Here is a 54,795-nt window from a genome sequence, read left to right as displayed (position 1 = left end):
GCGCTGCTACATGATCCATGATGCGGCTGAGCATCGTCGGAGACGATGGCTGAACGCCTTCCATCGCCGCGCCTGGCGCTACCTGTTCGCGTCGTTTGAGGCGCGTTCGGCCCTAGTGGTCGAGGGTGTGCCACGTGGCACACCTGCCCGGGAATTGAACACGCAAACCGCCGAACCTGCATGAACAGTGGCCTTCGTGGCTTCGGGGTGCTGGGGGGGCAACTCCTGCAGGCTGGCTAATTCTCGGTGTCCTCTTTTTGGCTCTGGCGCTTCGCTTCGCGAGCGTCCTTTTTGTGGAGGGATTGCCTATGATTACACGTTCAAAATCTCGCGCTCGCAAGACGCACAAGGTCAAGAACACCAACCTGAACCCAGTAACTAACGTGATGAAGCTCTGCTCTGTTTGTTTTGAGACCGTCTGGGCACTGATCGTTGGCTGGTCTGCTGGTGCGGCCGGCCTCGCACCATCGGCGCAGTTGCGCCGACGTCACCAGTAGGGGGCGGAAGAGCGATCTTCCGCCCTTTGCACATCTAAGCATGGTCGGCGCTAGAAGGTGAGCTGCCGCTCCGACAGGATAGCGGCCGTATCATCGACCAATCCCCCCTCATCGTTTTTCCTGACACAAACGTCTTCATCCAGGGACGCGCGCTCAAGGATCAGCCCTGGGGAGAATTGGGCCGCGACGACATTGACGTCGTGCTTTGCGGGCCAGTGATCCGCGAGCTTGATCGACTGGAAAAACCGGCCCGGGAGAGTTGGGAAGGTTGCGCGCTCGGTCAGCACGAAGGTGCGCGAGCTGATGGCGACCAAAGCCCTGGGGGAGCTGCTACGCGAAACCGGGCCCAGGGTCATGCTGCGTCTCGCGCCCGGCGCGCCGAACCAAGCCAAGATGCGCGAGGAAATCGACCTTACCCATGACGATCAGGCTATCATGAATCAGGCGCTCGCAAGCCTAGATAAGGGGTATGATGTCGTCCTCCTGACCGACGATAATTTCGCGGCAGTGACGGCAGAGCATTTCGGGCTGCCGGTGCGGGTGTTGCCCACTCACTGGCTGAAAGAGCCCGAGGCTGATGACAGCGTAAAGGAGCTTGCCCGCAAGGACGCCGAGATTGCTCGGCTGAAGGCAGCAGAGCCGATGCTTCAGCTTCGCTTTACTGATCAAGCTGGCACTAAGATTGAGCGTCTCGACGTGACAATGAAGCGCTATCTTTCGGTTCCATCTGATAAAGTCGATCGGCTTGTGGAGCGGGTTACCGCGCTTGCCCCGATGGCCGAGCTGACGCCCACGCAACTGAAGGAAGCTTCCAAGCCACAAAGCCCGGGCAAGGGGTTCGACATCTCAAGCATCGCCTACCCTGATGATAGCATGATGCCTCTGACCCAGATCGCTATCGATAAGTATGAGGATGACTATCGGAAATGGGTGTCGGGCGTTCGTTCAAAATATCGCCGGGTTCCATGCGGAATGGAACCGCCGACGCGACTGGCCGCAGGCAGTTTTCTGCCTGCAGAACACGGGCTCACGGCCGGCTGCGGACGTGCTTGTTGAGATGAACGCTTCAGGTAGTTGTAAGCTGAGCGGGTTAGCGAAGGGCATCAGCGAGCGCCGCGACAAAGGCGCGCGATGGCTGGAGCTAGCGTTCCCTCCCGAACCGCCGCGCCGTAGATCCCGGGCCGAAATCCTCATGGCAACAGGATTATTCGATCGTGATCCGCTCGCAAGCCTGCCGCGCGCGCCCGTCTTCTCCTCGATAGCAAATTTGCGGCGGGACGATGATGCTTTTTATTGGCGTGACGGCAAATCCGATGCTGCTCCGACGATGGCGCTTGAATGCAAGACTTAGCGTCATGGACGAGAGGAAGAGGATGGAGCGCTTCCGATCAGCCAAGCAGCGGCGACAGATCATCATCGTCACGCATAACGCCAACCTGATCGTCAACACCGACGCCGATCAGGTTATCGTGGCGACCTGTGGACCGCACCGCCCGGGGCAACTGCCCGAAATACGCTACTTGGCGGGCGGTTTGGAAGATTTAACCATCCGAGAAAGCGTGTGCAACATCCTTGAAGGCGGTGAGGAAGCCTTCAAGGAGCGCGCCAAACGGCTGCGAGTGGACTTGTAGCAGCAGATCGCAATCGCAGCCACTTACCAGAGCTTGCGACTCACCATCGAGCCGGCAGGAACCTGGGTATAGCCATATTCTCGCTTGAAGGTCGGCGAAGCGCCGCCCGAAAGGCTGTCATTGGCTTACATGAATGTACGGCAGATTTCGGGAGGCCCGCCGAGCGGTCTGAACGACTGCAACTGGGTCATTTACGCATGGGGTGCCGGCAGCGATCTTCCAGGATTGCTGCCGACCCTCGGGCTCCTAATCGAGCGTGCCTGTCAGCATCAGACGGCGAACATCCTCCGCTGTCTGATTGACCGCCCCCAGTCGCTCGATGAGCTGCGCCGACCGACTTCCCCTCAGGCCCGCAAGCGTCAACCCCTTGTCGCGGACGTAGGTGTACATCCCGCTGACCGCGAAGGCGGTGACATGGCCAATACGCTGCTTCTGCTCGTCGATCGTGCGGGCGAACTCGTTGGAGGCGAAGAAGCGCCGCCGGGTGAGCGGCGTGGCGAAGGTCAGGTCCAGGACCGCCAAGCGTTCGCGTTCTGGCGGGACGGTGTGGGCCACGTCCGGCGCGGGCGGTGCGGGAGCGGCATTGTCATAGGCTTCCGGCAGGTGCAGCCGAACGCGCAGTAGCGCCGGGTCGGTCGCGAGCGTCTCGGCGAAGGACGCCATGAAGGCCGCGAACGCTTCCGGATTTTTCGCTCCCGGACCGAAATGCACGTGCATCCTGTCGAGCGCGTCGTTGCCGTTGGGGCTCGGGTCTGCAATCCGATCCACCAGCGTCCGCGAGCCTTGTGGAAGCGCATAGGCGACCGTTGCGGCGAACATATTCTGTTCGTCGGAGAACAGGATGGTGGACGCCTCGTTGAAGACGGCTTGATCGGCAGCGTCGGCGAAGCCGATCTCCACCCCGCCATCAAGTACATAGTTGGGGAACGGCACGATTCCCTCCTGCGCAGGCCAGAGGTGCGCATCCTGTTCGCGGTCGAGATGATACTGGACGTACCAGGCCAGCCCCGGCACCCGCGAGCAAAGCGGGCCATGGACGTCGCGCCAGTAGGTCGCGAATACCTCGTGTGGAACCTGGGGGCGCTTCAGGACGGTCGTGTAAGTGTTAATCGCGATGGCGGCGTCGCGATCTGCGTAGTTGGCGTCGGGGCGATGGTCATGGGTCATGGCAGGTCTCGTGTCTGTCGGGTCAGGGGATCAGGCGATCGGCGCGTAATTGCTCGAACAGCGCAAAGAACGCGTCGTCGGTGGGTTGGTAGCCCGTGAAGCCGAGCCGGCGGCTCTTCGACATGTCGGTCACCACTTCGATCGGCCGGCCGAGATCGGCATCGGTGTGCCACGGCGATGCGAGCCGGGCGAGGTCGGGTTCGACGAGCGCGTCCCGCTCGGCGATGCGGCGCCACAACTCTGCGTCGTCCTCCATTTGCTGCTCGAGCGGCTGCGGCGTGCCTTCGAATGGCGCTGCCTCCAACCCAAACCATTCGGCGATGCGGTCCCACATCCATTGCCAGCGGAAGACGTCGCCGTTGACGATGTTAAACGCCTGATCGTGCGCCGCTTCGGTTTCCGCGGCCCACAGAAGCTGCCGGGCGAGCTGTCCGGCATCGGTCATGTCGGTGAGCCCCGACCATTGCGCAGCCGAGCCGGGAAAGGCGAACGGGCGGCCGGTCTCGCGGCAGAGGGTGGCATAGACAGCGAGAGTTGTCCCCATGTTCATCGCGTTGCCGACCGCCTTGCCGATCACGGTATGCGGGCGGTGAACGCTCCAAGTGAAGCCGTCGCGCTCGGCGGCCGCGAACACCTCGTCCTCCTGCGCATAATAGAAGTTCTCGATGTCGAGTCGGCCCTGTTCCTCCCGGAACGGCGTCTGCGGCAGCGTGCCCTTACCATAGGCTTCGAACGGTCCGAGATAATGCTTGAGCCCGGTGACGAGCGCAACGTGTCTCGGACCCGTCGGCTTGGGCAATCCGTCGAGGAGGTTGCGCACCATCGCCGCATTAACACGGATGTTCTCGGCCTCACTGTCCTGACGCAGCCAGGTTGTGATGAACACCGCGTCGGGTTCGATGCCGGAAAGCGCCGTCTTCGTCGCCTCGGCATCTTGCAGATCGGCCGCGACCTGGTGCACGTTCGCCTGTCCGGTCGGCCGGCGGGCAAGCCCGTGCACCCTCCATCCCTGCTCGACGAGAAGCGCTGCGGTTGCGCTGCCGACGATACCGCTCGCGCCCACTACCAATGCCGTCTTTGTCATACTGATCTTTCTCTTGATCTTGAGCATGCAGAGCTAGGCAGCGTCGCAGCCGGGTTCTAGACGGCACCAAACAGGGTACCAGGCACCAAGAGGTAACCACCTATGCAGCCGGGATCGATCGAGGATGAGTGGCGCGAGGACTGCGCACCGCGGCGCTTGCTGGCGCTGTTCGCGACCAAGTGGACAAGCATGGTCCTGCATACGCTCCACGTGCGTCACCAAAGCGCATGCCGGACGGGCGCGCTACGGCGTAGCCTGCCCGGCGGATCCAATAAGATGCTGATTTAAACGCTGCGCGAGATGGAGGAGGCGGGGCTCGTAACTCGCCATGTGCAGAGCGCGTCCCACCGACGGTCGAGTACCGGCTGACGCCGCTCGGCCAGCGCTTCGTGGAGCCGTAGAGTTGCTCTACGCCTGGGGACGCGACGATGCAGACGCGCTGGACCAGCTTGGCAGCAGATCAACGGCTAGGCGTTCTTGATAACCGGGCTGCGATCGCGTTGTGATAAAGATGAACGAGCGTCCGGTTTAGGGAGGATCCTAAGGCATCGCGAATGTCTGGATATGGGGCGTCGGGGCCGCGAGGCTGCCGGGCAGGTCACGCCGCAGACTTCGTCGTTCAGCTCGCGTTTTCAGCGGTCTGAATGCGGACGTTTCAGCGAGAGACCGATTGGGCGCGAGCCGCCACCAAGAAGGCGAGGTCCCAAACGATCGTACCACCCGCGGCGCGATGCTCGTCCTCAATCCGCTGCGCGAGCGTGTCGGGATCGATCTGCTCAACACTGGCGATGCCTCGCTCGACTATTCGCGGGAGCATCGCGTGCGTGAGTGTCGGCACGAACGAGGGCTGGTGGGGATGGAGCAAGATGGCCTCGCCGCGCGCTTGCTCGACCGAAAGCCCCACTTGCTGCATCAGTTCGGCGAGCCGGAGCGCCAATCCCACATCGCCTCCTTCCGCTGCAACCGTGCTCCAGTTCCAGTCGTAAAGCTGGCGGTGCAACGCGAGATCCCCAAGTCCCGCAGGAAGGCCGGCGCGTGCATGTTCCTGAAACGCTAAGATCGCGTCCGGGTTGGCCATCGCCGCTAGTCGCTCCAGTGTCTTGGCGGCATCGGGTAGGTACATCAGCACGCGACGGCCGACGATCGCATCGAAACGGCCCAGATCGGGCAAGTCGCCCGAAAGATCGGCCGCGCGGTACTGGATGTGCGCGGCACCCGAGTCTGCGTCGATCGTTCGGGCCATCGCGAGCGCCTGTTCGCTCCGGTCGATCGCCACGACTTCGCCGCTTGGTCCGGCAAGCCCAGCCACATATCGACTGAGGTCACCATTGCCGCAACCGACATCAAGCACCCGCGCACCGGGAGTGATGCCGATGTCGCCGAAGAAGCGGGCGCTCGGAGTATTGGCTGGGTTGGGCGGGGAGCGCAGAGGTGAGTGAGGCATTGTCTCATGATACCGATGGTCGCGTGCATGCCAAGTGCATCCGTCCGGCAGAGCGACGGGCAAAAGGCGTATATGGCATTGCGAACGCCCGCTCTTCGGCTTTGCTCGCTCGAAAGCGGCTTGATCGCTAGTCACCAAACCACGGCATGCAGCCTGCGCGTTGGAATACCCTAAATTGGCCGCTGATCCCGAGATGAACAGGCGTCCGGTGTTGGGGAGCGGCAAACCGGCCCTGAATGGCGGATTGTGGGTCGTTGCGCCGGAGGGCAGGGGAAGGGCAGCTACTCTACGTCAGCCGACCAATACCGGACCTTCCGCAGGCGCCCACTAGCGGTCATTGGCGAGCGAGTTTAGACCATCACGAAGGAGGAGCCGCATGACCGACGACGTGATCGCTCGACGAGTTTTCAAAATCGACGGGCAGCAGGCGGAATGTCGCTTTTACAAACCACAGGAAGATGCTGGCAGTTTCTTCTGCCCGGTTCAAATCGACTGGCCAGAGGGGACGAAGAACAAGCGGGCTGGTGGCGTGGATGAAGTCCAAGCACTACTGCTCGGAATGATGTTAGCCCACACAGACCTACTTGCAGCTAGGAACATGGATGGTCGAGTAATCGAGTGGCTTGATGGCCAAAGCCTTGGACTTCCGGTGACACCTAGCATCCGGGATTGGGACCCAGACAATCACATGTAACAAAGACGAAGGTCCGCTTGCCACCACACCGCGACATTCCGCGGCTGTTCTCGAACGCCTGAAACCGGACGTTCTAGCGACATGAACGGGTGACCGGAGTTGGGAAACCAAAAACGCGTCGCGAACGGCCGGAAGTGGGTCCAATTGCTGCGACCTAAATCCCATCGGCTTGAGCAATTTGCTCGTGCTAAATCCGGCACCAGCGGTATGGTCCAGTCCCGAATGGTGGGCGGGCGCAACGGCCCGCCTCACATTCGTTAAGACAGCGCCGGTTGCCCGTTTGACGCGGTAAGACCGCCGTCAACCGGCAGGTTCACGCCCGTCACAAAATGCGCATCCTCGCTCGCCAGGAATGCGATCACGCCCGAGATGTCGGCGGGCTCGGCACCGCGACCCAACGGAATGCGCTCTTCGAATTTGGCGATGAGCTCAGGCTGTTCCTTCATCCCCGCAGTCAGCGCAGTGTAGGTGAGCGACGGATTGACCGCGTTGACCCGGACGCCGTGCTTCGCCTCGTCCATTGCCAACGCACGGGTGAAGTTGCTCACCGCCCCCTTCGCCGCGCAATAGAAGCTGTGGTTCCAGTCGCCGCCCAGCCCGGAAACCGACGAGACGTTGACAATGCAGCCTTTCGACTGGCGCAGATGGGGGATTGCCGCGCGGCTCATATGAACCACGCCGTACAGGTCGGTCTCAATCACTTTGGTGAATTCGGAAAAGTCGCCCTCATCGACTTTGCCGAGATGATCGACGCCGGCGTCGTTGACGAGCACATCGATCCGACCGAAGCGATCGATCGCAGCCTGGACGAGCGCATCGCATGCAGCGCGGTCGGAGACGTCGGTTTCGCGGGTTTCGACTGTGCCGTGCGGTTCGCCCGCCAGCTTGTCGAGCGCGGCCTTGTCGATGTCGCCTAACACCAGCGTTGCGCATTCCTCGGCGAAGCGGCGCGCGGCCCCTTCACCGGTCCCCGAGGCGGCACCCGTGATGATGATGACCTTGTTGGAAAAGCGCGCCATCACGCGTTCTCCGCCTGAACATCGTGCTTGTCTTCGAATTTCATGATTGACCTCTCACTATCTTTAGCACTGGCGTACAGCTCAGGTTGGAATGTCCTGGATGTCGGCGGTGTTCGCGGCGGCAATGCCGTTCTCTCGGTGACGTAGGTCGCTGAGCGCCTGGTAGACCTGCATGCGCGCGCGCATCACTCCGCCCAGCGGGCGATGGACCTCGAGACTATGGGCCGGGCGGAACGTCATCACCTCGTCGAAATAGCGGACGCGGTCTGGACCATAAGCTGACTGTTGCGGCAGTCGGATGGTGGCGATGGTACGATACGGGCTTTCGCTCATCGGCCAGTCGACGGAGGTGTCCTCGATGGGCTGCGTCTCGGCATCGGTCCACAGCTGCGCCCGAAGTTCGAACACTGCGTCGTTACCTTCGAAGTAATCGACCGCGGCATGGCGAAAACCATCCTCATCCTGATGCGCGTCGAGCTGCCAATCGGCGAGCGCCTTCTGCTCTGCCGCAACCGGAAAGGCCCCGATCTTGGCGACATGGTCGCCGAAGCGCACTGGACACTGGCTGAAATATTCCTCGACCAGCGGGTGACTGAAGGGATGGCCATAGAAGTCCAGCGTCGGGCTTAGACCCGCACCAACCGCGTTCAACACCTTGTTGATATTGCGAGCGACAGAGGCGGCCGCACTCTTCACCCCCTCGGGCATGGGAACCGTCAGGCCTATTTTTTTGGCCTGCGAGAGGAAACCCGCAGCGGTGCCTGCTGGGAAGGTCGTACCGCTGGCGAGGACTAAGTCCTGCGTCGGTGCGTCATGGCCGGGCAGCTTCGCGCCATCGACGCCGAACACCTTGATCGACATGCCACGATGGGTCGAGACACGGTCGCCCAGTTTCTCACCCGGCCCTTGCGCGAAGCGGACGGCAACATCGAACGTGCCCGGCTCCGCGAATAGGCCTTGTGCAAGTTCGGGCGGCAACCGAGGCGCGACGATGAGCTTGCCGATCACACAAGCCGTGCTCTTGGCGTGGCTCGCGCGTACCGCGTGTCCGTCGCGCTTCTCGACGGTCCGGCTTTCCTGGGTCATGCCTTGAATGATGCCGTCGATGCTCTCCTGTTCGTCGGACTCGCGTGTTTCGATGTCGGGCGAATAGCGCAGATAGGTCATGGAATGTCCGATCACTTGGCGGGCGCGAAGGAGAACAGCTGCGTCTTGATAGACGGCGGTGCGCCGGGCGTGAACCAGTTGGTGTCCTGGATATGGCTCGCGGTAACGTACATCGTCCCGTCGCGCCCTTCGGAGAAGGTGTCGGGCCAGCGCAGGCGGCGGTCGGTCAGCACCGTCTCGACCGTCGCGCCGTTCAGCCGCTTGATGGCATAGTCAGTGGGCGAGGTGAGGTAGAGTACGCCTGCCTTGCTCATCCATAGGCCATCAGCGACATGCGTCTGCGCGACCGTCTTTACGGCTGCCGCCCTGTCGGCTTCGCTCACGTTTGACCGCAGCTTGGCGGTGTCAATCGCGTACAGCGTCTTGCCGGTCAGCGCCTGATAGTAGAGCGTCTTGCCGTCTTTTGAGATCGCGATGCCATCGGCGGCGAAGGCGGGCTGGCGGCCATCGGGGCGCACCAGTGGCTTGCCGTCAAGCGTGACCTTGACTGTCTTGTCGATCTGCGTTGACGCGTGCCCGTCAAGCGCGCGGTGGCTCTGGCCGCTTTCCAGATCGACAACGATGATGGCGCCGCGCGTGCCGCTGTCGGTGATGTAGCCGGTCTTGCCGTCGGGCGAGAAGCGGATGTCGTTGAGGTAGGTGCCCTGCAACGCCACGTTGCCGGGAACTAGGATCGTCTTCGTCACCGTATTCGATGCCAGATCGATGCGGACGAGCTTGGGCGCGCCTTCAAGGATCTTCTCGTTTCCGGGGGCGCCGGGATCCAGCACCCAGAGGTTGCCGTGGCCATCGGGCACGATTGACTGCACGCAGACGAAATAGTCGCCGACCGGCAACTCGTTGGCACGAGCATTGCGCCAGCTGTTCCACTTGGCGTCGGGATAGGGACGTAGGGATCCGTCCTTCATCACCTCGGCAACAGAGATGGGCGCGTCGTCCGTCCAGCGCGGAAAGTTGACGAAGCGACGGCCATCCTCAGTCACGGCGACGCCGGTCGCCTGATGGTCGAACTGCGCCACCTGCGTCAGCTGTGCGCTGCGTCCCTGCGCGTGAGCGACGCCGACTGCGGCAGCGGCGACCAGGCCGATGGCGGCGATCCCGGCGGCATAGGGGGCGGCTTTCTTCATAGACAGGTTCCTATCGGTGACATCGGTAAGCGCGGCGGGATTGCCGGCGAAGAGAGTAAGGAGGTGGCGCACCACCGCTTGCGGGTTCTCGCGCTGTGGAAAGTGGCCGACCCCGGTCATGGTGATGCGGGCGAACGGCCCGGCGAATTTTGCTCGCACATCCTCCGCCGTCGAGGGCGGATTGACGCCATCGGCATCGCCGTGGATGTAGAGCGTCGGCAGAGACAAGGTCTTGGTTGCCTCGACCTTGTCCTCCAGGCAGGCACTTCGTGGATCCGGCTCCGCTTCGCCCCAGCGCGCCCGATAGCTGTGGAGCGTCACGTCGACCCAGTCGGGATTGTCGAACGACCGCGCGACACGGTCGAACGTCACCTCGTTGAACCATCGCGGTGGCGACCAGTTGACCCAATGCAGATGCGTGAACTTGCGTGGGTCTGCACGTACCGCCTCCGCCCCGCGCGCGGTGGCGATAAACCAGTGATACCATTGCCGCTGAGTCTGCTCGAATGGCGGCGTCGGCATGCCGCCGAGCCGAGGTGGGGTCGACAGCATCGCCATCCGCTCCACCCGATCGGGCCAGCCTACCGCAAGAGCTTCGGCGGTGTTCGACCCCCAGTCGTGTCCGGCGACCATGAAGCGGTCGATGCCGAGCGCGTCGAGCAGCGCGATCACGTCAATCGCCAGCATTGCGCTGTTGCCGGTCCGCAAGACATCGTCGTTGACGAAGCGGGTGGCGCCGAACCCACGCAACGTAGGAACGATGACGCGAAATCCTTCGGCAGCTAGAGCGGGTGCCACCTGATCCCACGTCGACGCGTCATCCGGCCACCCATGGATGAGGAGCAACGGTTGTCCCTGCTCCGTGCCGTGAAGCGACACCTCCATGTTCAGGTCGCCAGCGGTAATCATCGGCATTTGTCAGCCTCCTGGCGGTTCAAGGTTTTTCGAACGTGTCGTCGGCTCCGCCGTTTCACCTCTGCTTCGAAAGCATCGACGTGATGGCTTTCAGAACGACCAAGCACTCAATTCGTCGCCACGCCGATCTGCTCAGGGTCTGCGTCAAGGGACGAGCGCCACCCTCCTGATCACGCGCGACCGCCAACTGGCTCATGGTAGGGGCAACCGTTCACGCGAGCGCGAAAGTCGGCGGAGTGGCGGTAGGTCCCGTTACGCGCACGGTTGATGTTTCCAAGCGGCTGATGTGCGGCGAGGCCGGTCCAGATCGAGAAGCGCATTTCCTCGTTGATCTGCTGAAACTTGTCCTCAGTCAGGCTGTCCTGCCTGGCTGCACGGATCGTCGCCACGGTCTGAAAGGGCGCATCGTCCTGCTTCCACTCGACGGTCGAGTCCTCGATCGGCTGCTTGTCGAGGTCGCGGCACAGCTGCACGCGCAGTTCCCACTCCATCTCAAGCACCTGGGTCTCTGAGCGGATCACGTCACGTAGGGCGTCCGGCCGGCCAGTCGCGTCGATGGTGGTGTCGGTCTGATCGGTCAGGTCCTTGGACACGGGGAAGATCGCGAATTTGGCGATGTAGTCGCCATAGCGGAATGGCGTGACACTGAAGTAGGTCTCGCCAAGGGGATCGGAGTTGGGCGCCCCGCCGAGCGTCTGCACTTTCGGGCTTTCAATCCCTACCGCGCTTAGCACGGTGTTCACGCCGCGGAGCACCTTGGACATCGCCTCCTTGGTGCCCTCGAGCTTGTCAGTAGTGCCGGCCAGGAGCTTCAGGTTGCCCAGAAACTGGTCTGCGGTCTTGTTCTGGAACACCGGGCCGTTGACCATCACGAAGTCCTGCGTGTTCCCGTCAGCGCCTGGAAGCCGTGCACCGTCCACACCCATGACCTTGATTGCCAGACCGCGCGGCAGGCTGATGGTGTCCGGCAGAATGTCGCCGGCGTTGGTCGAGAAGCGCATGACGATCTTGTGCTCGCCCGGCGTTGCAAACATCCCCTGGGCCAGCTCCTCGGGCAGTCCATCACGGATAGTCAGCGTGCCTTCGAGAAAGCCGTGTGCCTTGGCATGAACGGAGCGAACGGCATGACCATAATCCTCCGCCGTCTTCTCAAGGATCTTGTCGAACGTCTGGTTGAGCTGAGCGATGGTCTCGGCTTCTTCCGGCTTCACGTCCTCGACGTCGGGGGAGTAGCGGACTGGTGCTTGGGTCATGGTCGCAGATCCTATCGAACAAAGAAGAGGCAGCGGCCAACCGGCCGCCACCCCATACGCTTAGCGCCGGCTGGCAGGCGCTGCGAACGCTGCGCGCAGCCGAGCAACTGCCAGGTCGTTCGCCTGCTTGGCGCCGTTCACGACCTTGGCCATGCCGAAGAACTCATGCGTCACGCCTGGGAAGGTTTTTTGTTCAACCTTGTCACCAGCCGCCCGCATCGCAGCCGCCAACGTCTCACCATCCGAGCGCAGCGGATCGATCTGCGCGTTGATGATCGTCGTGGGCGGAAGCCCACGGAGGTTCGCGGCAACCAGGTTCAGCCGGGGATCCTGCGCATCCGCCTTGCTCGTCTGATAGTAATAGCCGAACCAAGGCAGCATCGCGCCATTCAGCGGCTTGGCACTGGCCGAGTCCCGTCGCGAGGGCAGCGTCATGCTGCTGTTGGCGATCGGATAGACCGAGATGATGTGACGCGGCAGCGTTAGGCCATTGTCCCGGGCATAGATCGCGGTTGCAACCGCGAGGTTGCCTCCGGCGCTCTCTCCAACCGTGGCGATCTGCGCAGGGTCGCCGCCCCAGCTCGCTGCATTCTGCAGCGTCCAGCGATAGGCCGCGGCCGCATCGTCATGCTGTGCAGGGAATTTGAACTCGGGTGCGTGGCGGTACTCGACCGAGACCACGATCGCATTCAGCGCCTTCGACATGGCCCGCGGTGCGGCATCGTAGGTGTCCACGTCGGCAATGACCCAGCCGCCGCCGTGATAGTAGACGATAACCGGCATGGGCTTGCCGCCAGCGGGGGCATTGGCCGGCTTGTAGATGCGGGCGAATTGCTTGGGGTCGCTGCCGTACGGCACGTCCTGGGTCGTGACGGCAGCGTCGGGCTCGGTCGACATGCCCTTCTTCGCCATCGCTGCCTTTGCGCCATCAGCGGCCGACGGCTGCATACGCGCCACGGCCGGAGTTAGCGTCTCGATCGGCTTGCCACCGAGCGTTGCGAGCGCGTCTAGGACCGACTGCATGTCGGGCGCGGCTTTCGGTGGCTGCACGGATGTCGCGAGGGGCGGCGGCAGCGGCGGGGCTGTGACCGAGCGTGCCGACTGGGCCAGAGCTGGAACGCCGGCAACGGCGGTCGAGGCGGCAATCAGCATTGCAATGGTTCTGCGCAAAAATCACTCCTGTAACTATCTTATTCCCAACTATCAGCGACACTCTGCGTTTCGGTACGAAAGTAGACGCACGGCTTGAGGGGCGGGGTTCGGGCGTATGGACTGCGGAATGAATGGTCAGGCTTTGAAGGCGGATATGACAAGGGGTTCCCACGCGACGCCGTGTGAGGCGAATGCTCTGCTGCGTCTCTTGAATGACGCTGACCGCGCCGCGCTTGCGCCGCATCTCGAACTTGTGCCGTTCCGCAACGGCGACATGATCGCGCGGGCCGGCGATGCGGCAGACAGCATCTGCTTCCCGTTGACCGGCATCGCTGCAATACTCGACTCGCTTGAGGGCGATCGCCGCTATGCTGTCGCGCTGGTCGGGAGTGAGGGGTTCATCGGTTGGCAGCTGCTGCTTGGCAACGGGCGCTGGGCGCATGACGTGGTGATGAGGGCCGAACACGGCACAGCGATGAGGCTGTCGGCCGCGGCGTTAAACGGGATAGTGGCCGAACGTCCGGCAATCCGAACCGTCCTGCTTCGCTTCGTCGACGTAGTCATGACCCAGATGTCCAGGACGATCGTCTCGTCGCTCGCACACTCGATCGAACGGCGGATGGCGCGATGGATCCTGCTCTACCACGACCGCGTGCAGGAGGACGACATCTGCATGACGCACGAGGAGTTCAGGCTAATGCTTGGCGTTCGTCGCAGCAGCGTGACCGACGCTCTCCACAAGCTCGAAGAGGATGAGGCTGTCCGATCCGTGCGTGGGCGCGTGATCGTGCGTGACCGGGAGCGGCTGCTGCGGCTCGCTGGCGACACCTACGGATTCGCCGAGGCAGAGTATCGACGTCTACTCGGCCTCTAATAAAATTTAATCGCAGACTGACGCCTCCCATGGCGTCCCCATTTGTAGCCCAAAACAACTCATATCGCACCGACTTGCCTCCAAGCTAAGTTTGGACGCTAAATCAACATGAACGGATGGCTGTAGTTGGGGTGAGGTAGATACGTCGCGAACGACTGGTTGTGGGTCTCCAGATCACGTGGTCCGACGGCTGTCTCCGATCCGCACAATCTGGTGGGTCGCCCGTATTAAGCAACCTGGCTAGGCAGCCGGCTTCATCGTGATCAAACCCTCCCGTAATGCCATGCCGTATAGCAGCCCTGTCTCCTTCATCACCCGAGATCTCAATCTTGCCAGCATTCCTAATGTAGAGGACCTAAACTTCTCCCAATTATTGCTAGGTTCACCTGCCTGCCATGCAGCGAGGTACATTTGCCAATCACGTTTAATTTCTTCAAATTCATCAATGAGACTTGCAGAATCTGCTGGATCGGATGACGCAGCAAGCTGCGGATATATGAAGCTATCCTCTTTGCACAAGTGATCCGTGACAATAGCTGCAAGTCGACCAATAAGGGCGTTGACGTCGCTCGAGGTGCCGTCTTGGTGTCTAACCATCATCTCGAGCTGTTCCGAAAAGGCATCGATTTGATCATGATCGTCAATGAGATCTTGATAATTCATTTGCAAAGCCTTGTTCGAACCTTGCCCAACCAAACCGCTATAGAGTCGATTTGATCCAATACGGCTGGTGCTAAAATTAACCCCGCAAAGCGATGGCAGCGTCTGTAGACTGAACATGAATGGGCGGCTGAAGTTGGGGAGCCGCAAACCAGCTGCGAAAGACTGCAAATGGGTCGTCGTTGTCTAAACCTGACGAGCAAGACCGATCCGTCGTTTGCCCTGTTAGCAGATCGGCGCGGCATCCCGGAGCAAGCCGTTTCAACTTCTTGCGGCGGTCCCGTTTCTCCAACTCCGACGGGCCGTTTTGGGAAAATACAATCGGAAACAGGTTTTGGGAAAACGGCTGGATCGGGAGGCATCTGGAGCCCGAGCTCGCCGATGCTGTCCCTCTAAACCTTCGTTTGCGGGAAAGTAGCGACATGGGCATCATAGCCGCAACATGCGCCATCCATCGATCCATAGGCTTTGGGACCAGTATCGGATCCAGGAGGGGTGTGCGCCCAGCGAACCGCCGGTTGCCGAACATTTCTGCGACAATGAAATAGACGCCAACACCTGCGCTGACCTAATTTGTTCGGAGCTTAAACGAGCGACTGCATCAGCGCTGGTGTCATATCAGGATGCAGGTGAGCCTCTTCCAAAGCCGGGCAAGCTGCTCATTGTGACAAATTGGATCGGCGAGGCAAGGGCGCTAATCAGGACACATCGCGTTATGGTGTATCGGTTCGCTGACGTTCCAGCCACCTTCGCAGAACTTGAAGGTGAGGGCGATGGCACGCTGGCTTGGTGGCGTGCCACACATCGCGCGTTTTGGGAACGCACCCTTATAGATCACGTCGTTGATGATGATCTACGCGTGGTTTGTGAGGAGTTTGCGCTTCTCACACTGACGTAGACGCGCTTCCGCTCGATCAATTCAGAGAGCTGCCCTACCATCCACTTAGCATTCGTAGGGGATGACAAATGGGGGCATGGGGCGCGCTTATAATGAGCTTCTTCGGGGCGGTGTTCGCCTCATTGACGCTATACTGGCAATGGCAGCTGAACGGAGCAGCCTTGGCGTTGCCCTTCTTAGGGTTCGTCCTGATCGGGCTTGCTGCAAGCTATGTCATCAGATCGCCCGGTGAGGGGATCAAGCCATCACCGAAGGAACAACGCGCGATCATGTGGAGCAGCATCGGGGAGGGCGTAGGCCTTTTCCTCGCATCCAATATCGTCATCAATCTGCATCGGCCCGACCTACTCCTGCCGGCGATGGCGCTAGTTGTTGGTCTGCATTTTTTGCCGATAGCTTTCGCGGCGAGCTTTCGGCCGTTCTATGTCCTCGGCACCGCCCTCATACTGGTAGCAATGGCCGGGTTCGTTGTAAGGGCTCCTACGGGCGGCGAGTTGGCTGGATTTATGGCCGCTGGTGCGCTCTGGCTTGCGTCAGCCATCGCGGTTCGCCGTGATTGGTCGGCAAAGGGGCAAACGGCAGCGGCGTGATAGCTTCCCGCTGAACGATCGTTCTGGAATGCCTGCGCCGTCTCGCCGTCCGGTCGTTTGCAGGAACGTGAAGCGTCGTGTTGCGGCCAGGTGATGGGCACGGCATTTTGGATACGGGTGAGCATCGCTTAGGGGAACAGCAATGGAAACGCGCGCAGCGTCGGCGCAGGATGCCGAAGGTATGGGGCAGGTAATTCGAGAGATCATTGAACATACGGGCCGCCAGCGTCCGAACGACGTAGACATTGTTATGGGCCGCTACATTGCTGATCCTACAAGCATACGTTGCACCGTCGCCGTCGACGGATCAGGAAACATCGTTGGCTTTCAATCTTTGAAGAAGGCGGTCGCTGGCAACCCCTACGACACACCGGAAGGTTGGGGCATTATCGGAACTCACATCAGCCCGACGGCTCACCGACAAGGGGTCGGCAAGCTCTTGTTTTCTACAACCCGAGAAGCCGCGTGTCAGGCGGGTTTGAAAAAGATCGACGCCTACATCGGCGCTGACAATCCATCCGGCCTCAAATATTATGACGCTATGGGCTTTCGTACCTACCGAACGTCGGATGGCATCGTTCAAAAGGTCTGCGACCTTTAGCTCGGCCGGGCTGGCTGCTTTAGGCGAGATTTCTTAAAAACCCGATCTCAAACGGGAAAGCGGTCGTTCCGCAGTCGTCCAAAATTTGACGCTGACGGGCCTATCCGAGCAGGCTTGAAGCCGACATACCACTCGCATGAGCGGAGTTGGTGATGGCACTGATTATCGTAGCGGGTGAAAGCGGTCAGCACGCCGCTGTCGTGTACGAAGCGGCCGTCCTTTCGGGGATGAGCGTCTTAGGTTTCGCCACAGTCCGGAACACTGAACCGCCCTCGATGTTCGATTGTCCCTGGTTGGGCAACATTGGCGACGTTGCGACCTCGCAGATCGCGAAAGGAAACGAGTTCATTGTGGCCTGTGGCTCGAATAAGCAACGGCGCCAGCAGAGCGCAACCTTGTCATCGCTAGGAGCGACGCTCAGAAGCATCTACCATCCAGCAGCAATAGTTTCTCCGAGCGCCCAGATTGGTGCAGGATCGGCTATACTCGCTGGAGCGATCGTAGGCCCGCGCACCATCGTAGGCGTTTCTACGATAATCAACCATGCAGCGAGCATCGACCACGACTGCAAGATTGGAGACTTCACAAATATCAGTCCTGGCGCACGGTTTGCGGGCTGTGTTCAAGCAGGTGTGGGCGTGTTCGTCGGGTTGAACGCCTCTATACTTCAAGGAATTAAGCTAGGCGAAAACTCAGTCGTTGGCGCTGGTGCTGTCGTTATCCGGGACGTGTTATCAGGGAAAACTGTCGTTGGAGTTCCCGCGCGGCCCTTACGATAGCGGCCATGCCGAAAACGCCCATTTCCGGACACTCAGGTGTGCAGTTCGCATCCCTGAAAGCGGTCGCTCTGCCAGCGCAAATACCTGTCACCCAGCATCCGAGCACGGAAACACATATAAAGATTTCTTTATATGTATTGCAACGGTCTGCAATGGAGCTATGACGCGCACAGCGGTCGAAAGGCCGCTAGATCGCGCTGGTGCCCCGAAAGGGGCTTAAAAGGGAACGCGGTGCGGACGGTTCGCCGCCCCAGGCCGAGGCTGTCCCTGCAACTGTAAGCGGTGAGTGCGATGCACACGGCCTCCTGTTCGGAGGCAAGCCACTGGACCGAGCGCGGCAACGCGCAAAGGTTTGGGAAGGCCGTGCATCGTGCATTGACCCGTGAGCCAGGAGACCTGCCGGCGTCTGGTCGCTCTTGCTCTGGCCCAGGGGGTGGCCGTGGCACGGACCTGTCCGGTCGAGCGACGTGAACGGCGGGGGCCGTTCGGTGTCGCGGGTCGGGCGTTGGCGTCCGCCGGGTCCGTGGACGGTCGCGTCTGCGGCAGGTCCCCGTCAGCGTTGGCTTGGCGTCGGACGAAACGAACACTCATGATTAGCTGCTTCTCACCCCGGACACGCCGTATGGCGTTCCTGCTTGCCGTTACGCCCGCCGCTCCAGCCTTGGCGGAGACTGCCCCTTCATCCCCGCCAGTCGACAGCGAAATCGTCGTCACGGCGTCCCGCGTCGATCTGCTTGGCAAGGCGAACACCGCCAGCCAGGGCACGATCACCGCCAAAGAAGTCGAGCTTCGCCCCGTTTACCGGGCATCGCAGATCTTCGAGAGCATTCCAGGGTTGGTTGTCACGATCCACTCGGGCGAGGGCAAGGCGCAGCAATATTTGATCCGGGGATACAATCTCGATCACGGCACCGACTTTGCCAGCTTCGTTGACGGCATGCCCGTCAATCGGCCCACCAACACCCACGGCCAAGGCTATTCCGATCTAAACTTCATCATCCCGCAGACGGTCGCCGGGCTCGATTACACCAAAGGCCCGTACTACGCCGCGATCGGCGACTTCGGTGCAGTGGCCAGCGCGCAGACGCGTATCGCCGACGAGACGCCGGCGCAGGCGACGGTGACGGTCGGCACGGACGGGTATCAGCAACTCGTGACCGGGGGCACGTATCATCTCGGCGACGATCGACGACTGCTCGGTGCCGTCGAGCTGACGCATTATGATGGGCCGTGGCAGCCGACGCAGAACTTCCGCAAGACCAACGCGCTGCTGCGCTACAGCCAGGGCACCGCCATCGATGGAATGAGCCTGACCGCGATGTTTTACCAAAGCGCGGGCCGGCTCATCACTGACCAGCCGCTGCGCGCGATTGAGCAGGGGCTGATCGATCGGTTCGGCACGCTTGATCCGACCGACGCCAGTCGCTCGCTCCGCTACAGCCTGTCCGCGCATCTCGACAAACCGATTGGCGCGGGCGCGCTGGCGGTCAACCTGTACGGCATCCACAGCACGATGACGCTGTGGAACAACTTTACGCACTATCTGGATGATCCGATCAACGGCGATCAGGAGGAGCAGAACGAGAACCGCACCACGGCGGGCGGCGCGCTCGCTTATACCATCACCTCGACCTTCGCCGGGGTCGGGTTCGAAACCGTTATGGGCTTCCAGGGGCGCTACGACACAGTGTTCGTCGATCGGCGGCATACGGTTGGGCGCACCACCATCCTGCCCGGATGCCAGTTGGCGCGGGAGGACGGACCGACGCTGACCTATCCGGCGGTGAACGGCTATTGCAACGCCGATCGGGCGCATTTGCTCGACGTCGCGCCCTATGTTCAGGAAACCGTCCGCTGGACGCCTTGGCTGCGCACCGTCGCGGGCGTGCGCGAGGAATACTACCATGCGACTGACAGGAGCATAGTCACCGGCACACGCGGGCGCGGGCATCAATGGCTGTTCCAGCCCAAGGGCAGCCTGATCCTGGGTCCTTGGGCCAAGACCGAGTTTTATGTCAGCGCCGGGCGCGGCTTCCATTCGGACGACGTGCGCGGTGTATTCGGCACGGTGCCGGAGGTCGGCGTGCCCTTGTCTGGCGGCGCGACGCCGCTGCTCGCACAAACCTCTGGCTATGAAATTGGGGTGCGCTCAAACATCGTGCCGCGCCTTCAGGTCCAGCTTGCGGCGTTCCAGCAGGATTTCACGTCGGAGCTGACCTACAATGCCGACAGCGGGCAGGACGAGGCGGGCGCGCCATCCCGGCGGCAAGGGATCGAGGTGTCGGGCCAGTATCATCCATTCCGCTGGCTGGAGCTAAACACCGATCTCGCTTTCTCGAAACCGAGGTATCACACCGACGATCTTGCGGCCTACGGCCTCAACGCCCGCTATATCGCCGATGCGCCGAACTTCATCTACTCGGCCGGTGTGCTGGTGGATTACCTCGGCGGCTGGTCCGGGAGCCTGGTGTGGCGGCGTCTCGGTACGCACCACCTCGCCGATGGCGAGGCGTATCCGACCGACAAGGGTTATAGCGAGTGGAACCTTCAGATCGGCTATACTCTGCCTCGCGGCTGGCGAGTTGGGGTCGGTGTCTTCAATCTCTTCGACAGCCATGACGAAGCGGCCGATTACTTCTATACGAGCCGTCTACCGGGCGAGCCGGCGGAAGGCATCACCGGCTTCCAGGTGCATCCGCTCGAACCACGATCAGCGCGCTTCTCGATTACCAAGACTTTGTGATGTGAGCCACTGAAACGCCGGCGTTCTTGGGAAATCATTCTTTCTGAGGCTGCCGGCGTCGCTCAGCTAGGTCAACTACTAGCCTCAGCTTGCCCGAAAGCGGACCGGCGGCTCTCCGCCACCCTAAGCCACTCCGCGGTCACTTTCGAACGCCTGATAACGGACGTTCAAGCGACATGAACGGGCGTCTGCTTTCGGGGGCAGCGTTTTGGACGTTGAATGTCCGCAACTGGGTCCTCTCCGCCGTGATACGCGGCGAAACTCTTTGCTTATGATGCAAACGGTAGGACATGTAGGGGAGGCAGAGGAGGCTTTGAAGCCCGAGACAAATGACGGGGGCCCATCAGGTGCATGCTAGGTGGCGCCAGCAGCCATTTACATTTTACTGAGTATCGTTGCGCCTGCGGCTCCGAGATCAATGATGCGCGTTAGCATCCTCTGGGTCCGACACTGGGTCAGTCCCGAACAGGGGATGCCCATATGGATCAGACCGCCTTCATGATCGGGTTTACGGTCATGTCACTCGCCTCGCTGGCGATCTACGCAAAGGGAAGCAAGGCTCCCGCCTCTACGCCATCACACGCTGCTGCACGCGACTGTGCCTTGCAAAACACTTTCAAGGAGCCGTTGTGAGCTCCGTTGACCTTCTGCCCGGCCATCTGCTGCGGCGTCCTGGCGCCATCACGCATGCCGATCACTTTAGAGGCTGCCAGATCGATGATCCTGAGCTTGCGGAAGTGCTATCGCCGGACGCGCCCTTGCTCGTGCTGCACGAAGGGGCGATTCACGCCGAGGGACCTGTCTGGCAGGCATCTCACGACCGGCTGCTCTTCTCCGATGTTCCCAACCGCCGGCTGAACGCGTGGTTCGAAGCCGACGGCCGGGTCGAAGTCACGATCGATGCGACCTGGTTCATGAACGGTAACGCTGTCGCGAAAGATGGCACCGTCTGGCATTGCGAACATGGTCGCCGCTGTGTCAGCCGTTCGTTCGCCGACCTGACGGGAACTCCTGAACCGGTCATCACACACTATGAGGGCAAGCGTCTGAACGCGCCCAATGACGTGACGGTGGCGCCCGACGGATCGATCTGGTTCACCGATCCGATCTTCGGCATCGTCATGCCTAGCCAGGGCGCGCTGGCCGAGCCGGAGCTCGATAACCACAGCGTGTACCGCTTCGATCCCGCAACTTCAGAACTGACGCGGATCGCGGATTTCGAACAGCCCAACGGTGTCGCGCTGTCTGCCGACGGTGGGACGCTGTACGTATCGGACACGTCACTATCGCTCGGCGAGGTACCGGGCTTTACGGCAGGCGCGAAGCACGAAGTGGTGCGCTTCCGCCACCAGCCGGACGGTAGCTGGGGGGAGCGAACACGCTTCTGCCGAACAGATCACGGCTATCCGGACGGGTTCACGACCGACGCACGCGGCTGGTTATGGGTGAGCGCTGCCGACGGTGTTCACGTCTGGTCGGCGGATGGCGACAGGCTGGGCTTCGTACCCATCGACGCGACCGTCTCCAATCTTTGCTTCGGCGGCTCCAATGGGGCGCGCCTTTTCATCGCGGCGGGAAGCCGCTTGCTTGCACTCGATCTGAAGGCTGATGCATGACCTCTCCTATCGCGGACTATGCCCTGATCGGCGACGGGCGCACGGCGGCCATGGTTGCACGCAACGGTTCGATCGATTTCTTGTGCCTGCCGAATTTCGACAGCGACGCATGCTTTGCGGCGATGCTCGGCGATCAGGGTGATGGCTGCTGGCAGATCGCTCCGACCGGGTTCGTGACGGCCGTAGAGCGGCGCTATCGCGGCGACACGTTGATCCTGGAAACCGATCACTCGACCGAGAGTGGCGTGGTCCGCGTGACGGACTTCATGCCTTGGCACGACGGCAAACCGATGGTCGTGCGGGTAGTCGAGGGTCTGTCGGGCGAGGTCGAGATGGCCAGCCTTCTTCGCCCGCGCTTCGATTATGGGCGGGTGCCGCCATGGATGCGACCGTTTGACGGTGGTCTGTGTGCCGACGCCGGGCCACATCAACTCGTACTGCACGCTCCGTGCGCGCTTGAGGTTGCAGACGGCGACGCCCGCGCCACCTTCCGTGTGAAAAAGGGAGAACGGCTGGCTTTCTCGCTTTCCTATGCGCCATCCTACGCCGATCTGCCGAAAGAACCGAACGCCGCGCGCTTGCTGAAGCAGACCGACAAGGCATGGCATGACTGGATCGGCCGCTTCGATGCACCCGAGCGCTGGGGCGTGCCGCTCAAGCGCTCGCTGCTGACGCTCAAGGCGCTCATCGACCGGCGCACCGGCGGGCTGGTCGCCGCCGCGACCATGGGCCTTCCCGAGGTGCCGGGTGGCGCGATGAACTGGGATTACCGCTATTGCTGGCTGCGCGATGCGACCTTTACGTTGACCGCGCTGCTGAATGCCGGCTTCGGCGCTGAGGCGGTACGCTGGCGCGACTGGATCCTGCGCGCGATCGCAGGTGATCCAAAAGACATGCGCATCATGTACCGCATCGACGGTGGGCGTCGCTTGCAGGAGTATGAAGCGACATGGCTGAAGGGCCATGGTGGTGCGAAACCGGTCTTGGTCGGCAACGCCGCATCGGACCAGACCCAGCTCGACGTGTACGGCGAGTTGATCGACAGCTTCCACGTCGGCGCCCGCGCGGGCGTGGAGCGCACGCCGCGTGACATCGCGGTGGAGATCGCGCTGATCGAATATCTGGAGGGCGCCTGGGACAAGCCCGGTGCCGACATCTGGGAGAGCCGCGGCGACCCGGGCTGCTATACCTATTCGCAGGCAATGGCATGGGTGGGCGTCAACCATTTCGTCGAAAGCGACGTCATGCGCGCGGCGGCAGGCGACGAACTGGTTGGGCGGATGCGCGGCCTTCGAGCGCAGATCCACCAGACCGTGTGCGAGCGGGGCTATTCGTCCAGCGCAGGGCACTTCGTCCAACGTTACGACGGCGAGGCGCTTGACGCTTCGCTGCTCCTGCTGCCCCTGGTTAAGTTCCTGCCCGCCGACGACCCGCGTATCGCGGGCACGATTGCGGCTGTGGAGCGCGAGTTGATGGAAGGCGGGCTGGTTCGACGCAAGGCGGCGAAGGGCGACGGTCACGATGAAGGCGCGTTCCTCGCCTGTTCGTGCTGGCTTGCCGACTGCATGGCGATGCAAGGACGGCGCGAGGAAGCAGCGACCATGCTCGACCGGGTGGTCGGCCTCAGCAACGACGTCGGGCTGCTGAGCGAGGAGTTCCACGTTCCCACGCGCCAGCTGATCGGCAACGTACCGCAGGCGTTGACCCATCTGGGCGTCGTCAACTCCGCCCTTTTCCTGTCACGCCCGGTGGTGCAGCGGGGCGCGGTCTGATCAGCCGCCGGTCTGATGGAGATGCCCGTCCGGATCCCGCAGCAGCGCCGGCGGGCCGTGGTGCCAGACGATCCGCGTCGCTGCGATGTCGTTGACCGCGATGGGTTTGGACGACGCGCCGGGCGATTGGTGATAATGCAGTAACTCGACATGGGGAGGCGGCGCCGCCGGCTTCATCGGCACGACATCGGCGACGGGGCTTTCCAGACCGTCGAGCGCCGCCTGTTCGCTGCCCTGATTAAGCGTGGCGTCGCCGCAGGTCAGGCCATGAGCGGTGTAGAAGGCTTCGCTCTCGGCCCGGTCACTGACAACGATTGCGCTATGATCGATGCCGAGCATCCCGCTGCCGCGCCAGCCCTTCTCCGCTGCGTCGGGGAAGCTGAGCAGTTCGAGCGGGTGCCCTTCCGGATCACGTAACTTGATCGCGGTGACGCCACCTGATGACTCGGGCAGGGTCACCGGTCCAGCATCACTGATCGGCGTCGCACCAGCCGAACGGGCCTCTGACCAGGCAGCTTCCACATCGTCGGTGACGAGGGCGAGATGCTGGAAACAGATCGACGCCGCATTTACGTCGCGAGGATAGGCGCGGCCAGATTGATCGTAGCGATCAAGCTCGACCGTCGCTTCACCCAGCCGCATCGACCAGCGCATCCCTTCGCCCGAGATGCCGAGCATCGCCAGTTCAGCGTCTTCAATCGGTCGAGGATCGCCGACGGTGAAGCCCAGCGCGGCATAGAAGGCGACGAGGACTTCAGGTTGCTGCGTCACCAGTCGGAACGCGGCGATGCGGGCGAGGGTCATCTGAGTTCGCACCGCCCGACCGGGTCGCGGTGCAACTGCACCGTCATCAGGCGGCATGGCTCGTCCCCGATCGTGCCGGACTTGTGCCCCTTCTTGCCGTCCTTCTCGACGCAACCCTGATCGCCACCGAAGGAGAATTCCCCCGGCCCCTGCTCGATGCGGGTTCCGTCCATCGCTTCAATCCACCAGCGGCCCGACAGCACCACGATCCACTGCGGTGCCGGGTTCTCGTGCCAGTCGCCGATCCAACCGACCGGCTGAACGGTGAAGACGACGGTGGCTTCGCCGCGTTCCATCTTGTCGTTCCACTGCGGATCGGCGGGCCCCACGCCCTTCAGCTCGTAATTGGTCAGCGCGCACTCGCTGAAACGGCTGATGCCATCGCCGTCGACATAGAGATGCTGATAGGGGACGGAGGGCTTGGGACCGGCATCGGACATCTTCTATCTCCCGTAAGGATGGCTGGAGGCGAAGGGCGCATCGAGGAAGGGCTGGAGCCCGGACCCGTCGGTGCCGACGATGAGGAGGAGGAAGCCCGCGCCAAGCGACAGGTTCTTGAGGAAGTCCCAAAACAGCGTGCGCGCCTTGCCGCCCGGATCGGCGAAGAAGTCACCCGGCTTCCAGAACTGCTTGTACAACACCGCCGTCACGGCGCAGTAGCCGGCAACAACGAAGGCGGCAGCGCGGTCAGCGACCCCAAACACGATCGCGCCGCAGCAGACGATCTCGATGAACAGCCCGACCATCAGCACCGCCACCGCGAGCCAGCGCGGAGAGAAGACCTGCTGCGCTTGGCTGACCGCATGATCGAACGAGACAATCTTGTCGAGTGCACTGAACGGCAGGAACAGCATGACGATGCCGTAGCGCACGACGAGCGCCGCGATCGCAGCAGTCGTCATAGCCGTTGCTCAATGATGCTCGCCACCCGCAGCGCATTGGCGATGATCGTCAGCGTCGGGTTCACCGCACCGATCGAGGGAAAGAAGCTGGCGTCGGCAATGTATAGATTGGCGACTTCGTGCGCGCGGCAGTCGAGGTTGAGGACCGAGGTCGACGGATCGGTGCCGAAGCGGCACGTGCCCGCCTGATGCGCGGTCCCCGACAAGGGTATGTCCTTGCCGAGATAGAGCGAACGCTCGACCAGCATGGCAGGCCAGCCGATATCGGACAGCACCTGCTCCAGCTTGGCTCTCAACCGCCTGAGAGACTCTTCGTTCGTTTCGGTCACGTCGAGATGGACCTGCCCGCCCTGATAATAGACCCGGTTCTCCGGTATCGGCAGATCCTCGGCCTGGAGCCAGAAGTCCATTGAGTGCCGCGCCATCTCGGCAAAGGGCATGTCGGGCAGATGCTTCATGAGGGCCGCCAGCGGTGCCTCGCCCTTGATCTGGTCGGCATGGCTGGTGGCGCACATCTGTATGAGGCCGAGCGGGTGCGGATAGTCGGGATCGCCGCTGTCATAGTAGAAGTCGCTCAGCGCCAGCGTCTTCTGAAACACCGTCTCGTTGACGTGTTTCATCACCGCCATGACGATCGACATCTCATGGCGCATATAGTTGCGGCCGACCTGATCCGATCCGTTGGCGAGACCGTTCGGATGCTGCTCGTTGGCGGAGCGCAGCAGCAGCAGCGCGGAAGATAGCGACCCGCACGCGACGATGACCGTATCCGCGCTATAGCGTTCCTGCTGGCCTTTACGCTGGACCAGGATCGACTCCACCCGGCCTCCGCTGGCATCCGTATCCAGCCGCTCGGCATAGGCCCCGGTGAGGAGCGTGACGTTGGGGTAGTCGCGTATGGTCGGGTCAACGCACATCACCTGCGCGTCTGCCTTGCCGTTCAGCAGGCACGGAAAGCCGTCGAAGTAGGAGCACCGCATGCACACGCTGGTGGGCGTCGCGAACCCATCTTCCTTCTGGTCGAGGAGGATGCCAAGCGGCAGATGAAACGGGTGCAGCCCCAGTCCGGTCAGCTTGTCGGATAGCTCCTGCACCTTGGGCTCGTGCTTGACCGGAACAAAGGGGTAAGCGGTGCTGCCCGGATCGAGCGGATCCTCGCCGCGGCGGCCGTGGACGTGAAACAGGGCTTCCGCCTCGTCATACCAGGGCGCGAAATCCTGGTAGGAGAGCGGCCAGGCTGGGGACACGCCGCCCGCGTGGCTTACCTCTTCGAAATCGCGTTCACGGAGGCGGAACAGCGCCGAGCCGTACACCTTGGAATTGCCGCCGACGTTGTAATGAAGCTGCGGTGCGAACGTGCCGCCATCCTTGTTCACCCACTGCTCGTCGGCCTGATACTTGCCCTCAACGAAAACCGCCTGACCGCTCCAGTTCGCTTCCTCACGCGGCAGATAATCGCCACGCTCGAGGATCAGGATGCGCTTGCCGGTGGGTGCAAGCCGCTGCGCAAGGGCTGCACCGCCGGGACCGCTACCGATCACGATGACGTCGTAGTGGGTGTTCTCAGCCATGCATGCGTCCGCTGCCAAGTGATGCCATCGTGGCGTAGCCGGAACCCCAACGACGGAATGCTGTTCCCAGCGTTGAACATTTAGGAGCGCAGCATGGGAAAAGTCGTCGTTGTTACCGGAGCCGGCGCAGGCGTAGGCCGCGCCACTGCCGAGAAGTTCGCGAGCGAAGGCTATGACGTCGCGTTGCTGTCGCGCGATCCCGATCGGCTGCAACGCGCAGCCGAGCAACTGCGACGCCATGGTGGTCGTGCTTTGCCGATCCCGACCGACGTTGCCGATGCCGCGGCGGTGGAAGCGGCGGCAGACCGCGCCGAGCGCGAGCTCGGACCAATCGACGTATGGGTGAATGTCGCCATGGCGACCGTCTTCGCGCCCGTCGCCAAGCTGACGCCCGAGGAAGTCGAGCGTGGCACCAAGGTTACCTATCTTGGCCAGGTCCATGGCATGATGAGTGCGCTCAAGCGCATGCGGACGCGTCGGGGTACGATCGTCAACGTCGGCTCAGCACTGGCTTACCGATCGGTACCGCTTCAGTCGGTTTACTGCGGTGCGAAGGCCGCGATCCGGGGGTTCACGGACTCGCTGCGTTCCGAGATCATCCACGACAAGATCGATGTGCATCTGACGATGGTCGACCTGCCGGCGGTCAACACGCCGCAGTTCGATTGGGCCTTGAACAAGATGGGCAAGAAGGCGCGCCCCGTTGCGCCGATCTTCGAACCCGAAGTCCCCGCGCGAGCCATCTTCTACGCGGCCACCCATAAGCGTCGCGACGTGTGGCTGGGCTTCTCCTCGGTGAAGGCGATCCTCGGCAATCGCATCGCGCCCGGGCTGATCGACCGCTACCTCGCCAAGACCGGCTACACGGGGCAGCTGACGGACGAGCCTGCGCCCGCCGATGCGCCCTCGAACCTGTTCGAGCCGGTACCCGGTGATTACAGCGCCCACGGTCGCTTCGACGACAGCTCGCGTCGACGCAGCATCGAGTTCTTCACCGACCGTCACCGAACGGCCTTCTATGCACTTGGGCTCGCCGGGCTGGGGTATCTGGCGCACCAGGCCGCCAGGCGCCTGGACATCTGACACCCGCAGGGGAGATCAACGTTTCAGGAGGGTGATCTTCCCACTCGGCTCGAGCGTGACCTGACAAGTGTCGGTCACGCTCGATAGACCGGATTGGCGGAGCGCCTCGTCGAGATCGGCCTCAGACACCGAGTGGCGTAGACGGGCACCGTGATCGGCCTTGCCCTCCTTGAAGATCGTGATGGCTTGTCCCTCCAGGAGGCGGGACATGGCCGGGAAGCGCGCCGCCAGATGCGCCAGCAGCCAGTGGAGAAGCAGGAACACGCTGGTCGCCGCAAGTGTGCCCAGCAGCGGCGCGCTCCCGGTCACCGCCCGGCTGAGGTTCGATCCGATCACGATCGACACGACGATGTCGAGCGCCGACCATTTACCGAAGATGCGTCGGCCGACCACGCGAACCGCCAGAAGGCCGTAAGCGAGCACCAGCACGGCACGCGCGCATTCCTGCGCGACGCTCAGGTCCTTGCCGCTGCCGAAGATCGACAAGAAGGTGGTCGTCAGTCCCTCCACGGCTACATCATCCGCTCGCGAAGGTTGAACATGATGACCAGCGTGCCCGACACCATCAGCGTGACGATCAGGCTCGCAAACAGCACCAGCAGCAGATCATCGCGCGACGACTTGGCAAGGCTGATGTGAAGGAAGCAGCGGAACTGCACAATCATCTGCACGAGGGCCAGGCCCAGGATGATCCCGAACGTCGTGCCGGCCGCAGCCAACGGCCATTTGACGACCGCAAAGGCGGCAAGCGTCAGCGCCAAGGCCAGCGCATAGCCGATCAGATATGTCCGGGTTTCGCGACGACGTTCGTTCACAGCACATGCCCCTGAAGATAAACGACGGTCAGGATGGCGATCCAGATAACGTCGAGGAAATGCCAGAACAGGCTGAGGCGCAGGATGTTGATCTTGACCCGCGTGTCGAAGCCGTAAGCGAGGACCTGCCCGCCCATCACCAACATCCAGATACATCCTGCCAGGACGTGTAGCCCGTGGAGGGGCACCAGCGCGAAGAATGCCGACAGGAAGGCGCTTCGCGTAGGGTAGGCGCCATCCGAGAACATGGTGGTGAAATCATGCATCTCCATCGCCAGGAAGGTGACGCCGAGAATGAAGGTGATGCCCATCCAGACAAAGACGGGGCGCCGCGTCGCGTCGTACTTCATGGCGAGCACCGCCAGCCCGATCGTCAGGCTGCTGGTCAAGAGGAGCAAAGTCTCGGCAAAGGCACTGCCGAGCTTGAACTCGCTCGCCGGGGTCGGCCCACCCGCCGTTGCCGCCACGGCGGTGCCATAGACGGCGAACAGCAACGCGAAGATGATGGCATCGCTCATCAGGAACATCCAGAAGCCGAAGATGCCGCTCTCGGCATTGGCATTCGGGTTCTGCTCGGTGCCGCCCAGATTGATACCGGCGTGGCGCAGCGAAGGCTGGGTCATGCCGAAATCTCCGCAAGGCCGGTGTTGCGATGCGTCAGCTCGAGCTGACGCGGCGTCGGATCGGCCGCATCGAGCGCCGCATGCCAGCGATGCTCGGTTTCGGTAACCTCGGCTCCGGAGATGGTCCGGTCACTGAAGCGTACGAAGCTACGCAGGATAAGAGCGTAGGCACTCATCGCGACCGAGATGCCGGCCAGCCACCACATGTGCCAGACCAGTCCAAAAGCCGCCGCCGTCGCACCGATGCCGAGCAACAGCCCGGTAATGCTGTTCTTCGGTACGCTGATTGCGTCATAAAACGCGTGGCGCTCATAGTAGCCACCCTTACGCTTGCCGTCGTAGAACGGATCACGCCCGCCGACATGCGGGATGACGGCGAAGTTGTATTCCGGAGGCGGTGCCGAGGTCGACCACTCCAACCCGCGCCCGTCCCACGGATCGCCGGCGAAGACCCGGTTCTCATCCCGTTCGCGGATGCTGACAACGAGTTGGATCACCAACGATGCCAACGCCGCGAGCAGAATCAGCGCGCCAAAGCCTGCGACATAGAGCCAGGGTCGGAATTCGGGCTGGAAGACTTCGTGCGTCCGCCGCGCCATCCCGCTGGCGCCGAGCACGTACAGCGGCATGAAGGCGAGATAAAAGCCGACGACCCAGCACCCGAACGACACCCGGCCCCAGCGCTCGTTCAGGCGGAAGCCGAACGCCTTGGGGAACCAGTAGGTGTAGCCCGCGAGCATGCCGTAGAGCAGACCGGGGATCAGCATGTTGTGGAAGTGCGCGACCAGGAACAGCGTGTTGTGGAACACATAGTCGAGCGGCGGGATCGCCAGAATGATACCGGTGAAGCCGCCGATGACGAAGGTGATCATGAAGGCGAGCGAGTAGAGCATCGGCACGGCAAAGCGCACCTCGCCGCAGAACATGGTCCAGATCCAGTCGTAGATCTTGACCCCCGTCGGCACCCCGATTGTCATCGTCGCGATACCGAACGCCGCGTTGATGTTGGCCGACTGCCCCATGGTGAAGAAATGGTGCACCCAGACGGTGAAGCTCAGCACCGCGATCGCCATCGTCGCCAGCACCAGCGAGACGTAGCCGTACAGCTCCTTGGAGGAATAGGTGGAGACGACCTCGGAATAGACGCCGAACGCAGGCAGGATCAGGATGTAGACTTCAGGATGACCGAACAGCCAGAACAGGTTGGCGTAGTTCATCATGTTGCCGCCGAGGTCGTTGGTGAAGAAGTGGAACCCCAGGTAGCGGTCGAGGGCGAGGAGCGCGGTCGCGACGGTGAGCGCCGGCATCGCGAACAGCATCAGGATGCTGGTGCACAGGCTCGTCCAGCAGAACAGCGGCATCCGCATGTACGTCATACCGGGCGCGCGGAACTTGAATATCGTGCAGGCGATGTTGATCGCGGCGAGTGTCGAGCCGATAGAGCCGAGCGTCACCGCCCAGATCCAATAGTCGGGGCCGACGTCGGGGCTGAAGGCGAGCCCCGTATAGGGCGGATAGCCGCTCCACCCGCCGGTCGAGAATCTGCCCACGACAAGGCTCACCATCATCAGAATGGCGCCGCCTCCGGTCAGCGACAGAGCGACCGAGTTGGCCCAGGGGAACGCCATGTCGCGCGCGCCGATCTGGAGCGGCATGACATAGTTGATGAGGCCGGTCAGGAAGGGCATCGCCATGAAGAAGATCATGATCGAGCCGTGGGTGGAGAACAGCTGCGAAAAATGGTCGGACGACAGGAAGCCCGGATTGCCGACCGCCGCAGCCTGTTGCATCCGCATCAGCACCGCTTCGACCAGCGCCCGTGACAGCATCACCAAGGCGATCACAACATACATGATGCCGATCTTCTTGTGATCGAGACTGGTTACCCACTCGAGCAGCGTGCCCCACCGACGATACCGGGTCAGCAGCGTGACGGTGACGACGAAGCCGATGATGACGAGCGACGCGGCTCCGGCGCCGATGATCTCGCTGGCGGTGGGGTTCTCCCAGGCGCGTACGAACGGCAGATCGTGCCAGGTAAAGCGGCCGAGAACCTCGGGCCAGATCGGAGGGTGAGCAGTCTGCACGGGCTTAATGCGCCTTTTGTGTAGCGGGATGCTGACCGGAACGGGGGTGCGAAGCTCCGCCCGTCGCGGTCACGATATGATTGAAAAAGCCGCTCGGTACGCGGGAGAACGTTTCTGGCCCGGTGGTGTCGCGGCGCGAGAGCCTGGCCCAGGTGGCGGCATCGAGCGCCTTGGTACCCTGTCGGGCGCGGGCCATCCACGTGGCGTAGGCGTCCGGGGTCATGCTGACGATGGGGAATTTCTGGTGAGCGAACTTGCCGCCGTTGAACTGGACGTTCTCGCCAAGATAATGACCGGGATGATCGGCTGCGAAGTTCAGCCGCGTCCGCATGCCTGCCATCGCGTAGATCTGGCCGGCGAGTTGGGGCAGCAGGAGCGACTGCATCACCGTACCGCTGGTCAGTTCCACCGTCACCGGGTGGCCGGCCGGGATGGCAAGCTGGTTCACGGTGGCAATGCCCTGATCGGGATAGATGAACACCCACTTCCAATCGAGCGCGATCGCCTGGACGCGAACCGGAGCTCCTCGTCCGGCCAGCCGGGTATAGGGATCATCCTTCTGCGTCGCCGGCCAGAGCAGAAAGGCGAGCAGGATGACGATGCCGATCGGCGGTATCCAGATGAACCCTTCGAGTGGCCAAGAGAACGCCCATTTCGGGCGATAGGCATCCTTGGCGTTGGAATGCCGATAGTGCCATGCGATCAAGGGCACGAGAATGACCACCGGGACCCAGACGAACAGCAGGATACCCGACACGATCAGCAGCAGGTGCCGTTCGTGACTGGCAACACGGCCTTGAGCGTTGAGGATACCGTGGTCGAGTGCCGCGCAGCCTGACAACACCGACAAGGCGAGGATCGCGAGTCCCAGTCGGGCGAACCTCATCGCGAGCGGCGGATCGTGGCGCGTCGGAGTTCCCGATCGTCGCGTGGATAGTACAGCCACAAAGCTCCTTCGTTATCATCCGGCGACAACTGAAAAAAACGCGATGCCTCACGGTTCATCGACGCCCGCTGACGCCACGATCCGCCGAGTTTCCGATCACGCTATGACGCGGCTTAGATCGAGTGAAAAGGCTTCTTCGCCGATCCTCTCAAGCCGCCTTGGCCTAAGCTTTTTTGTATCGGCGAGCCCAAAAAGGCTCTTTTCTGAAAAAGCCAGCGGAGCCAACTAATGTCGGCCATGCCCACCTACTCATCCGGAAGCGCTCAAAGCGGAGACGCCCGGCCAGCCCGCATCGGTGTGAACGATCCGGCGTCGCGAGATGAACGAACGGCAGAAAGCGGGAAGCGTTCTGGCAGCGTTGAATGGCCGCATCTGGGTCGTCCTTTGATATGAAACGGGGCTACAGCTTACGGCGGCTAAGAACGAACATGCTCGACGGCTCCTTGAACTGCCATTTATGCAGATTAGAGCCATGTACGGGAGCGGATCGCACAATCCGTAAAAACGCCAACAACGATTGCGATGGCGTATGCGAGCAAATCCCACAGCGAAAACACGCGCCCGAGGAGCAGCTTCCCGGGCAAAGTTATCCGAAAGGCATCAAGCAGCGGCGTATGGTAGAGTTTGAAAAGCTCAGCAGTCAATGCGACCGTGCCTGACATCAGGGCGTAAGCCGTCAGCGTCAAATTCAAGCGAGCGGTCGAGACGATCCAGTAGATCATCATCGCCCACAGGAGCGATCCGCCATATTTGGTCAGCGTGTTCGGCAATCCCAACGGCGCCAGCCTGATCGTGAGGCCGGCGATAATGGTGACACCGACCAATAGCGCTGACAACGCAAACGGCCGTTTGGGCAAGCTTACGCTCCCCACGTCGGTGTCGCTTCGCACGCCGGGAGGGTGAGGTGGAAGGCGGCGCCGTTGCGATCGTCTTGAGCGAGCAGGATCGTACCATGGTGTGCCTGCAACAACGATCGAACGATCGGCAATCCCAGCCCCGTGCCGCCCGATTCGCGGCGACTGGTGAAGAACGGTTCGAAGACGCGGCCACGATCGCCGCCGGGAATGCCTGGACCATCGTCTTGCAACGCGAGCTCCACGAACCCGGCCGCCACTTGGACAGTGATCGAGACGCAGGACGCGCCCGCCTGCCGGCTGTTTTCGACAAGCCCGGTCAACACCGATCCCAGCACGTGTGGCGGCACGGCGACGCTTGGCAGAGGCATGTCGGAGTCCGACAGCACGCGAAAACCGGCACCGTTGAAAGCATCCGCGACACCGCGAACGACGTCGCAAATGTCGGCAGCGGCGCCCTCAACCATCGTCGCCATGTCGGCGCGCGCCAGGTCGAGCAGACGACTGACGAGCAGATTGAGGCGCGCCGCGTCCGCGCCGATGTTGGCGAGGAAGCGTTCGCGGTCGGAGATGGTCATGTCAGGATGATCCTGAAGCAACTCGACCGCACCGCCTATCCCGGCCAACGGAGTCTTGAACTCGTGGCTGACCGCATGCGCGAAGTCTCGCAGATAGCGGGAGCGGCGATCGATCGCTTCGGCCATTACCCCGAAATCACGATACAGTTCCTGAATCTCGATCGCCGCCGTGGTCGGGGCGGGTGGCACCGGCCCTCCGCCGCCCGCGACCGCCCGTGTCGCGTCACGCAAAGCTTCGACCGGTCGAACGATGCCACGCGACAGCAATCCGCTCAGCACCACCAGCGTGGCGAAGATCAGCCCCACGCCAAGCGCGATCTTGCCGCGGTCATCATAAATCCCTGCAAACAGCGCGCGCGGTGATCGCGACAGCAACAGCACACCGATGACGCGCCCGTCCAGGATGATCGGGCGGGCGTGGTGGATGCGCAAGTCTGAGGCACGGCTAAGCCATTCCAGCGCGTAATGCTGACGGTAGGCGCCATTGCGGCGAAGTGTGGTCACCGGCTGGCCGCCCAGAGCCGCCCGCACCTCCGGTAGATCGGCATAGGATGCTCCTGCCCGTACGCCGACGAGGATGCGGCCATACGCGTCGAGCAGCAGGATTGACGCCAAGGTGGTGCGCGCCGTCAAATGCACGACCGGGCGAAGGTGATCGGCCCACGCAAGCACCGCTCGATCCTCGCCAGAGTACGACGGCTTCGGTTCGGGTCGCTCTGGCAGGATGCGCGTCAGGCGGAGGTCGATCGATGGCGTCTCGGGGACACGCTCGGCCGATAGCGAGAGCGGGTGGGCGCCGGGCCAATCGACCGCCGCCGTGGCTGCCAGCGCGGCGCTTTGCGCGACCAACTCAGCCTCGGTCTGACGGACGAGCGAATTCTCGTACACCCGCAGGAACAGCGCGCCGAAGCCCGGCAGCGCGGCCACGAACAGGAAGGTCAGCAGCAGGATGGCCCGCAGCCGCAGGCGCGGCCAGTGGCGGCGGACGACCTGCTTGAACCGCTCGATCATCCCCTGCCACATGCGCCCAGACGATAGCCGATGCCCGCCCGCGTCTCGATCACGTCTCCGGCACCCACGGCAGCGAACTTAGCCCGCAGGTTGCGGACATGGCTGTCGATCGTACGGTCGGTGATGGCGAAGCCCGGGCCGTGCAGTCGGTCGATGATCGCTTCCCGGCTGAACACCTTGGATGGCATCGTCACGAGCGTACGCAGGATACCGAACTCGGTAGCGGTCAGCGGCACCGCTTGATCCGACCAACTCGCCTGCCAGCCGTCGGGATCGAGGTGCAGGTAGCCATGCGCGAGCGGCGGTATGGCATCGACCACCGCCGGCGGCCGCCCCGCAGTACGGCGCAGGATCGCCATCACCCGCGCGACCACCTCGCGCGGACTGAACGGTTTGGTGACATAATCGTCCGCGCCCAGTTCGATACCCAGCACACGATCGATTTCATCATCGCGGCTGGACAGGAACAGGATCGGCAGGTCGCTGCTCGCGCGCAGCCGACGGCACGTCTCGATCCCGTCCATGCGCGGCATGTTGATATCGAGCACCACCAGATCGGGCGGGTTGCGCTCCACCACCGCGAGCACCGCCTCGCCGTCCTCCGCCTCGATGGTGTCGAGCCCGGCCTTCGCGAGCGCAAAGGCGAGCAGTTGGCGGATATGGGGATCGTCGTCGGCGATCAGAATGGTGCGCGGCATGGGGCATTGGATCATAGCTAACGCTCCTGCGGTCAAGACTGGGTGGTAACGATGGGAGGATGTTCGATCGTCCCGTCGCAAAGCCGCCATGCAGGCTGCTCGACCGCCAACGGTCGGTCCCGATCGCGCCCGAGCAAAGTCTGCGCTTGTGCCAGGCGGCGGGCGCCGCGCGGCGTCCACTCCGTCCATGTGTTTTGCCGTGCCGAAAGATCGGTAAGGACGCGATCGCGGACATAGCGCACGCGGTCACGCGTCACCGCGTCCATCGGCTGCCGCTCCAGCGCTATCAAGGGCAGCAGCGCGCCATCGCCGACCTCCCCGAGATAGCAGAGATCGACCGCAGCCGGTGCCTGCTGGCGGACGTTCCATGCTGCGGCCGCTGCGCCAAGATCGACGAAGGTGCACACGGTGAGCACGAGCAAGGCCGCCAGCGCGTTCCAGTTGATCAGCCAGCGCGCGCTGCGCCCGCGCAGGATGCGCCAGCAGATCAGCACCAGCCCAAGCGCCACCAGTCCCATCCACGCGAGCGCGGCGATACGCCACGCCGTCAGCATCGAGGCATCGATGTAGTCGATCGTCCGCAACACGCTGGAGGCGACCAGCACGAGGTTCTGCACCACCCACAAGGTCACCAGCCGTCGCGCCCACGGGTGCCTTGCGCTGGCGCTGCCCGGGCGCAGCATCGCCAAGGCCATCACCCCTGCGATCAGCGCGGTGCCGATCAGCGGATAAGCGCCGCGATGCACATATTCGGTCTGCGACATACCGGCCGGCAGCGCGCCGCCGCTCCACAGGAAGGCGATGTCGAGCCCGTTTTGGACGGCGAAGATCGCATTGAACACCGCGAGCGCGATCAGAACGGATGGCAGCGATGTGCCCGGCAGCACTGGCTCGGGAGCGGGCAGGCGGCTCGCCAGTCGCATCACGGCTGCATGTGGTCGTAGGCTTTGCCAGACGCAGGTCGCTACGGCCGCCCAGACCAGCATTTGCGATGCCGACGGTAGTCGGATTGCAACGAGAGCCTGCGCGATCAACGGATTTGCGGCGGCGAACAGCGCCACGAAGAGGCAACCGCCGACCAGCGGCAATCCCAGCGTTGCCATGATGGCGCCAGCACTGGCGCCTTTGTTGCGCCGAAAGCGTGCGAATTGGCGCAGGTCGCTGATAACCTTGCCGATCCCCGTCGCCGCATGGAGGGCGAGGCGGGCGCCCCAAAGCCAGGCATCGTCGAAGTGGCCGGCCTTCGGCAGCAGCGCGGCGACGGAAAGCGCCCCCCAATATAACGCCCAGGCAAGCAGTCCCGGACTATCGAAGAGCGAACCTGCAAACACGACGGCGGCGGCGAGGGCGATCCAGGCAGGCGCGCTTCGCCGTACATCGCGCCGACCAAGTACAAGCCCCATCAGCCATAGGCCCGCAAAGGCACCGACACCCGCACCGGAGAAGCCATATGGAAACAACTGGTCGAACAGCACCACCAGTGCGACCACCAGCATAGCCTTGAAAAGGAAACTGAAACGCACTCGCCTGCTCCTGCCGTTGAGGCAGTCGACCTAATCGGTCGTGATGCATGGGCGATCTCAGGTGCCAGGAGCTTCAATGGAGGATCGGTGCAAAACCAGTGCAGTTCGCTAGCCCCCGACGGGAGTTAAGCTGAATGGACGGCCCAAGTTGGAAAGCGACTCAGGCGGGCTCAGTATCGCTTTTGGGTCCGCTCAGACCTCAGTGCGTTCGGCCAGTTCCAAAGCGTCCGCCACGTCAACGCCTAGGTTGCGCACTGTGCTGTCGATCTTGGCATGGCCGAGAAGGATCTGAACGGCGCGAAGGTTACCAGTCGCCTTGTAGATGATCGATGCTTTTGTGCGCCGAAGCGAGTGCGTCCCGTAGTCCTGAGCCGGGATCCGCCGGAAGTTCTTGATCGTAAGCTACGCGAGATACACGTGCTCCCCCAGTCTGCGCTTCTCTCCATCCCCATCGCGTTCAACGGAAATGATCGACGGCTCTTCTCCTTCATTGCCGGACGATCTTCCAGAGCAGTTGCGTCCATTCGTCGAGCTAGTCGATCAAAGGCAGCGGGCGTTCGACGACCTCTGGCCCGAGGTTCAGGGGCATGGTCGGCGACGCCGGGGAAAGGACCGTGCTATCCAGGGTCATGCTCCGCTTCTCACGCCTCGACCCGCAACTGCTCGATCCGGTATCCGCACCCGGGGTCTTCAACGCGACCCTCAATGCCCACGGGACTTACACGACCGAGCACTTCGTCCTCCGCCTCAGCCCCCGCGTGCACGAACTCGTCGACGCGATCACGAAGCGCGAGACCGACGGCCACGATACGGCGGACCTCATGCAGGCCTATTCTGTCTACCTCCACGAGACGATTCACTGGTGGCAGCACATGGGTTCGTCGGCTGGATTGATGCTCAGCCTCGCTTATCCGGCCCAAGTCTACGGAAGCATGGTGTTCCTGCAGCAGTTCGGCCGGGGCGCCGGGTGCGTCAAGCCGGTTAAGACCTGGGCGCACCGGGCGATGGTGGCCGGTGCCACGCATGCCGATCCAACGCTGGCGGCGGCGAACATCGCGGTAAACAACGCGCTGGACATCGATTTCTACAAGAAGATCGCCCTGTCGCCGAAACACGCCCTCGAGATGCGTCACACGCCATATTTCGAGAGCGTCGGCCACAGCTACCTCAAGTCCTACGGCGAGACCGTGTTCGCGATCATCGGCTCATGCGACCTGCGCGAGGGTCAGCTTCCCAATCCGGCGAGCTGGGATCCACACATCTTGCGGCTCAGGGCCGAGCACGCGGAGGGCTTCGTTCACGGCTCGATGCCTCCAATCGCCGAGGTCGGCCTGGCGGAGATCTTCGAGGGCCAGGCGCGCTTCTGCCAGCTCCAGTTCCTCGCCAGCTCGGGCGGGCCGGAGTTGCTCGAGAGTTACCGGAAGAAGGGTCAGTTTGGGCCAATCTACGTAGCGGCGTTCGAGCTCTTCCTGCAGTTGCTGGGCGCGGTCTGGCCGGAGCGCTACGACGATCCCCTCGTCGGACTCTTCCTGCTCATATGCGACCTCGCCATCAATCCGACGCGGGGATACCCGCTCGAGATCGAGTCCTTCGAGGACTTCATCTGCGACGTGGATCCCGGCGCCCGGTTCACACGGCTGTGCCTCGCCGCGGCCGAGGCGCCCGAGCTCCAGAAGGCGATACAGTGCTTCTCGGCCGTGGAATACGAGTTCGTCGCGTCCCGCCTCGCCGACCAGTGCGGCTACGACTACCCGTTCGCGGGACTGGACGCGATCGTAGGCCTGTTCGGCGACGGCGGCCCCGTTGACGCGCTGCTGGAGGAGCACCGGACCTTCGGGTTCGGCCCCGTGAATATGCCCGTGAGGGTGATCTTCTCCCATCACCTCGCACTCGCGCGGGACAAGAGGGCCCGGCCCGAGATGTTCTGCTGGCCCGGGATGTGGCTGGCGGGCGAGCGGTGCACCGACGAGATCCAGAATACGTTCGAGGCGCACCTCTCCCTGTTTCAGGACCGCGGCGACACCGAGCAGATCTTTCCACGCGCCATGCCGGGCAGGAGCACGGAAAACATCAAGGGCCTCGTCAACGGCTTCTTCAGCGGCATGCTTGCCTTCGACCTCGCCTTGCAGTGGACGCTGTTCCCGGGCCCATTCAGATACGACTTCAAATGGTTGACGGGAAAGGAGGAGAACAGGGAGCTCATCGCGCTCGCGAAGCGGCAGTTCGAGCACTACTACGAAGTGAATCCCGACGCAGTCGAAGTCATCAACCACGCCGATTCCTAACGGTGCACCATCGATGATCCGCGCTTTCGGACGCAACCGCGAAACCGTGGCGCGAAGTCCACGTCTCGGTTACCGATAGCCGCATGCGAGAGATGCTTACCGACACGAAGAGGGCGACCGAGCATGCCCTCCTCGATCCGGATCAGCATCCGCTTGCTGTCGATATCGTCGGCCTTGAGATGCGCGACCTCCGACACGCGCAGGCCAGCGCCATACGCCCGCCGAGCGCCGCGCGGTACTTAATGCCCGGGGCCGCCTCGAGCAGCTTGGCCACCTCGTCGACGCTCAGCACGTCGGGGAGCTTCCTGGGACAATGCGCCAGCACTAGGCGGCGCGACAGATTGGGCCGCTCGAGCGTCACGTCGAACAGGAAGCGCAGCGCCGACACCGAGCCGTTGATCGTGGACTCGCCAACACCGTGCTCGCGCTGGTGAAGCTGGAAGCGCCGCACGTCCTCGGCGCTCGCGGTGTCGGGCGACCGTCCGAGGAACGCTGCGAAGGCGCGGACGTGACGAACATAGCCGTGCTGGGTCCGCGCGCGCATCGCGCGCATCGCCATGTCGTCGAGCATGCGTTGGCGTAGCGGAGTGACGGGTGGGTCGATCGGGTGAGTCGCCATGATGAGTTCCTCTCGTTGAAGGAACTCCATAGTCGGCCACCGCCTCCGCGCGGCCAAACCTCAGCGTATGCTCGCTACCTAACCGCCAATACCACTGCCGCGCAGCGGCTTCGTGCTGTGGGTCGACTCCGTCGGCGCGCAGCGGATGCCCGACTGTGCGGCGTTGCCGGCAGCTATGCGCCTCTCGTGGAGCTGAGCAGGGTGGGAGCGACCATCAAAGTGAGAAGCTGTTCGCTCCACCGAAAGCCTCTTCGATAAACCGCGGCTGAGCCGGCTTACCTAATCCCATCGCCGCGAAAACGTATTCATCGATCCAGTCCAGAGCCTCTGCGACGGCAACGCCGCACGCGAAGGCATCCTTGCTTGGGAACTTCGGCCCCGAAAGCGTTCCCTCATGGACCAGGTCATTGCGCATATTACGGAAATCCGGTGGCAAATTGGGAAGATTGAAGCGGGCAGCCGCGAACGCCAATCTGGGCGTGAAGTCCTTGATCGTCTGCCCCTGCGTGCCTGCCATGCGCTTGGCAGTAATGGCGATGATCTCAAGGATCGTGGTAGTGCTGAGCACGAGATCCTCAAGCGACCAGAATGCCAGCGCGTCGAGGAAGTGATGCGCGATGAGTCGGATGTTCTCGTCCATCCCCTTGGTCGGGTATGGCACGACGAAGTTGGCTATCGCCCGGGCGAACGATGTGTCGTCCGGACATGCCGGAAACCCGAGGCCCATCGCCCGCGGCCGGGGAAAATGTGGGCCCACCTGCATGAAGGTCACCTGCGACGCCGGAAGGCTCCGGCTCGGCGCCACGCTTAGGCCGGTGACATAGCTGGCAGCCAGGCAGAGGGGCACGAGTTCGTCGTCAACAGCGTTCATCGCGGCAGCTCGACGAAGCAATCGACAAGATGATTGCGATCCAAGACTCTCAAGGTTTCAGCTCGGACATTACCCTGAAGACATTCGAGGCGTGTCAGAATGATCAGGAGTGGCTGCACCGCTACGAATCTTACATTCGTGGCCACGCGGTGGCACTGGGAAACCCCCGTAAGACTAACGCCAACCAAACAATCGGAAGCCGCATCAAATCAAAGCTCGGCGCAACTGACCTTACCGACGCTTCTGGCAAGATTCAACGCGGCCGAGCGCCGGCGGGAGCGGTGATTCAGACGTATCAACTACTAAGCCTATCGTGACTTAATCCGTCAGCGCGCGTACGCAGAAGCTTCTTTTCCGAAGCTTGAGTGGATCTTTAGCAAAGAGGAAGCGCCGCCGGGAGCGCTGGCGCAGCTCGTCATCAAGCGGCGTTAACTCTCGTAGTCGCCTACATCGCCCGCCTGCCGAGAGCTTGGACAGGTTGACCGGCGAAGCTGAACGGATGGCTGATTCCGGCAAGCGCCAACGCCGCTCGAATTGACCGATTGTGGGTCTTACCGGATGCGAGACGTGGAGACGACTATTCGGGGCGACCTGCTTGAACAACGGACTGGCAGCTCGTCTTATTTGACGCGTGTCGACGACAGGGCCTTCTCGGCCCCGCTCGCAGGCGGCCGATTGCCAGCTTCAGACCGGTTGGTCATTGTGCCTGCAAACTTAGGGACGTTGACGTTGAACCGTGTGGGATGACAGAATAGCGGCGGTGAGTTCACCGCTGTCGATCTCACCGGCAATGTAGCGGGTGTTTAGACGCTCAATCTCATCCGGGAGCGTGCCGCCTTCGTACCGCACGCTACCTCGGGCAAAATCGACTTCGGCCTGACGACGCGCGCGTTCCTCGTCGGTGATAGCTGATTGAGGGCTCTGCCCTTGGGTGTCGAGCGGCATGATCGCCAATCCGGACGTACTGGAGGCGCGCCGCAGGCAGGGAGCGAAGGAGGTAAGTTGCCCGACCGAGGTAAAACCGGAGGACTGAGAGATGGACGACGTGTCCGAACGGGATCGGGCAGAGGTGCGTGCCCCGCTAGATCAGGTGCTCTGGGATGAGGAGCGGACCACCCCACCGGCAGCCGAGAGGAAGGAGATGGCTGAAGGTGAGTCGAGTTCAGCGTCAGCGCTCTCCCCGGGAGCAGACGGGTGATTTGATCGTTCAGGGTCTTGATCGCCCGCTCGCCAATTGCTCGGTAGGTCGGCTGCTTGATCGGGCAGAACCGCACGGAAAAGCCCGCGTCACGCGCTGCCGCTTCGAGCGTATGGCTGCGAAACTCGACGGCATTATCGAGGATCAGGCAGCCAGGCTTGCCGCAAAGCATGGCAAGAACGGGGTACCGGCTCGCCATGGCTGGCGGGGGACGTTTGGGCAGCACGATGCGGCGCAGGACCTCACTGACCGACCATCTGGATGGATCGTGGAAGGTAATCAGATGGCCGACGATCGCGCGGCTTTTGACGTCGATGGCGAGTGTTAGCCACGGCCGCCCGAGAACCATCTGTAGGGCCGGGCATACGACATGCACGTCAAGCCAGGTGTGATCGACGATCACGTGTTGCATCACGAAATCGGCGGTGAGCGGCTTGCCGGCTCCTGACCAATCCTGTTTGACGGCCTCTACCTCTATGGAGGTAGCCAGGGTTTTGTCCGATTCCAGTTCGTTGAAGCGGCGTCGCACGGTGCGCTCCGAGCAGATTCCGAAGGGCTCGCGAGGCTTGTCGATGGACGGGTGACGCCCGTCGTTCACCAGACTTAGTTGGTAGGAATAATCGGCATGGATGTCCGCGACCGTGCGCCCTGCCTTCCTGCCCTCAAGTACGCACGTCCAAAGGAGCTGCTGATTGATGCCGCCTTCCTGCGGACGCATGATGTGCCTGCCCGACAGCGGGACCATATGGCGGGGATGACGGTTCCCGATGCTGCCACGGTTCCTGCGCCAGTTCTTGACCGACGATGCAGAAGGTTTAGGTCCGAACTGACTAGCCAGCGCAGGGGTCCAGCAATCTTCCAGGGCGACCTTAATGGCGCGGATCCCTTGCGGAACGCCCCTTTCGTCAAGGATCTGGCAGGCGGTCGCCATGCGCAATGCGCGGGCCGAGATCTCACCCGCCTGATCGCGCGTCCATTCCGCTGCATCGTTGTAGTTACGGATCTCGTCCGATGAACGAGGCATTCGCGTCACGGCATCGCCACAGTGCTGCATGAGCTGGAACTGCTCGACGGTCGGCAGTTCAAGCGATCCGTCCTTCTGCTCATACTTGAAGATCTCGCCTGTTATCATGTGCGCAAGTTGGATCCGGCCGTGAGAATAGGCAGGGCGATATTCAGCTCCGCGGACGTCAATGACCGCGCCGGGGGAAAAGCGGATATGCGGCATAAGATTTAGTCCCTTCTGGGCGCGCCGGGAGAGTCGCCGGCATCCCAATGATGCCGGCGGGAGGCGCGGGTGATTGAGAATGGATATTGCACGGACTGCCGAGGCGATCAGGCGCTGAGCAGACAGTGTGGCTCAGTGGATGGTCACCGGCGTTGTATCCAAGAGCGGGCGAGTCAGGTCGACTTCGATCCGTCGAGCTACTGTCAGCGCCTGAAGCACGGCTTCGCCCGTGCGGGAGCAGTGAGGAGCAACAGCTCGGGCGGCGCTGCCGAAGCAAGTATCCGCACCCACCTGCCGCGCGTGCCCCTCAAGGCGCTCGATGTGCTCCGGCAGAATGGTCACGAACCTGCGCGAGCAGAATAGCGTCACGTTGCGGCGGTGGACCAGGCTGTCCCAAATCTGGTGGCGCAGAATGACCTTGAACCGGATGCCGTGCTCATCGCAAATCGTATGAACTGCCGTAAGCTTGGCGTGGTATTCCGGATCAGCAAGGTCGCGCTCATCGCGCTTGATCTCAATAAGCGTGACCGTGCCATCAGACGCAACCAATTCGACGTCCGTGGTGTAGATCTGCATTTTCCCGTGGCGCTCGAATTCAAAGCGTACTGATTCCGATGCTACCCGCACCACAGGGAATTCTACCTCGGCACGAGTCAGAAAGTCGTATTGTGCCGCACCCTGCCAGTGAAGGACGCGCCGTGCCTTGCGGCTTACGTACCAGCCATTTTCATGAGCGAGCCCGCCGTTGAAGGTGCGCAGCGCGCCGCCATCTTCGGCGCGGATCATCCGCACGTGGTGCGCATCGCTGTGCTTGTCGCGGGTGAACTTCGGGGTTCGGTCGCCCTCTGGGCGAAGCACTGACTTCGGTGGGTGATCGTGGCCTGCGGCTTTGAAACTCATGATCGTTCCTTCCATTTCGCGACTTTGTGCGATGGACGTGAGGGGACATGATCCGGGACGGGCCCGAACCTTGACAGGTTTCACGGAATGAAGGAGATCAGGGCTTACAAGGTCTCTGATCTTCTAAGGGCCTCGCTGGGTGCAACCGGCGGGGCCTTTTCATTTCCGTAGCTTTGGGATGTTTTGGCGCGTCAGCGCGTCAGCGCGTCAATCTGCTACTACATCATCGTTCTCCTCCCGCTGGTTGCGGATAATGCGCGGGCCAGAGCTGGGCAGGGGTAAAAGCTGCTGCCGCGGCTATAGCCTCTTCGACCCGGCGCGAGCGCACGAGGCCTTTGGAAACTCTGGTGACGGTGCTGGGGCTGACGCTTAGATCACGGGCGATCTGCAACAGCGACGTGCCTCGGCGCTCCAGCGACCATTTGATGTGTCCGTGCCAGTTGTCGCTGCCCATTGCCTGCCTCGCTGGAAGTGCTTTGCGCCAAATCGCGACGATAGTTTGCCTTCGCGACTTCCAACAATAACGAATCACATATTGATTCGTGCTGTCAAGAGGAGTGATCTCTTTCGGAAGAGAAACAGGCGCGAGACGTTCTAAATTAACGGCCCCGTAAACTTTGCCAACTTCGTCTCTATAACGATATTAGACAAGGATGAGCTTTGTGCAATATCGTCTTCAAATGTATTCTTATACAAATTTGGCGGATAACGCTCTACGTCCATCCTGTGTTTTCAGTCAGCTGCCTTCAACGACATTTACTGCCTGCTGCGCAATTTTCCTCAGAGGAGGTCGGTCAAATTCACGCATGCGCTTGTGAAGACCTAGGCGTCAGGTCCTACGAGACACCGCGTTGGACAGCCCACCTGAAAGCTTTCGCCACCCTGCCCCGAAGGTTCAGCGATCAGGACAAGACTGGTCCGGTCTTTTGCATCATGAAAAATGCATGCGCTCTTTAGGCAACGTGGAAGCAATCAGCAGAGCTTTCGCACTCGAGCAAACGCCGTTTCTGTGGAATTTTTGGTGGAGAGCGGCCCGTCCGCTTTCGGGAAGCCGTTCGCAGTAAGCTGCCGTTTGTTCAGGACAGTCGAGCAGGGGGAGGGCAGACTCCGGAAGAGCCGCTTCCAGGTGACGGCCCGTCCGCTTTCGAGTAGCAATCCCGGCAGATTTTCCGTTTGTTCATTTGTACTGGCGGCATCAGATGAGTAATTTGATGATTGTGTTGGACTGACTTGACCGTGGAAAGCGTCCGACTGGCGGACGATCAACGTCGGCGGTTCTAATTCGCCACTCGGGACGACCACACCGCTGATGCGAGCCAGCAGCTTAGTAGACGCAAGGCTCCCCATTTCCCTTACGGGGAGGCGGACTGACGTGAGGTTTGGCCATACCCTCGCCGCCATAGGAAGATCGTCGAAGCCAATAACCGAAAGATCGGAAGGCAAGCTTATCGCGCGCTCTCTTGCAGCCTGCATAACTCCAAAAGCCATGTCGTCATTCAGCGTGAAAACAGCAGTTGGTGGAACGGCCAGCGCGAGCAGGCGATGACCGGCGGCGACTCCGCCTTCAAACGTATAGTCACCTTCGACGTCGTACTCCTTTGCAATCGTGATGCCGCGTTGGGTAAGCAGCGAGACGAACGCGTCGCCACGTTGCTGTGACGAACGATAACCTTCAGGGCCGCGCACCAGGGCAATTACCGTGTGCCCTAGCTCAATGAGCCTTTCCGCCGCCTGACGCCCCCCAACATGGTCGTCGCTGACGACCATCACCTCCGCATCATCCAATGCCGTGCAGGCGATGCGGACGTAGGGGCAGCCGGCATCTCGAAGCACGGCGACCAGTCGTTCATCCTCCGACAGAGGAGGAGGGAGAATGACGCCGGCCAGACGCTGCCGTTCAATGAGGGTTCGAACGTCATCGAGAAAACCGTCGCTTCCCCGCTGACAGGGATGCACGACTAGCTCCATCCCGGCATGACGCAGAACGTCGAGGATGCCGAGCTGCAAATTCACCACGTACGTCGAATTGGGGTTTTCGTAGATCAGCCCGACCAGAAACGAACGACCGAGAGCCAGGCCACGGGCCTGCGCGTTCGGGCTGAAGCGGAGTTCCCGAATGGCGTTATTGACTCGCTCGATTTTCGAGGCGGTGACCCGCGGCTCCCGATTGATGACTCTGGAGACGGTTTTCTTCGAAACCTGGGCGCGCTCCGCCACGTCCGTGATCGTCGCGCGCCGACGAGCTGGTTTATGCGGGCTGCTGTCTTGCTGATCGGTCGCGTTGATCGGCAGGGTCGGCATCCATCCGGTTGCGGGGGCTACCGCCTCGGTCATCTTGCTTTGGCCGCTTGCCAGCCGTCAAAGAAGATACGCCTGACGACGTGGATGTCGCCAAGCCCATGCGAGGGCATGCCGATGTCGCGCCGCCTGGCTCCGGGACCGGTCGAGCCACGTTCGAAGAAGCGCGAGTCCTGCGGGCGGAAGACGTCGGTCATCGTGCCGTCGTGCGCGGTACCCTTCATGGTAGCCCAATGATCCTTCGCGATATGTGCACCCATGTAGCAGTCGATGAAGGATATCTGACCGACGGCCTGCGGGTTGGCATAGCGACCATCCGCAAAACGGGTGGTGGGGTGCCACGGTCTTGCCAGTGCGATAGAACCATCCGGAACCTCCGCCTCGCGCGTCAGGCGCGAGCGATAGATCACGATCCCAATCGGCTGATCCAGCAAAGTCGAAGGGGCCGCGATGAAGGACTGGAACGGCTCGTCACGCGTATCTGCCGAACGCCGGCGCGAGCGGATCTCCGATCGCTCGATCAGCACCATACCGTTGCCGAAGATGAAGTCGATGTTGCCCGCAATCAGGCTGTCCTTGATATACAGTCGCCTGCCGTTCGCGAACAGCGTATCCTGATAACCGAGAAGAGCACTGTCCTGTACGGTCAAGCGGTCGCTGTGCACATCCGCCAGAAACGCGACGGCCTGAGGGTTGCCGATCTTGGTCTTCTCGCCATCGGAAAGTGCGTCGTTCGTCAGATAATCGTAATCGTTCGCGATCGTCATGCCGGACACGACGACGTCGCTGGCATCGACCGTGAGCGTGGCGGAGCCAGGCGTTCCCCAGCCGTTGCGATGATAGTGGCCAGCGGTCTGGGCGACCGCATCGAAATGCAGCCGCGTGCGCGCCGTCCCGCTGCCGATCAGCCGCACCTTGCTCCGCGCGATCGTCACCTTCTCGCGGTAGTCGCCCGGAGCGACGCGGATCGTGACCCAGTCCTGTTTCACGTCGTCCTGAACGCTCGCCAGCGCTGCCTCGATCGAGCCGAAGCAGTGCGTAGCTGCCGCGCACGTGCGGCTCACCCTTATTTCGGCGGGTTGGGCCGCCGTGCCGTTCGACGGCGCAAGCGCGAACATCAGTGCAAGTGCGCTTGGTACGATCATCTTCACTGGGGCTTCCTATGCGCGGCGTCGGCGTCGACGGTGTGGAGGAACGTCGTGATCTGAGCGACTGCCTGATCGAGATAAGGTTCGAACAACCAGAAGTCGTGCGGCGCGCGAGCGTAGGTGTAGGTTACAGTACGGATGCCGTTTCGCTGCAGCGCTGCCGCCACGCGCTCGCGTCCTGCGGTGAAGCGCGGCGTGCCACTGCTGACGATCAGGGTCGGCGGCGAAGCCGCGCCTGCATGGCTCGCCGCACTCGCATCCCGCCAGCGATCGGGAACCTGTTCGAATGACCCGCCCAGCCATTGCGCCAGCGGAGACTGCGGTCCCGCTGCGTTTTCATATTGGAGCGCCAGCGGCGAGGTTGCATCGAGCACTCCGTCGAGATCGATCAAGGCGTTGGGCGGCATGGACAGCCGACCTGTATCGACGGCCGTTCGATAGGCGAGAAGCGACGCCATCTGCCCGCCCGACGAGGCGCCGCCGATCGCAATGCGATCGGCGCTCAGGCCGAAGTGGGCGGCCTCAAGCTGCGCCCAGCCGAGTGCATCCGCGATGTCGTCCATGCCTGCGGGATAGGGCGCCTCGGGCGCAAGGCGGTATTCCGGCAGAAAGACGGTGAAGCCGCGCTGCGCCAGCAAATTGGCAAGCGCATAGAAGTGCGCCTTGCTGCCCGACCGCCATGCGCCTCCGTGCACAAGTACAATGCCCTGTCGCACCTGCTGCTTGGGTGACGGGTTGAAAACGTCCATGTGCAGATCGCGCGCGCCGAGCGACTTGTAGACCAGATCGTAAGCCATGGTCTGCCCGGTGCGCGGCGCGATCACGGGCAGTGAGATGCCGGGATATTGCGAGCGGTAGCCTTCGAACCGCCGTGCCACGGTGTAGCTGTCATCGACGACACGGTCCGCGTTCGCGGGACAGGCGATGCCAAACGCCAGAGCCGCAAACAATATAGGAGCCTTCATGCGTTCGTTCTCCCAGTTCCCGTGCCATCAAGACGCGCGCCCTCCGAAGCCGGATGGCGCGCGTCAGCTGTCAGAACTGATAGCGCGCACCGGCCAAAATCGTGCGCCCCGTCCCGGTGTATTCGCGCGTGAGGTACTGTGTACCATCGCCGGTGTCGAAGTACCGCTCGTGCTGGTTGTTGACGTTCACGCCCTGAATGTTGATCTCCCAGCGCTTAGTGATGTTCCAGTAGGCCGACATGTCGAGTTGGGTCGAGCCGGACTTGCGCGCTTCGAGGTTGCCGTTGCCAGCTGGAGACGTGAGCAGATAATCGTCGCGGTGGTTCAACGATGCTCTGATGCCACGGCTACCGGTGTCATAGAAGGCCGTCACGTTCCACGAGTTCGGCGAGAGGCCGGTCAGATCGCGCGCGTCGACATAGGTGTAGTTGGACGCGATGCCAAAGGCCGAAAGGCTCTCGCTGAAGATCGTGAAGGGGATGTTGGCGGTAAGCTCGATCCCCTTTACGCGGTTGCCATTCGGCGTGTTGACTACGGTGGCGAAGGTGTATGGTACCTTAGCGGGATCGGCCTGATAGGAAGGGCTGTAGCGGGGGTCAGCGTAGATTGCCGCCCAATATTGTTGGGGCACCGCTTGCGTGACGACGGCGGTCGTCAGCGAACTTACGATGTCTTTATAGAACACCGCCGCGCTCAGCAGGCCGCCCTTCGCGAAATACCATTCCACGCCAAGATCATAGTCGTTGGACAGATAGGGCTTCAGATAAGGATTGCCGAGACCGCTGACGGTGCGCGTATCGTAGCCGAACTGCGGACCCGCAATGTTGAGCGCGCTCAGCGACGGTCGCGTCATTGACCGGGCATAAGCGGCACGTGCAAGGAACGAAGGCGTGAACTCGAGTACGGCGTTCACCGACGGCAGCCAGTTGCCATAGTCGTTATTGACCCGCACCGCCGAATCCGCAACCGTCGCGCGGGAGTCGACGCCGGTGCGTACGTAGCGTACGCCGCCGTTCAGCCGCAGCGCCATTGACCCGAGATCGAAACGGTCGTTAAGCTCCACATAGCCGCCCTTCGTTCGCTCGATAACCTGCCAATCGGCGCCGACGTTGTCGACATATTGTCCGTTGAAGATTCCGGACTTGTCGATCGCATCAAAGTCGATCACCGCGAAAGTCGGCAGGCCGCCAGCGATGACGCCCGATCCGAAATGCGGAATCGGAAACGCCTTTAAAAATTGCGAGACAGGAGTGATCGTCAGGCTCTGGCCGTTAGCCTCGCCATAGCGGACGAGCCGGCGGTTATAGGCGAAGCCGGCCTTGATCAGCAGGTCGCCGCGGCTGAAGGTCAAGTCTTCCTTCGTCGTGAAGTTGTCCTTCACGACCGAGTTCAACCGGTTCGCTGCGGTCTGGGCATCGGTGTAGTTGCTGGCCGTGTTGGGATCGTATGTGCCGAACGATACCGTCGGAACATCGATGCTGCTGCTATAATCGTAGCTATAGGGATGCGGGATGGAGTGGAGGTAGAAGCGCAACTCATCGCGGTCCGCCGAGTCTCGTGCCGTTCCGACCAACGCCTTGAACGACAGCTCGTCGGTGATCTTGTAGTCGAGATCGCCGACATATTGCTGGAAGGTCGAGCGTGAGGTCTGATGCCGGTTTTCATACCAAGACGTCACGTCGTTGAACGTTGCCGCGATCAGTTCCTTCCCGTTGGGCGACACGGTGAAAGCGACCGGCGTCTGGCCGACCTGATTGCCCGCGGGGCCATGCGTAAGCAGCCACTCCATCGAGTTGTAATTGTAGCGGTCGTTCTTCAGCCGCGAGTAGAGCGCGCTAGCGGTGATCGTCATGCGCTCGATCGGCTTGACCTGGAGGGTTCCGGCAAGACCCAGGCGCTTCTGGTCATTACCGAAGAAATCGGCACGCGGCAGGCGCGGCGCGTAGAGACAGTCGAGCGGATCGGCGGCACCGCAGGGCTTGGGCGTGCCCGTGACCTTGGGGTTGGTGTCGGCCCAGGAATCGCCGTTGACTTGCGGGCTGGTCCACAGCACGCTCGAACGGCCCTCTTGATAGACAGTTCGTTTGGAATAGGCGGCCGACAGCAACACCCCGATCTTCCCGTCGAGGAAAGTGTCGCTGAACACGGTGGCGATGCGGGGATCGACCTTGCGGGTGACCGTATTGTAGCTGCCTTGGCCCGAAACAACGACATGAGCGCCGGGGCGATCGAAGGGCCGCCCCGAGTAGAGATCGACTGTGCCGGCAATGCCGCCTTCCTCAATCGATGCCCGCTGCGTCTTCTGGATGTCGATACGATTAAAGAGTTCCGAGGCGAACACGTTGAAGTCAAAGCCGCGGCTTGAATTAACGGTGAAACCGCCCGAATCGAGGCCGTCGGTGCTCGCCGGCACTTCCATGCCGTTCAGCGTCGTGCGCGTGAAGTCGGGTGCGAAGCCGCGCAGGGTAATGTTGCGGCCCTCACCGCCTTCGCGTGTGATCGCCACGCCGGGAACACGCTGGATCGACTCTGAAAGGTTCAGGTCAGGCATTTTCGCCATGTCCTCGGCAACGATCGACTCGGTCAGATTGGGCGCTGCGCGCTTCAGATCCAGCGCCTTGCGCAGGCTCGACCGAAAGCCTTTAACGATGATGTCGCTCGCTGCGTCGGTATCGGACATGCCGGCATCCTGTTCGAGCGACGTTGCTGTTGGCGCAGGGGGTGTCTGCGGCGCAGCAACCGGTTCGACGGCGCTCTTGCTCGTAATGACATAGGTCTGGCTTCCCGTGCGCCGCGCCGACAAGCCGGTGCCCGCAAGCAACCGGGCTAGCGCTTGATCAACCGTCATTACCCCCTGAACGGAGTTCGAATACCTGCCTTCCGTAAATTCGCGCGAGCCGATGATCTGGATGTCGGCCTGATGACCGAACACGGTGACCGCGCTTTGCAAAGGTTGCCGAGGAACATCGAACTTTTTTGTCTCGGCATGCGCAGGCGCCGCCGCGACCAGATAAACTGCTGCTGACGCCAGCCAGGTGCTAGCCCGCCCCATCCCCATACGATCCTCTCCGTTCATGCAGCTTTGTTGCTGCTGATGAAGTAGAGACCGGACCGGTGCCAATCCTTCCATGTCCGCTAAAAAACTTTATTGCGAGTGGCCGATCCGGATGTCGTGCTCGTCGTTTAGATCTACGGGCACGTTGAAGATCGCCCCGACTGCCTGAGCGAAGGCTTCAGGATCGTCGGTCCGGAACGTCCCGTCAAACCTGCGACTGGCGAGGCGGGTGTCGATCAGCACGATTTTGCGTCGATTGTAACGGTTGAACTCATTGACCGCGCTGGCTAGCGTGTCACCATCCAGATCGATCGATCCCTGGCGCCAGGCCAGCGCTCGATCCACGACCGACGGCGTCTCTGCTTCCAGCCTAACTTCGGCATCGTCGCCGATATAGGCCCGCTGGCCCGCCGTCAGACGCAGAAGCGGGCGCTGGTTCTCGCCCGCCCAAGCCTCCACGACGCCTTCGGTCACCAACACGTCGACACCTTCTTCGCGGCGCCGCACCGAAAAAGCGGTACCGATTGCGCGCACTCGCACGTCGCCCGCTTCGACAACGAACGGGCGGGCAGGGTCCTTGGCGACCTTGAACCAGGCCTCCCCCCTATCCAGTCGAACGTCGCGCCGGCTTTTTGAAAGCGTAATCTCGATTTTGCTCGCCGTGTTGATCGCAGTTGACGATCCGTCGGCGAGCGGCACCTGCCGAATCTCGCCGACGTCGGTCCTGAACACTGCCGACGACCGGCTCCAGAACAGCAGGCCGGCGAGCGAGGCGGCCATCAGGCCGGTGCCGCCGAGCACGAACATGCGCCGTTTGAGGGCGCCTGCGTCGCTTACCGGCAACATGGCGCCCGCCTCCGGAGCAAGCGAGATCCACAATGCCTGAGCTTGTAGCAGGGAGCCCGAACACCGCGTATCGTGCGACAACCACCGCTGAAGTTCAGCCTCCTCCGATTCAGACCATTCACCCGCGTCCATCCGCGCGACCCAGGCTGCGGCCTGGTCGTCGATCTCTTGTTGAGTCATTTCCACCACCGTCGAACTCTCACAGGGGACGAGGATTGAACAAGCCGCTCGTCGGCATCCACCTCCGCGCGGCTCCATGCCTCGCGTAGCAGTCGGACGCCCAGCCACACCTGTTTCTCAACCGCCTTTTCCGTTGTGCCGAGATGCTCGGCGATCTTCTTTTGCGACCATCCCTCCAGCTTCCGCAGACGGACGATTCTTCCGCAGCGCTCCGGGAGGCAATCGAGGAGCGCCAACATGGCGTGATGGCTGATCTTGGACATGACCAACTCCTCAGGCGACGGTGCGTCGTCCTGATAACTGTCAACCTGAACCAACGCTTCCATTGGCACGATCCGTTGACGCCGCAGTCGTCGCGCCAGCAGGTTGCGCGCCGTCGAAAGAAAATAGCTATACGGCGACGTGATGTGGGCAACGCTGTCCAGCGTTGCCACACGGCAATAGGCTTCCTGAAGTATCTCATCGGCATCTTCGGGAGAAACGCGCGCGCGACGAAGCCAGGCCCGCACCTTATGCTCGTGCGGCAGCACCTCTCGGGCGACCCAAAGCGCTCGCTCGTGCCGTTGGTCTGCTGCTGAAAGATGCTTCATCTAATCCCAGATTAGCGTTTGAACGACAGGCCGATGCAAGTTCTAGATACACGGCAGGCCAAAATCCTTCTCAAGGAGTACATGATCGCAGATGTTAACCTTTGTCGCGAAGTGGGAGTGCATCTAGTGACGAGAACAGAGTTGTAGATCGATCCAGCACTCTGCCATGCCACGCCAAGCCCTAGCGTTGGCGAGCGGCGCCGCTGCACCGATAAAAAGGACGGTGTCGAGCCTACATTTGTCGTACTAAGTTCATGAATTTGAAGATTTGGTGGTAAGCGGCCTGTCCGCTTTAGGGAAGTCGCCTGCGTAAGCTGCCGTCTGTTCAGAAGTGGGGCAGGAGGGCCTCAAACGCCCGTCGATGGTGGAGAGCGGTCAGGCCGCTTTCCGGCAGCGATTGTTGTAACAGCTGTTCGTTCAGAAGAAGGGGGGAAGGCCTAGCGCTGGCTTTGCTTTTCATAGGCCACGTTCAGTTGTGCAAAGTTAAGAACAAAATCAAGCATTTAAAAAGTCGATTAGCTCTTAGGTCAGAAGCGGGGATAAGAATTTGATACCTGCATTACGTCCACGTGTCCAAACGACGTGCGCCGTTCGACTTTGATGGCCGCATTGAAGCACAACGAGTGAGCTATGTCTCAAGGTCATCGAACAATCAACTAAGCCCCGTTGAGGGAAAGGTTCAGGATATGTGCACGACCTGTCTGGCCTGAAATTGTAATTTCGGCCAGTTCAAAGATTTTATGACGGGGCTTCAGACGCAAGTTGAGCATCTGCTATCCTTTGACAATATTTTTAACGGCTTGGCCCACCGTATCTACAGCATCTAACACGGTTTTGGCGGCGTCCTTGACTGCCTGATCGGCCGCCTTTGCGGCGTCTTGCGCAGCTTTGTCAGGCCCGGGTTTGATGGCATCCTGTGCAGCTTTGGCAGCATCTTGCGCGGCCTTGTTCGCGGCGTCCTTGGCTGCCTGATCGGCCGCCTTTGCGGCATCTTGCGCAGCTTTGTCAGGTCCGGGTTTAATGGCATCCTGTGCAGCTTTGGCAGCATCTTGCGCGGCCTTGTCGGCAGCGGCCTTGGCGGCCTGATTAGCGGCGGCAGCCGCATCCTGGGCGGCCTTGTCGGACGCTGCCTTGGCGGCATCCTGCGCAGCCTTGTCGGCAGCGGCCTTGGCGGCATCCTGCGCGGCCTTGTCGGCAGCGGCCTTGGCGGCCTGATTGGCGGCGGCAGCCGCATCCTGAGCGGCCTTGTCGGACGCTGCCTTGGCGGCATCCTGCGCAGCCTTGTCGGCAGCGGCCTTGGCGGCCTGATTGGCGGCGGCAGCCGCATCCTGAGCGGCCTTGTCGGACGCTGCCTTGGCGGCATCCTGCGCAGCCTTGTCGGCAGCGGCCTTGGCGGCCTGATTGGCGGCGGCAGCCGCATCCTGAGCGGCCTTC

The 54,795-nt window shown here is 62.0% G+C and carries 50 protein-coding genes, 3 pseudogenes and 1 riboswitch; of the genes and pseudogenes, 16 read left to right on the top strand and 37 right to left on the bottom strand.

Annotation, left to right across the window (positions count from 1 at the left end; translation table 11 throughout):
- Positions 1–184 (top strand): annotated as a pseudogene (locus L8F97_RS19915) (hypothetical protein); the annotation flags it as partial.
- 363 nt (positions 185–547) lie between these two features.
- On the opposite strand, the gene L8F97_RS19910 reads toward L8F97_RS19915, so the two are convergent.
- Positions 548–853 (bottom strand): hypothetical protein, encoded by a 306-nt coding sequence (locus L8F97_RS19910; protein ID WP_242154137.1) that lies wholly within the window; start codon positions 851–853, stop codon positions 548–550.
- Here L8F97_RS19910 and L8F97_RS19905 point away from each other — a divergent pair.
- Together L8F97_RS19905 and L8F97_RS19900 are read left to right on the top strand one after the other, a co-directional pair.
- Entirely contained in the window at positions 852–1,553 is a 702-nt protein-coding gene (locus tag L8F97_RS19905) for a hypothetical protein (RefSeq protein WP_242154136.1), read from the top strand. The two genes, L8F97_RS19910 and L8F97_RS19905, sit on opposite strands and share 2 nt — an antisense overlap.
- 317 nt (positions 1,554–1,870) lie before the next feature.
- Positions 1,871–2,128: pseudogene (locus L8F97_RS19900) on the top strand (hypothetical protein); the annotation flags it as partial.
- A gap of 246 nt (positions 2,129–2,374) precedes the next feature.
- Here L8F97_RS19900 and L8F97_RS19895 read toward each other — a convergent pair.
- The 3 genes from L8F97_RS19895 to L8F97_RS19880 all read right to left on the bottom strand — a co-directional run bounded on the left by L8F97_RS19895 (position 2,375) and on the right by L8F97_RS19880 (position 5,823).
- A complete protein-coding gene (locus tag L8F97_RS19895; protein ID WP_242154134.1) occupies positions 2,375–3,295 on the bottom strand; it encodes a hypothetical protein in 921 nt (306 codons plus the stop codon).
- Positions 3,296–3,317: 22 nt separating this feature from the next.
- Positions 3,318–4,379, bottom strand: a complete 1,062-nt coding sequence (locus L8F97_RS19890; protein ID WP_242154142.1) for an SDR family oxidoreductase — start codon at positions 4,377–4,379, stop codon at positions 3,318–3,320.
- A gap of 655 nt (positions 4,380–5,034) precedes the next feature.
- A complete protein-coding gene (locus tag L8F97_RS19880; protein WP_242154133.1) occupies positions 5,035–5,823 on the bottom strand; it encodes a methyltransferase domain-containing protein in 789 nt (262 codons plus the stop codon).
- 376 nt (positions 5,824–6,199) lie between these two features.
- Between L8F97_RS19880 and L8F97_RS19875 the strand changes: the two genes are divergently transcribed.
- Positions 6,200–6,517, top strand: coding sequence for a DUF6968 family protein (locus tag L8F97_RS19875; RefSeq protein ID WP_242154132.1), 318 nt, complete (start codon positions 6,200–6,202; stop codon positions 6,515–6,517).
- 257 nt (positions 6,518–6,774) lie between these two features.
- Here the strand turns inward: L8F97_RS19875 and L8F97_RS19870 are convergent, their stop codons facing one another.
- The 5 genes from L8F97_RS19870 to L8F97_RS19850 all read right to left on the bottom strand — a co-directional run bounded on the left by L8F97_RS19870 (position 6,775) and on the right by L8F97_RS19850 (position 13,168).
- The gene (locus tag L8F97_RS19870) at positions 6,775–7,536 is read right to left on the bottom strand and encodes an SDR family NAD(P)-dependent oxidoreductase (protein WP_242154131.1); all 762 of its coding nucleotides are present in this window, start codon (positions 7,534–7,536) and stop codon (positions 6,775–6,777) included.
- Between the two features lie 81 nt (positions 7,537–7,617).
- The gene (locus L8F97_RS19865; protein WP_242154129.1) at positions 7,618–8,703 is read right to left on the bottom strand and encodes a catalase family protein; all 1,086 of its coding nucleotides are present in this window, start codon (positions 8,701–8,703) and stop codon (positions 7,618–7,620) included.
- Between the two features lie 11 nt (positions 8,704–8,714).
- Positions 8,715–10,745, bottom strand: a complete 2,031-nt coding sequence (locus L8F97_RS19860; RefSeq protein ID WP_242154127.1) for an L-dopachrome tautomerase-related protein — start codon at positions 10,743–10,745, stop codon at positions 8,715–8,717.
- A gap of 170 nt (positions 10,746–10,915) precedes the next feature.
- A complete protein-coding gene (locus L8F97_RS19855) occupies positions 10,916–11,998 on the bottom strand; it encodes a catalase family protein (RefSeq protein ID WP_242154125.1) in 1,083 nt (360 codons plus the stop codon).
- 60 nt (positions 11,999–12,058) lie between these two features.
- Complete coding sequence (locus L8F97_RS19850; RefSeq protein WP_242154123.1) at positions 12,059–13,168, bottom strand: alpha/beta hydrolase; 1,110 nt, start codon at positions 13,166–13,168, stop codon at positions 12,059–12,061.
- A 136-nt stretch (positions 13,169–13,304) separates the two neighbouring features.
- Here L8F97_RS19850 and L8F97_RS19845 point away from each other — a divergent pair, with 136 nt between their 5' ends.
- Positions 13,305–14,024, top strand: coding sequence for a Crp/Fnr family transcriptional regulator (locus tag L8F97_RS19845; RefSeq protein WP_242154121.1), 720 nt, complete (start codon positions 13,305–13,307; stop codon positions 14,022–14,024).
- A gap of 240 nt (positions 14,025–14,264) precedes the next feature.
- Here the strand turns inward: L8F97_RS19845 and L8F97_RS19840 are convergent, their stop codons facing one another.
- Positions 14,265–14,687 (bottom strand): hemerythrin domain-containing protein, encoded by a 423-nt coding sequence (locus L8F97_RS19840; protein WP_242154119.1) that lies wholly within the window; start codon positions 14,685–14,687, stop codon positions 14,265–14,267.
- 439 nt (positions 14,688–15,126) lie between these two features.
- Between L8F97_RS19840 and L8F97_RS23015 the strand changes: the two genes are divergently transcribed.
- The 8 genes from L8F97_RS23015 to L8F97_RS19805 all read left to right on the top strand — a co-directional run bounded on the left by L8F97_RS23015 (position 15,127) and on the right by L8F97_RS19805 (position 23,683).
- Entirely contained in the window at positions 15,127–15,582 is a 456-nt protein-coding gene (locus tag L8F97_RS23015) for an ASCH domain-containing protein (protein ID WP_409929068.1), read from the top strand.
- A 92-nt stretch (positions 15,583–15,674) separates the two neighbouring features.
- Positions 15,675–16,172 carry a hypothetical protein gene (locus L8F97_RS19835; RefSeq protein ID WP_242154118.1) on the top strand — a complete coding sequence of 166 codons (498 nt, stop codon included), beginning with the start codon at positions 15,675–15,677 and terminating at the stop codon, positions 16,170–16,172.
- 142 nt (positions 16,173–16,314) lie between these two features.
- Positions 16,315–16,773 carry a GNAT family N-acetyltransferase gene (locus L8F97_RS19830; protein ID WP_242154117.1) on the top strand — a complete coding sequence of 153 codons (459 nt, stop codon included), beginning with the start codon at positions 16,315–16,317 and terminating at the stop codon, positions 16,771–16,773.
- A gap of 152 nt (positions 16,774–16,925) precedes the next feature.
- On the top strand, positions 16,926–17,552 hold the full coding sequence (locus L8F97_RS19825; RefSeq protein WP_242154116.1) for a NeuD/PglB/VioB family sugar acetyltransferase: 627 nt from the start codon (positions 16,926–16,928) through the stop codon (positions 17,550–17,552).
- 181 nt (positions 17,553–17,733) lie between these two features.
- Positions 17,734–17,971, top strand: a riboswitch (cobalamin riboswitch).
- A 203-nt stretch (positions 17,972–18,174) separates the two neighbouring features.
- Positions 18,175–20,295, top strand: coding sequence for a TonB-dependent receptor (locus L8F97_RS19820; RefSeq protein ID WP_242154115.1), 2,121 nt, complete (start codon positions 18,175–18,177; stop codon positions 20,293–20,295).
- 480 nt (positions 20,296–20,775) lie between these two features.
- On the top strand, positions 20,776–20,928 hold the full coding sequence (locus tag L8F97_RS19815) for a hypothetical protein (protein ID WP_242154114.1): 153 nt from the start codon (positions 20,776–20,778) through the stop codon (positions 20,926–20,928).
- Complete coding sequence (locus L8F97_RS19810) at positions 20,925–21,911, top strand: SMP-30/gluconolactonase/LRE family protein (protein WP_242154113.1); 987 nt, start codon at positions 20,925–20,927, stop codon at positions 21,909–21,911. Before L8F97_RS19815 ends, L8F97_RS19810 begins: the two co-directional genes overlap by 4 nt.
- Positions 21,908–23,683: a glycoside hydrolase family 15 protein gene (locus tag L8F97_RS19805; protein WP_242154110.1), complete on the top strand. Its 1,776-nt coding sequence runs from the start codon at positions 21,908–21,910 to the stop codon at positions 23,681–23,683. Before L8F97_RS19810 ends, L8F97_RS19805 begins: the two co-directional genes overlap by 4 nt.
- Here the strand turns inward: L8F97_RS19805 and L8F97_RS19800 are convergent, their stop codons facing one another.
- Genes L8F97_RS19800 through L8F97_RS19785 form a run of 4 tightly spaced genes read right to left on the bottom strand, consistent with a single transcriptional unit; the run spans position 23,684 to position 26,960 of the window.
- A complete protein-coding gene (locus L8F97_RS19800) occupies positions 23,684–24,487 on the bottom strand; it encodes a VOC family protein (RefSeq protein WP_242154108.1) in 804 nt (267 codons plus the stop codon).
- Complete coding sequence (locus L8F97_RS19795) at positions 24,484–24,927, bottom strand: cupin domain-containing protein (protein WP_242154106.1); 444 nt, start codon at positions 24,925–24,927, stop codon at positions 24,484–24,486. The genes L8F97_RS19800 and L8F97_RS19795 overlap by 4 nt, the downstream gene beginning before the upstream one ends.
- Positions 24,928–24,930: 3 nt before the next feature.
- Positions 24,931–25,389, bottom strand: coding sequence for a DoxX family membrane protein (locus L8F97_RS19790; RefSeq protein ID WP_242154104.1), 459 nt, complete (start codon positions 25,387–25,389; stop codon positions 24,931–24,933).
- On the bottom strand, positions 25,386–26,960 hold the full coding sequence (locus tag L8F97_RS19785; protein ID WP_242154103.1) for a GMC oxidoreductase: 1,575 nt from the start codon (positions 26,958–26,960) through the stop codon (positions 25,386–25,388). The genes L8F97_RS19790 and L8F97_RS19785 overlap by 4 nt, the downstream gene beginning before the upstream one ends.
- A 93-nt stretch (positions 26,961–27,053) precedes the next feature.
- On the opposite strand from L8F97_RS19785, the gene L8F97_RS19780 reads away from it, so the two are divergent.
- On the top strand, positions 27,054–28,043 hold the full coding sequence (locus L8F97_RS19780; protein ID WP_242154101.1) for an SDR family oxidoreductase: 990 nt from the start codon (positions 27,054–27,056) through the stop codon (positions 28,041–28,043).
- 15 nt (positions 28,044–28,058) lie between these two features.
- On the opposite strand, the gene L8F97_RS19775 is transcribed toward L8F97_RS19780, so the two are convergent.
- The 10 genes and pseudogenes from L8F97_RS19775 to L8F97_RS19730 all read right to left on the bottom strand — a co-directional run.
- Entirely contained in the window at positions 28,059–28,529 is a 471-nt protein-coding gene (locus L8F97_RS19775; RefSeq protein WP_242154099.1) for a DUF421 domain-containing protein, read from the bottom strand.
- Positions 28,530–28,555: 26 nt separating this feature from the next.
- Complete coding sequence (locus L8F97_RS19770; RefSeq protein WP_313932065.1) at positions 28,556–28,858, bottom strand: cytochrome o ubiquinol/quinol oxidase subunit IV; 303 nt, start codon at positions 28,856–28,858, stop codon at positions 28,556–28,558.
- Entirely contained in the window at positions 28,855–29,481 is a 627-nt protein-coding gene (locus tag L8F97_RS19765) for a cytochrome c oxidase subunit 3 (RefSeq protein ID WP_242154096.1), read from the bottom strand. Before L8F97_RS19765 ends, L8F97_RS19770 begins: the two co-directional genes overlap by 4 nt.
- Complete coding sequence (locus L8F97_RS19760) at positions 29,478–31,568, bottom strand: cbb3-type cytochrome c oxidase subunit I (protein WP_242154094.1); 2,091 nt, start codon at positions 31,566–31,568, stop codon at positions 29,478–29,480. The genes L8F97_RS19765 and L8F97_RS19760 overlap by 4 nt, the downstream gene beginning before the upstream one ends.
- A 4-nt stretch (positions 31,569–31,572) precedes the next feature.
- The gene (locus L8F97_RS19755; RefSeq protein ID WP_242154092.1) at positions 31,573–32,514 is read right to left on the bottom strand and encodes a cytochrome ubiquinol oxidase subunit II; all 942 of its coding nucleotides are present in this window, start codon (positions 32,512–32,514) and stop codon (positions 31,573–31,575) included.
- Positions 32,515–32,978: 464 nt separating this feature from the next.
- Positions 32,979–33,371, bottom strand: a complete 393-nt coding sequence (locus L8F97_RS19750; protein WP_242154090.1) for a DUF2809 domain-containing protein — start codon at positions 33,369–33,371, stop codon at positions 32,979–32,981.
- A gap of 2 nt (positions 33,372–33,373) precedes the next feature.
- The gene (locus L8F97_RS19745; RefSeq protein ID WP_242154089.1) at positions 33,374–34,957 is read right to left on the bottom strand and encodes a sensor histidine kinase; all 1,584 of its coding nucleotides are present in this window, start codon (positions 34,955–34,957) and stop codon (positions 33,374–33,376) included.
- Complete coding sequence (locus tag L8F97_RS19740) at positions 34,954–35,670, bottom strand: response regulator transcription factor (protein ID WP_242154087.1); 717 nt, start codon at positions 35,668–35,670, stop codon at positions 34,954–34,956. The genes L8F97_RS19745 and L8F97_RS19740 overlap by 4 nt, the downstream gene beginning before the upstream one ends.
- Before the next feature lie 17 nt (positions 35,671–35,687).
- On the bottom strand, positions 35,688–37,178 hold the full coding sequence (locus tag L8F97_RS22910) for a DUF4173 domain-containing protein (protein WP_242154085.1): 1,491 nt from the start codon (positions 37,176–37,178) through the stop codon (positions 35,688–35,690).
- A gap of 192 nt (positions 37,179–37,370) precedes the next feature.
- A pseudogene (locus tag L8F97_RS19730) lies at positions 37,371–37,544 on the bottom strand (integrase); the annotation flags it as partial.
- A gap of 221 nt (positions 37,545–37,765) precedes the next feature.
- On the opposite strand from L8F97_RS19730, the gene L8F97_RS19725 reads away from it, so the two are divergent.
- A complete protein-coding gene (locus L8F97_RS19725) occupies positions 37,766–39,463 on the top strand; it encodes a hypothetical protein (RefSeq protein WP_242154083.1) in 1,698 nt (565 codons plus the stop codon).
- A gap of 142 nt (positions 39,464–39,605) precedes the next feature.
- Here the strand turns inward: L8F97_RS19725 and L8F97_RS19720 are convergent, their stop codons facing one another.
- The gene (locus tag L8F97_RS19720; protein WP_242154080.1) at positions 39,606–40,082 is read right to left on the bottom strand and encodes a tyrosine-type recombinase/integrase; all 477 of its coding nucleotides are present in this window, start codon (positions 40,080–40,082) and stop codon (positions 39,606–39,608) included.
- Between the two features lie 214 nt (positions 40,083–40,296).
- On the bottom strand, positions 40,297–40,953 hold the full coding sequence (locus L8F97_RS19715; RefSeq protein ID WP_242154077.1) for a hypothetical protein: 657 nt from the start codon (positions 40,951–40,953) through the stop codon (positions 40,297–40,299).
- Positions 40,954–40,982: 29 nt separating this feature from the next.
- Here L8F97_RS19715 and L8F97_RS19710 point away from each other — a divergent pair, with 29 nt between their 5' ends.
- Positions 40,983–41,270 carry a hypothetical protein gene (locus tag L8F97_RS19710; RefSeq protein ID WP_242154075.1) on the top strand — a complete coding sequence of 96 codons (288 nt, stop codon included), beginning with the start codon at positions 40,983–40,985 and terminating at the stop codon, positions 41,268–41,270.
- Between the two features lie 397 nt (positions 41,271–41,667).
- Here the strand turns inward: L8F97_RS19710 and L8F97_RS22905 are convergent, their stop codons facing one another.
- From L8F97_RS22905 to L8F97_RS19660, 11 genes are all read right to left on the bottom strand, one after another.
- The gene (locus L8F97_RS22905; protein ID WP_242154073.1) at positions 41,668–41,802 is read right to left on the bottom strand and encodes a hypothetical protein; all 135 of its coding nucleotides are present in this window, start codon (positions 41,800–41,802) and stop codon (positions 41,668–41,670) included.
- Complete coding sequence (locus tag L8F97_RS22900) at positions 41,757–43,379, bottom strand: hypothetical protein (RefSeq protein WP_242154071.1); 1,623 nt, start codon at positions 43,377–43,379, stop codon at positions 41,757–41,759. The genes L8F97_RS22905 and L8F97_RS22900 overlap by 46 nt, the downstream gene beginning before the upstream one ends.
- 132 nt (positions 43,380–43,511) lie before the next feature.
- A complete protein-coding gene (locus L8F97_RS19695) occupies positions 43,512–44,279 on the bottom strand; it encodes a TnsA endonuclease N-terminal domain-containing protein (RefSeq protein WP_242154069.1) in 768 nt (255 codons plus the stop codon).
- Positions 44,280–44,502: 223 nt separating this feature from the next.
- Positions 44,503–44,733 (bottom strand): helix-turn-helix domain-containing protein, encoded by a 231-nt coding sequence (locus tag L8F97_RS23010; protein ID WP_409929067.1) that lies wholly within the window; start codon positions 44,731–44,733, stop codon positions 44,503–44,505.
- A 518-nt stretch (positions 44,734–45,251) separates the two neighbouring features.
- Positions 45,252–46,613 (bottom strand): LacI family DNA-binding transcriptional regulator, encoded by a 1,362-nt coding sequence (locus L8F97_RS19690; RefSeq protein ID WP_242154067.1) that lies wholly within the window; start codon positions 46,611–46,613, stop codon positions 45,252–45,254.
- On the bottom strand, positions 46,610–47,722 hold the full coding sequence (locus tag L8F97_RS19685; RefSeq protein ID WP_242154140.1) for a pectinesterase family protein: 1,113 nt from the start codon (positions 47,720–47,722) through the stop codon (positions 46,610–46,612). Before L8F97_RS19685 ends, L8F97_RS19690 begins: the two co-directional genes overlap by 4 nt.
- Positions 47,723–47,724: 2 nt before the next feature.
- Positions 47,725–48,690 carry an alpha/beta hydrolase gene (locus tag L8F97_RS19680; protein WP_242154065.1) on the bottom strand — a complete coding sequence of 322 codons (966 nt, stop codon included), beginning with the start codon at positions 48,688–48,690 and terminating at the stop codon, positions 47,725–47,727.
- Positions 48,691–48,760: 70 nt separating this feature from the next.
- The gene (locus L8F97_RS19675) at positions 48,761–51,742 is read right to left on the bottom strand and encodes a TonB-dependent receptor (RefSeq protein ID WP_242154138.1); all 2,982 of its coding nucleotides are present in this window, start codon (positions 51,740–51,742) and stop codon (positions 48,761–48,763) included.
- 93 nt (positions 51,743–51,835) lie between these two features.
- Complete coding sequence (locus tag L8F97_RS19670) at positions 51,836–52,771, bottom strand: FecR family protein (RefSeq protein WP_242154063.1); 936 nt, start codon at positions 52,769–52,771, stop codon at positions 51,836–51,838.
- Positions 52,768–53,361, bottom strand: a complete 594-nt coding sequence (locus L8F97_RS19665; protein ID WP_242154061.1) for an RNA polymerase sigma factor — start codon at positions 53,359–53,361, stop codon at positions 52,768–52,770. Before L8F97_RS19665 ends, L8F97_RS19670 begins: the two co-directional genes overlap by 4 nt.
- A gap of 773 nt (positions 53,362–54,134) precedes the next feature.
- Positions 54,135–54,795: hypothetical protein (locus tag L8F97_RS19660; protein WP_242154059.1), on the bottom strand; the 661-nt coding region annotated here is incomplete at its 5' end.

The organism is Sphingomonas sp. BAUL-RG-20F-R05-02 (genome assembly GCF_022662305.1).
Classification (GTDB): Bacteria; Pseudomonadota; Alphaproteobacteria; order Sphingomonadales; family Sphingomonadaceae; genus Sphingomonas.
The sequence above is the reverse complement of the archived record's forward strand: the minus strand, read 5'-3'. Positions and strand labels throughout refer to the sequence as shown.

Coding starts and splice junctions, on each gene's coding strand:
- L8F97_RS19805 (WP_242154110.1), top strand. CDS start 21,908: ATGACCTCTCCTATCGCGGACTATGCCCTGATCGGCGACGGGCGCACG.
- L8F97_RS19715 (WP_242154077.1), bottom strand. CDS start 40,953: ATGAACGCTGTTGACGACGAACTCGTGCCCCTCTGCCTGGCTGCCAGC.
- L8F97_RS19665 (WP_242154061.1), bottom strand. CDS start 53,361: ATGAAGCATCTTTCAGCAGCAGACCAACGGCACGAGCGAGCGCTTTGG.
- L8F97_RS19765 (WP_242154096.1), bottom strand. CDS start 29,481: ATGACCCAGCCTTCGCTGCGCCACGCCGGTATCAATCTGGGCGGCACC.
- L8F97_RS19670 (WP_242154063.1), bottom strand. CDS start 52,771: ATGACTCAACAAGAGATCGACGACCAGGCCGCAGCCTGGGTCGCGCGG.
- L8F97_RS19860 (WP_242154127.1), bottom strand. CDS start 10,745: ATGCCGATGATTACCGCTGGCGACCTGAACATGGAGGTGTCGCTTCAC.
- L8F97_RS19825 (WP_242154116.1), top strand. CDS start 16,926: ATGGCACTGATTATCGTAGCGGGTGAAAGCGGTCAGCACGCCGCTGTC.
- L8F97_RS23015 (WP_409929068.1), top strand. CDS start 15,127: ATGCGCCATCCATCGATCCATAGGCTTTGGGACCAGTATCGGATCCAG.
- L8F97_RS19785 (WP_242154103.1), bottom strand. CDS start 26,960: ATGGCTGAGAACACCCACTACGACGTCATCGTGATCGGTAGCGGTCCC.
- L8F97_RS19800 (WP_242154108.1), bottom strand. CDS start 24,487: ATGACCCTCGCCCGCATCGCCGCGTTCCGACTGGTGACGCAGCAACCT.
- L8F97_RS19855 (WP_242154125.1), bottom strand. CDS start 11,998: ATGACCCAAGCACCAGTCCGCTACTCCCCCGACGTCGAGGACGTGAAG.
- L8F97_RS19865 (WP_242154129.1), bottom strand. CDS start 8,703: ATGACCTATCTGCGCTATTCGCCCGACATCGAAACACGCGAGTCCGAC.
- L8F97_RS19685 (WP_242154140.1), bottom strand. CDS start 47,722: ATGATCGTACCAAGCGCACTTGCACTGATGTTCGCGCTTGCGCCGTCG.
- L8F97_RS19690 (WP_242154067.1), bottom strand. CDS start 46,613: ATGACCGAGGCGGTAGCCCCCGCAACCGGATGGATGCCGACCCTGCCG.
- L8F97_RS19835 (WP_242154118.1), top strand. CDS start 15,675: ATGAGCTTCTTCGGGGCGGTGTTCGCCTCATTGACGCTATACTGGCAA.
- L8F97_RS19840 (WP_242154119.1), bottom strand. CDS start 14,687: ATGAATTATCAAGATCTCATTGACGATCATGATCAAATCGATGCCTTT.
- L8F97_RS19815 (WP_242154114.1), top strand. CDS start 20,776: ATGGATCAGACCGCCTTCATGATCGGGTTTACGGTCATGTCACTCGCC.
- L8F97_RS19820 (WP_242154115.1), top strand. CDS start 18,175: ATGGCGTTCCTGCTTGCCGTTACGCCCGCCGCTCCAGCCTTGGCGGAG.
- L8F97_RS19675 (WP_242154138.1), bottom strand. CDS start 51,742: ATGGGGCGGGCTAGCACCTGGCTGGCGTCAGCAGCAGTTTATCTGGTC.
- L8F97_RS19710 (WP_242154075.1), top strand. CDS start 40,983: ATGATTGCGATCCAAGACTCTCAAGGTTTCAGCTCGGACATTACCCTG.
- L8F97_RS19740 (WP_242154087.1), bottom strand. CDS start 35,670: ATGATCCAATGCCCCATGCCGCGCACCATTCTGATCGCCGACGACGAT.
- L8F97_RS19880 (WP_242154133.1), bottom strand. CDS start 5,823: ATGCCTCACTCACCTCTGCGCTCCCCGCCCAACCCAGCCAATACTCCG.
- L8F97_RS19845 (WP_242154121.1), top strand. CDS start 13,305: ATGACAAGGGGTTCCCACGCGACGCCGTGTGAGGCGAATGCTCTGCTG.
- L8F97_RS23010 (WP_409929067.1), bottom strand. CDS start 44,733: ATGGGCAGCGACAACTGGCACGGACACATCAAATGGTCGCTGGAGCGC.
- L8F97_RS19830 (WP_242154117.1), top strand. CDS start 16,315: ATGGAAACGCGCGCAGCGTCGGCGCAGGATGCCGAAGGTATGGGGCAG.
- L8F97_RS19890 (WP_242154142.1), bottom strand. CDS start 4,379: ATGACAAAGACGGCATTGGTAGTGGGCGCGAGCGGTATCGTCGGCAGC.
- L8F97_RS19720 (WP_242154080.1), bottom strand. CDS start 40,082: ATGGCGACTCACCCGATCGACCCACCCGTCACTCCGCTACGCCAACGC.
- L8F97_RS19790 (WP_242154104.1), bottom strand. CDS start 25,389: ATGACGACTGCTGCGATCGCGGCGCTCGTCGTGCGCTACGGCATCGTC.
- L8F97_RS19745 (WP_242154089.1), bottom strand. CDS start 34,957: ATGATCGAGCGGTTCAAGCAGGTCGTCCGCCGCCACTGGCCGCGCCTG.
- L8F97_RS19905 (WP_242154136.1), top strand. CDS start 852: ATGCTGCGTCTCGCGCCCGGCGCGCCGAACCAAGCCAAGATGCGCGAG.
- L8F97_RS19780 (WP_242154101.1), top strand. CDS start 27,054: ATGGGAAAAGTCGTCGTTGTTACCGGAGCCGGCGCAGGCGTAGGCCGC.
- L8F97_RS19695 (WP_242154069.1), bottom strand. CDS start 44,279: ATGAGTTTCAAAGCCGCAGGCCACGATCACCCACCGAAGTCAGTGCTT.
- L8F97_RS22900 (WP_242154071.1), bottom strand. CDS start 43,379: ATGCCGCATATCCGCTTTTCCCCCGGCGCGGTCATTGACGTCCGCGGA.
- L8F97_RS19895 (WP_242154134.1), bottom strand. CDS start 3,295: ATGACCCATGACCATCGCCCCGACGCCAACTACGCAGATCGCGACGCC.
- L8F97_RS19795 (WP_242154106.1), bottom strand. CDS start 24,927: ATGTCCGATGCCGGTCCCAAGCCCTCCGTCCCCTATCAGCATCTCTAT.
- L8F97_RS19875 (WP_242154132.1), top strand. CDS start 6,200: ATGACCGACGACGTGATCGCTCGACGAGTTTTCAAAATCGACGGGCAG.
- L8F97_RS19910 (WP_242154137.1), bottom strand. CDS start 853: ATGACCCTGGGCCCGGTTTCGCGTAGCAGCTCCCCCAGGGCTTTGGTC.
- L8F97_RS19870 (WP_242154131.1), bottom strand. CDS start 7,536: ATGGCGCGCTTTTCCAACAAGGTCATCATCATCACGGGTGCCGCCTCG.
- L8F97_RS19680 (WP_242154065.1), bottom strand. CDS start 48,690: ATGAAGGCTCCTATATTGTTTGCGGCTCTGGCGTTTGGCATCGCCTGT.
- L8F97_RS19725 (WP_242154083.1), top strand. CDS start 37,766: ATGGTCGGCGACGCCGGGGAAAGGACCGTGCTATCCAGGGTCATGCTC.